The sequence below is a fragment of the Bacillus sp. FSL H8-0547 genome, assembly GCA_038002745.1.
Classification (GTDB): domain Bacteria; phylum Bacillota; class Bacilli; order Bacillales; family Bacillaceae; genus Bacillus_P.
In genome coordinates this window covers 1,607,672-1,662,032 of record JBBODD010000001.1, presented here as the reverse complement: position 1 = coordinate 1,662,032, position 54,361 = coordinate 1,607,672, and the positions used below count along the sequence as shown (strand labels likewise).

Genomic DNA, 54,361 nt, shown 5'->3' with positions numbered 1-54,361 from the left:
TCCAGAAAAATGTTTCACTGATCTGGTTGACATCCATCTCTTACGATGTTAGTATATCCTAGGTGCTTAATTAAAACCTGTTGCTTTGGAGGATGTATTTATATGTCTTATGAAAAAGTATCGCAGGCACATAAAGTAATTGTTGGTACGAAGCAAACAGTAAAAGCTCTAAAGCTTGGCCAGGTAAAGGAACTGGTTGTTGCTGAAGATGCAGATCAAAGGATTGTTAAACCAGTCATTGAACTTGCAGAACAGAAGAACGTTTCCCTTCACATGGTCGACTCTATGAAAAAGCTTGGAAAAGCTTGCGGAATAGAAGTCGGAGCCGTAACTGTAGCTATTATCAATTAAAAACCGTTTTTGCCAAGAGTGATAAACTCTCTGCAAAAACTTTGTTTTTGCCCAAATATGAACCACCTGGATGTGTGGTATTAAACATTAAGAGAGGAGGACATAAACATGCCTACTATTAACCAGCTAGTTCGCAAAGGACGCGTAAGCAAAGTTGAAAAATCAACTTCTCCTGCACTGAACAAAGGTTACAACAGCTTCAAAAAAGAGCAGACTAACACTTCATCACCGCAAAAACGCGGAGTATGTACTCGTGTTGGTACAATGACACCGAAGAAACCGAACTCGGCTCTTCGTAAATACGCTCGTGTACGCCTGACTAACGGAATCGAGGTTACTGCCTACATTCCAGGTATCGGACACAACCTGCAAGAGCACAGTGTTGTACTTATCCGCGGCGGACGTGTAAAAGACTTACCGGGTGTACGTTACCACATCGTTCGCGGTGCGCTTGACACTGCAGGTGTTGACAAACGTATGCAAGGCCGCTCTAAATACGGTACAAAACGCCCAAAAGCACCAAAAAAATAATGCCTTAAGTCATATATCACTTAAGTATATCGCATGAAGGGAGGATATAACATGCCACGTAAAGGTCCTGTTACAAAAAGAGACGTATTGCCAGATCCACTTTACAACTCAAAGCTTGTTAGTCGTCTAATCAACAGAATTATGGTTGACGGTAAGAGAGGTAAAGCACAAACTATTCTTTACACTGCTTTTGACATCGTGAAAGAGCGTTCAGGTAAAGAAGCAATTGAAGTGTTCGAGCAAGCACTTAAAAACATCATGCCAGTTCTTGAGGTAAGAGCTCGTCGTGTTGGTGGAGCAAACTATCAAGTACCTGTTGAAGTTCGCCCTGACCGCCGTACAACTCTTGGTCTTCGCTGGTTAGTAAACTACGCTCGTCTTCGCGGAGAGAAAACGATGGAAGAGCGTTTAGCTAATGAGATTCTTGATGCTGCGAACAACACTGGTTCATCAGTTAAGAAGCGTGAAGACACTCACAAAATGGCTGAAGCTAACAAAGCATTCGCTCACTACCGCTGGTAGGATTCAATATAAACCAATAACCATACTAATCCTTATAAAAGGAAGGAGAAAAGACCCCAATGGCAAGAGAGTTCTCCTTAGACAAAACTCGTAATATCGGCATCATGGCTCACATCGATGCCGGTAAAACGACGACTACTGAACGTGTACTTTTCTACACTGGACGTATTCACAAAATTGGTGAGACACACGAAGGTGCGTCTCAAATGGACTGGATGGAGCAGGAGCAGGAGCGTGGAATCACGATCACTTCTGCTGCTACAACTGCTCAGTGGAAAGGCCATCGCGTAAACATCATCGATACACCTGGACACGTAGACTTCACAGTTGAAGTTGAACGTTCACTTCGTGTACTTGATGGTGCTGTAGCAGTACTTGATGCACAATCAGGTGTTGAGCCTCAAACTGAAACAGTATGGCGCCAGGCAACAACTTACGGAGTACCGCGTGTAGTATTCGTTAACAAAATGGATAAAATCGGTGCAGATTTCTTATACTCTGTAAAAACATTGCATGACCGTCTTGAAGCAAATGCTCATCCAATCCAGCTTCCAATCGGTGCTGAAGATCAATTCGAAGGAATTATCGATCTTGTAGAAAACGTAGCATACTTCTACGAAGATGATCTTGGAACTCGTTCTGAGGCAAAAGAAATTCCTGAAGAATATAAAGATCTTGCAGAAGAGTGGCGCGGCAAGCTTGTAGAAGCTGTTGCTGAACTTGACGAAGAGCTTATGATGAAATACCTTGAGGGTGAAGAGCTTACTCTTGAAGAGCTTAAAGCCGGAATCCGCAAAGGTACAGTAAATGTAGAATTCTACCCAGTTATCTGCGGATCTGCATTTAAAAACAAAGGTGTACAGCTAATGCTTGACGCAGTTCTTGATTACCTGCCATCACCTCTTGATGTACCTGCAATCAAAGGTATCACTCCTGACACTGAAGAAGAAGTAACTCGCGAATCAAGCGATGAGGGTCCTTTCTCAGCACTTGCTTTCAAAGTTATGACTGACCCTTATGTTGGGAAACTTACATTCTTCCGCGTATATTCAGGTGTTCTAAACTCTGGATCTTACGTACAAAACTCAACGAAAGGCAAGCGTGAGCGTGTAGGACGTATCCTGCAAATGCATGCTAACTCTCGTGAGGAAATCTCTACTGTATATGCTGGTGACATCGCTGCTGCTGTAGGTCTTAAAGATACTACAACTGGTGATACTCTATGTGATGAAAAGAGCCTTGTTATCTTGGAATCAATGGAATTCCCAGAGCCGGTTATCTCGCTTTCAGTTGAGCCAAAATCAAAAGCTGACCAAGACAAAATGTCTACAGCTCTATCTAAGCTTTCTGAAGAAGATCCAACATTCAAAGCTCACACTGATACTGAAACAGGTCAAACGATCATCTCTGGTATGGGTGAACTTCACCTTGATATCATTGTTGACCGTATGAGACGTGAATTCAAAGTTGAAGCTAACGTTGGTGCTCCTCAGGTTGCTTACCGTGAAACTTTCCGCGGATCTGCGAAAGTTGAAGGTAAGTTTGCACGCCAATCCGGTGGACGCGGTCAATTCGGACACGTTTGGATCGAATTCGAACCAAATGAAGAAGGAAAAGGCTTTGAGTTCCACAACAAAATCGTCGGTGGTGTTGTTCCTCGTGAATACATCCCAGCGGTTGGAGCCGGCTTGGAAGACTCCATGAAAAATGGTGTTCTTGCAGGCTACCCTCTAATCGATGTTAAAGCATCATTAGTAGACGGTTCTTACCATGATGTTGACTCAAGTGAGATGGCGTTTAAAATTGCTGCATCTATGGCACTTAAAAACGCTGTATCTAAGTGTAACCCTGTTATTCTTGAGCCTGTTATGAAGGTTGAAGTTGTAATCCCTGATGAGTACATGGGAGATATCATGGGTGATATCACTTCTCGCCGCGGTCGCGTTGAAGGTATGGAAGCTCGCGGAAACGCTCAAGTAGTACGTGCTATGGTACCTCTTTCTGAAATGTTTGGATATGCAACTGCACTTCGTTCAAACACTCAAGGACGCGGAACATTCTCTATGCACTTTGATCACTACGAAGAGGTTCCAAAATCAATTTCTGAAGAAATTATCAAAAAAAATAAAGGTGAATAATTGATTTTCACTCTTTATTAAAGTATAACTACTTATGTATGAATAGAAAGTGGACAGCCTCCACTTTCTACACTCTATATAATCAATCATGACTCTAAGGAGGAATTTAGAATGGGTAAAGAAAAATTCGACCGTTCCAAAACGCATGCCAATATCGGTACAATTGGACACGTTGACCACGGTAAAACAACTCTAACAGCTGCAATTACAACTGTACTTGCAAAACGTAGCGGTAAAGGTGCTGCAATGGCATACGACATGATCGATGCTGCTCCTGAAGAGCGCGAGCGCGGAATCACAATCTCAACTGCACACGTTGAGTACGAAACTGAAACTCGTCACTATGCACACGTTGACTGCCCAGGACATGCTGACTATGTTAAAAACATGATCACTGGTGCTGCACAAATGGACGGCGGAATCCTAGTTGTTTCTGCATCTGACGGCCCAATGCCACAAACTCGTGAGCACATCCTTCTTTCTCGTCAAGTAGGTGTACCTTACCTAGTAGTATTCATGAACAAATGCGACATGGTAGACGACGAAGAGCTTCTTGAGCTAGTTGAAATGGAAGTTCGCGACCTTCTTTCTGAGTATGACTTCCCTGGCGATGACATCCCAGTAATCAAAGGTTCTGCTCTTAAAGCTCTAGAAGGCGAAGCTGAGTGGGAAGAGAAAATCGTTGAGCTTATGAACGCTGTTGACGAGTACATCCCAACACCAGCTCGTGACACTGAAAAACCATTCATGATGCCTGTTGAGGACGTATTCTCAATAACTGGCCGTGGAACAGTTGCTACTGGACGCGTTGAGCGTGGAGTAGTTAAAGTTGGAGATGTTATCGACATCATCGGCTTCACTGAAGAGCCAAAATCAACAACTGTAACAGGTGTTGAAATGTTCCGTAAGCTTCTTGACTATGCAGAAGCTGGCGACAACATCGGTGCACTTCTTCGTGGGGTTTCTCGCGACGACATCCAACGTGGACAAGTTCTTGCTAAGCCAAAAACAATCACTCCACACACTAAATTTAAATCAGAAGTTTACGTTCTTTCAAAAGAAGAGGGTGGACGTCACACTCCATTCTTCTCTAACTACCGCCCACAGTTCTACTTCCGTACTACGGACGTAACTGGTATCATCCAACTTCCAGAAGGCGTTGAGATGGTTATGCCTGGCGATAACATCGAAATGACTGTTGAACTTATCGCTCCAATCGCGATTGAAGAAGGTACTAAATTCTCAATCCGTGAAGGCGGTCGTACAGTAGGCGCTGGTGTTGTAGCTACAATCACTGAGTAATCCTGCTATTTAAAAAGACGAGCATTCGTGCTCGTCTTTTTTTGTTTCTTCTATATATATAGTAGAAATGATTTGCCATAAGAAACGAAAACTTTTCCAGCTGCTGATCCCCTTGTTTTTACCTGTTGATGTATGTATAATAGGAAAAGTGCGCAAGAAAGTAAAAACTTTATTTTTATCTTGCATTGGGCGCAAAATTTCTATATAATAGACAATGTTGGTCTTTGACTGCGATGAAGTAGGAGGTTGCCGATACACACGGCCGCTTTGCCATGGCGAGTGTACGGAAAATTTCTACGGAGAAAGTCTATTTTAAAAGTAGGCGAAAAGGAGGGAAAATAATGGCAAAACAAAAAATTCGTATTCGTTTGAAAGCATATGATCACAGAATTCTTGATCAATCTGCTGAAAAGATCGTTGAAACAGCAAAACGTTCAGGTGCTAACGTTTCTGGTCCGATCCCGTTGCCAACTGAAAAATCGATTTACACGATTCTTCGTGCGGTACACAAATACAAAGATTCACGTGAGCAGTTCGAAATGCGCACACACAAACGTTTAATCGACATCATCAACCCAACACCACAAACTGTTGATGCATTGATGAGATTAGACTTGCCGTCAGGCGTTGACATTGAAATCAAACTTTAATTTCAAAAAATAGATTTTATAACATTATAGGAGGTGTGACTAATGACCAAAGGAATCTTAGGTAAAAAAATCGGTATGACTCAAGTGTTTACTGAAAAAGGCGATCTTATCCCGGTAACAGTAATTGAGGCTGCTGAAAACGTAGTTCTTCAAATCAAGACTGTTGAAAGCGACGGCTATGCTGCTGTTCAGGTTGGTTTCTCAAACAAACGTGAAAAGCTTTCTAACAAGCCTGCAAAAGGACACGTTGCAAAAGCTAATACTGCACCTAAGCGCTTCGTAAGGGAGTTCCGCGGAGAAGCTGGTGAGTATGAAGTTGGTCAGGAAGTCAAAGTTGATATTTTCTCTGCTGGAGATACAGTAGATGTAACAGGAATCTCAAAGGGTAAAGGTTTCCAAGGCTCTATCAAGCGCCATAACCAATCTCGCGGACCTATGTCACATGGTTCTCGTTACCACCGTCGCCCAGGTTCAATGGGTCCTGTTGCTCCTAACCGAGTATTCAAAAACAAATTATTGCCAGGCCGCATGGGCGGAGAGCAAGTAACTGTTCAAAACCTTGAGATCGTGAAAGTTGACGCTGAGCGTAACCTTCTATTGATCAAAGGAAACGTACCTGGTCCTAAAAAATCACTTATCACAGTGAAAAAGGCTGTTAAATCTAACTAATTTTTCTAAGAAAGGAGGAATTCGATAATGCCGAAAGTAGCATTATTAAACCAAAGCGGATCAAACGTTGGTGAAATCGAACTAAATGATTCTGTATTTGGTATCGAACCTAATCAGCACGTTTTATTTGATGCGGTTATCATGCAAAGAGCTTCTTTGCGTCAAGGAAACCACAAAGTAAAGAATCGTTCAGAAGTTAGAGGCGGAGGTCGCAAGCCTTGGCGCCAAAAAGGTACTGGACGCGCTCGTCAAGGATCTATCCGCTCACCACAATGGCGCGGCGGTGGTATCGTATTCGGTCCAACACCACGCAGCTATGCTTACAAATTACCTAAAAAAGTTCGCCGCTTAGCGATCAAATCAGCTTTATCTACAAAAGTACAAGAGAACAACATTCTAGTATTAGAAGATCTTCTAATGAATGCTCCTAAAACAAAAGAAATGACTGCTATCCTTGCAGGACTTTCAGTTGAAAAGAAAGCATTGATCGTTACTGCTGATGTAAACGAATCTGTTGCACTATCTGCACGTAACATCCCTGGCATTACAGTTCTTGAAGCTAATTCTATTAATGTACTTGATGTACTTAACCATGAAAAGCTTGTTATTACGAAAGCAGCGGTGCAAAAAGTAGAGGAGGTGCTTGCATAATGAAAGATCCTCGTGATATTATTAAGCGCCCCGTAATCACTGAACTTTCAACGGACTTAATGACTGAGAAAAAGTACACGTTTGAAGTTGACGTTCGTGCTAACAAAACTCAAGTGAAAGATGCTATTGAAGCAATCTTTGGCGTAAAAGTGGAGAAAGTTAACGTTCTTAACTACAAAGGCAAATATAAGCGTGTAGGTCGTTACACAGGTCTTACTAATAAACGCAAAAAAGCAGTTGTTAAATTAACAGCTGACAGCAAAGAAATCGAACTATTCGAAGTCTAATTCATTATTTAAGATAGGAGGGAAACGAGATGGCGATTAAAAAGTACAAACCAACCTCAAATGGTCGTCGCGGCATGACTGTTTCTGATTTCGCTGAGATTACTACAGACAAACCGGAAAAGTCATTACTTGCGCCTGTACACAGAAAAGGCGGTCGTAACAACCAAGGTAAAATTACTGTACGTCATCAAGGCGGCGGTCACAAACGTCAATACCGTATTATCGACTTCAAACGCGATAAAGATGGTATACCAGGACGCGTTGCTACAATCGAGTATGATCCGAACCGTTCTGCAAACATTGCACTTATCCACTATGCAGATGGTGAGAAAAGATATATCCTTGCTCCAAAAAACCTTGAAGTAGGTTTACAAGTTGTTTCTGGACCAGAGGCTGATATTAAAGTAGGAAATGCACTTCCACTTCAAAATATCCCTGTAGGTACAGTTATTCACAACATCGAACTTAAACCAGGCAAAGGCGGACAATTAGTACGTTCTGCTGGTACTTCTGCACAGGTTCTTGGTAAAGAAGGCAAATACGTTCTTGTTCGCTTGAACTCTGGTGAGGTTCGCATGATCCTTGCTACTTGCCGCGCTACAGTTGGTCAAGTAGGAAACGAGCAGCATGAACTTATCAACATCGGTAAAGCTGGACGCTCTCGCTGGTTAGGTATCAGACCTACAGTTCGTGGTTCTGTAATGAACCCTAACGATCACCCGCACGGTGGTGGTGAAGGTCGTGCTCCAATCGGACGTAAGTCTCCAATGACTCCTTGGGGTAAACCTACTCTTGGTTACAAAACTCGCAAGAAGACAAACAAGTCCGATAAATTCATCGTACGTCGTCGTAAAAAATAACGTGATGGTTCTACGGTTCGAAGGAACCGTAGCGCAATCGCGAAGGGAGGTACAAGTATGGGCCGTAGCTTGAAAAAAGGACCATTCGTAGATGAGCATTTATTCAAGAAAGTTGAAAAGTTAAACGAGTCAGAGAAAAAACAAGTAATCAAAACTTGGTCTCGCCGTTCTACTATTTTCCCGCAATTCATCGGTCAAACGATCGCTGTATATGACGGTCGCAAGCATGTTCCTGTATACGTTACTGAAGATATGGTAGGACACAAACTCGGTGAGTTTGCTCCAACACGTACGTATAAAGGCCATGCAGCTGACGACAAAAAAACAAGACGCTAATGAGAGGAGGCTTTTAAATGCAAGCTAAAGCCGTTGCAAGAACAGTACGTATTGCTCCTCGTAAAGCTCGTTTAGTAATTGATCTTATCCGAGGAAAGCAAATCGGTGAAGCGGTAGCGATTCTTCGCCACACACCTAAAACTGCTTCTCCAATTATTGAAAAAGTTCTAAAATCTGCTGTGGCAAACGCAGAGCACAACTATGAAATGGACATTAACAACCTGGTTGTAACTGAAGCTTATGTAGGCGAAGGTCCAACTCTAAAACGTTTCCGTCCACGCGCAATGGGCCGTGCAAGTGCCATCAACAAACGCACAAGCCACATTACAATCGTTGTATCAGAAAAGAAGGAGGGATAATCCGTGGGTCAAAAGGTAAATCCAGTCGGTCTTCGCATTGGTGTTATCCGTGATTGGGAATCTAAATGGTTCGCTGGCAAAGATTATGCTAATCTTCTGCACGAAGACATCAAAGTTCGTGAATATATCAATCAGCGTTTAAGCGATGCATCTGTTTCAAAGATTGAAATCGAGCGTGCTGCTAATCGCGTGAACATTACGATCCACACTGCTAAGCCAGGTATGGTTATCGGTAAAGGCGGTACTGAAGTTGAAGCACTTCGTAAAGCTCTTAACTCACTAACTGGCAAGCGTGTACACATCAATATTCTTGAAATCAAGAGAGCTGATCTTGATGCTAAACTAGTAGCTGACAACATCGCTCGTCAACTTGAAAATCGTATTTCATTCCGTCGTGCTCAAAAGCAAACAATCCAACGTGCTATGCGCGCAGGTGCACAAGGAATTAAAACAATGGTATCTGGTCGTCTTGGCGGCGCTGATATCGCTCGTTCTGAAAGCTACAGTGAAGGAACAGTTCCACTTCACACACTTCGTGCTGATATTGACTATGGTACAGCTGAAGCTGACACTACTTATGGTAAATTAGGCGTTAAAGTTTGGATCTATCGTGGAGAGGTTCTTCCTACTAAGAAGAAAAAAGAGGAAGGAGGAAAATAATTATGTTGTTGCCAAAACGCGTTAAATATCGCAGAGAACACCGTGGAAAAATGCGCGGTCGTGCTAAAGGCGGTACAGAAGTTCACTTCGGTGAATACGGCATTCAAGCTCTAGAAGCTTCTTGGATTACAAATCGTCAAATTGAGGCAGCTCGTATTGCTATGACTCGTTACATGAAACGTGGCGGTAAAGTCTGGATCAAAATTTTCCCTTCTAAGCCTTACACGGCTAAACCTCTAGAGGTCCGCATGGGATCCGGTAAAGGTGCTCCTGAAGGCTGGGTGGCAGTTGTAAAACCAGGAAAAGTAATGTTTGAAATTGCTGGTGTATCAGAAGAAGTAGCACGCGAAGCATTGCGTCTTGCATCTCACAAATTGCCAATCAAAACAAAATTCGTTAAACGCGAGGAAATTGGTGGTGAATCAAATGAGAGCTAATGAAATTCGTGATCTTACCACTGCTGAAATTGAACAAAAAGTAAAATCACTGAAGGAAGAGCTGTTCAACCTTCGCTTTCAATTGGCGACTGGACAACTTGAAAACACTGCTCGCATTCGTGAAGTACGTAAATCGATCGCTCGTATGAAAACTGTGATCACTGAAAGAGAGATCGCTGCTAATAATCGATAATCCTGAGAGGAGGTTGCAGAATGACTGAACGCAACAACCAGCGCAAAGTCTACACTGGACGTGTAGTTTCTGATAAAATGGATAAAACGATCACTGTTCTTGTTGAAACGTATAAGAAGCATTCTTTATACGGCAAGCGTGTTAAATATTCCAAAAAGTTCAAAGCTCATGATGAAAACAACCAAGCTAAAATCGGCGATGTGGTTAAAATCATGGAAACTCGCCCATTATCAGCTACTAAACGTTTCCGTCTAGTTGAAATTGTTGAAGAAGCTGTTATTATCTAATATTGTTCGGATTATATTTCCGAAGGGAGGTAACGTAAATGATTCAACAAGAATCCCGTTTAAAAGTTGCTGACAACTCTGGTGCTCGTGAAGTTCTTACTATTAAAGTTCTTGGCGGATCTGGACGTAAAACTGCTAATATTGGTGATGTAATTGTTTGTACGGTCAAACAAGCAACACCAGGAGGCGTTGTTAAAAAAGGCGACGTTGTTAAAGCAGTAATCGTTCGCACAAAGAGCGGCGCTCGCCGTCAGGACGGATCTTACATCCGTTTCGACGAAAACGCATGTGTAATCATTAAAGATGACAAGAGCCCTCGCGGAACTCGTATCTTTGGACCAGTTGCACGTGAATTGCGTGAAGGCAACTTCATGAAAATTGTTTCTCTTGCTCCAGAAGTATTATAAATCGAAAATAGATAGCCTTACTAAGGAGGTGCGACTAGGATGCATGTAAAAAAAGGTGATAAAGTAGTAGTGATCTCAGGTAAAGATAAAGGCAAACAAGGTACTGTACTTGCTGCTTTCCCTAAGAAAGATCGCGTGCTTGTTGAAGGCATCAACATTATGAAGAAGCATTCAAAACCTTCTCAATTAAACCCTCAGGGCGGAATTATCAGCCAGGAGGCACCTATCCATGTATCAAATGTTATGCCACTTGATCCTAAATCAGGTGAGCCAACTCGTGTTGGTTTCAAAGTGGTTGATGGCAAAAAGGTACGTGTTGCGAAAAAATCTGGTGAAACTTTAGATAAATAGTAAATAAGGAAGGGAGGTCCTCGCATGAACCGCCTTAAAGAAAAGTATCAAAAAGAAATTACACCTGCTTTAATGAGCAAGTTCAACTATAAATCAGTGATGCAAGTTCCAAAGCTTGAGAAGATCGTAATCAACATGGGTGTTGGTGACGCAGTATCTAACTCTAAAGCTCTTGATACAGCTGTAGAAGAGTTAACTACAATCTCAGGTCAAAAGCCGGTTATCACAAAAGCTAAAAAATCAATTGCAGGATTCCGTCTGCGTGAAGGTATGCCTATCGGTGCGAAAGTAACTCTTCGCGGCGAGCGCATGTATGAATTCCTAGATAAATTAGTTTCTGTATCATTACCACGTGTACGTGACTTCCGCGGTATCTCTAAAAAGTCTTTTGACGGACGCGGAAACTACACTCTAGGTGTTAAAGAACAACTAATCTTCCCTGAAATTGATTATGATAAAGTATCAAAAGTTCGTGGTATGGACATCGTTATCGTTACAACTGCTAACACTGATGAAGAATCTCGTGAGCTTCTTACTCAGTTCGGTATGCCATTCCAAAAATAATCGAAATAGGGAGGCGAAAACGTGGCTAAAAAGTCAATGATTGCGAAACAAAAACGCACTCAAAAGTTTAAAGTACAAGAGTACACTCGCTGCGAACGCTGTGGTCGTCCACATTCAGTTCTCCGCAAATTTAAACTTTGCCGTATTTGTTTCCGTGAACTCGCATATAAAGGTCAAATTCCAGGCGTTAAAAAAGCTAGCTGGTAATACCCCATAATCGGGAAGGAGGTAATTTTGATATGGTAATGACAGATCCAATTGCAGATATGCTTACTCGTATTCGCAACGCGAATATGGTTCGTCATGAAAAATTAGAAATTCCTGCATCGAAAGCGAAAAAAGAGATCGCTGAAATCCTTAAGCGTGAAGGTTTCGTTCGTGATGTTGAATATGTAGAAGATAACAAACAAGGTATCATTCGTATTTTCCTTAAATACGGATCAAACAACGAGCGTGTTATCACTGGTCTGAAACGCATCAGTAAACCAGGATTACGCGTATACGCTAAAGCTAACGAAGTACCTCGCGTACTTAACGGTTTAGGAATCGCAATCGTATCTACTTCTCAAGGTGTCCTTACAGACAAAGAAGCTCGTGCGAAACAAGCTGGCGGAGAAGTTCTGGCATACGTTTGGTAATAACCTGAAAAAAGAATGGAGGTGTACATGAATGTCTCGTATTGGTAAAAAACCACTTGAAATCCCTGCTGGTGTAACAGTTGCGATCGACGGAAGCACTGTAACTGTTAAAGGACCTAAAGGTGAATTAACTCGTACTTTTAACTCTGATATCAACATTAAGGTTGAAGACAACGTACTTACAGTGACACGTCCTTCTGATCAAAAAGAACATCGTGCTCTTCACGGTACAACTCGCAGCCTTCTTGGAAACATGGTTGAGGGCGTTTCTAAAGGATTTGAAAAGGGTCTTGAATTAGTAGGTGTCGGTTACCGTGCTACTAAATCAGGCAACAAGCTAGTTCTTGCTGTTGGATACTCACATCCTGTAGAAATCGTTCCTGAACAAGGAATCGAAATTGAAGTGCCTTCAAATACAAAAATAATTGTAAAAGGTACAGACAAAGAGCGTGTTGGAGCTGTTGCTTCTAACATCCGCGCTACTCGTCCGCCAGAGCCTTACAAAGGCAAAGGTATCCGCTACGAAGGTGAATATGTACGTCGTAAAGAAGGTAAAACAGCGAAGTAATGTCGCTTAGATGATAAGAAAGGAGTGACCTGGATGATTACGAAACTTGACAAAAACGTTGTGCGTAAGAAAAGACACGGACGTGTCCGCGCAAAATTATCTGGTACAACTGCTCGTCCTCGTTTAAACGTATTTCGTTCTAATCAGCACATCTACGCACAAGTAATTGACGATGCTCAATCAGTGACAATTGCAAGTGCTTCAACATTAGATAAAGACCTTGCTCTTGATGCGAAAGGCAACGCTGAAGCTGCTGCTAAAGTTGGCGAACTAGTTGCTAAACGTGCAATCGAAAAAGGCGTGAAATCTGTTGTATTTGACCGCGGGGGTTACTTATACCATGGCCGTGTTAAGGCTTTGGCTGAAGCTGCTCGCGAAGCTGGTCTAGAATTTTAATAAAAAAAGGAGGGACACAGAGAATGGGTCGTATTGAACCAAACAAATTAGAGCTTGAAGAACGCGTTGTTACAGTAAACCGTGTAGCTAAAGTAGTAAAAGGTGGACGTCGTTTCCGCTTTGCTGCATTAGTAGTTGTCGGCGACAAAAACGGTCATGTAGGTTTCGGTACTGGTAAAGCACAGGAAGTTCCGGAAGCGATTCGCAAAGCGATCGAAGACGCTAAGAAAAACCTTGTTGAAGTACCTATGGTTGGTACTACTATTCCTCACCAAGTCATCGGCAGATTCGGTGCTGGAAACATCCTTTTAAAACCTGCATCTGAAGGTACTGGTGTTATCGCTGGTGGTCCTGTTCGTGCAGTACTAGAATTAGCAGGAGTTAGTGACATCCTTTCTAAATCACTAGGTTCTAACACTCCAATTAACATGATCCGTGCTACAATTTCTGGATTAACAGAACTTAAACGCGCTGATGAAGTTGCGAAGCTACGTGGCAAGTCGGTTGAAGAATTGTTAGGATAAGGAGGGAAACATGATGGCAAACAAATTAGCGATTACCCTCACTCGCAGTGTGATTGGTCGCCCAGAAGACCAACGTATTACTGTTAAAACACTAGGTCTTAAAAAAATGCATCAAACAGTAGTGCTTGATGACAATGCAGCGATCCGCGGCATGATCAACAAAGTATCTCATTTGGTAACAGTTAAAGAACAATAATATAGATCTTCTAATATCAAGGAGGTGTCCCGATGAAACTTCATGAATTAAAACCAGCAGAAGGGTCACGCAAAACACGCAATCGTGTTGGCCGTGGTACTGGTTCTGGTAACGGTAAAACAGCTGGTAAAGGTCATAAAGGACAAAACGCCCGTTCCGGCGGCGGTGTTCGCCCTGGATTCGAAGGTGGTCAAACTCCTTTATTCCGACGTCTGCCTAAACGCGGATTCACAAACATCAACCGTAAAGACTATGCGATTGTCAGCCTTGACAAACTTAATCTGTTCGAAGACGGTGCTGAAGTAACTGTTGAACTTCTAGTTGAAGCTGGAGTAATCAGCAAAGTGAAATCAGGCGTGAAAGTACTGGGCAACGGAAAGCTTGAGAAAAAGCTTACAGTTAAAGCCAATAAATTCTCTGCATCTGCTAAAGAAGCTATCGAAGCTGCTGGCGGTACAGTAGAGGTGATTTAATGTTTAAGACAATCTCCAATTTTATGCGCGTGGGTGATATCCGCAATAAAATCTTGTTCACCCTTCTAATGTTAATTATTTTTCGTATTGGTACGTTCATTCCTGTGCCTAACGTCAACGCTGACGTTTTAAAGGCTCAGGATGAAATGAATGTTTTCGGAATTCTTAACACCTTCGGAGGCGGTGCGCTGTATAACTTCTCGATCCTTGCGATGGGAATTATGCCGTACATTACAGCATCCATCATCGTGCAGTTATTGCAGATGGATGTCGTTCCGAAATTTACTGAATGGTCAAAGCAAGGTGAAGTTGGCCGTCGTAAACTAGCACAATTCACTAGATACTTTACGATTGTACTAGGTTTCATCCAAGCGTTGGGTATGTCTTACGGTTTTAATAATCTCGCTGGGGGATTATTAATTGAAAAGCCGGGAATTACAACGTACCTTTTAATTGCAGTTGTCTTAACAGCAGGTACTGCTTTTTTAATGTGGTTAGGAGAGCAAATCACATCTAAGGGTGTGGGTAATGGTATTTCCATTATCATTTTTGCGGGGATTGCAGCAGGAATCCCTACAACTCTTAACCAAATCTATGTGCAGCAATTCCAGGACGCTGGAGATCAGCTTTTCTTGAACATTGTAAAAGTTGCGCTGATAGTATTAGCGGTAATCGCAATTATAGTTGGAGTTATCTTCATTCAGCAGGCTCTTCGCAAGATCCCGATTCAATATGCGAAGAACTCAGCAGGCCGAGCTCCTGCGAAAGGTCAGTCTACTCACCTTCCGCTTAAAGTGAATCCTGCCGGTGTTATCCCTGTCATCTTTGCGGTTTCGTTCATTATCACACCGCCAACAATTGCTTCGTTCTTCGGATCCAATGATGTTACAAACTGGATCCAAAAAACGTTTGATTATACACAGCCTATCGGCATGATTGTATATGTTGCATTAATCGTTGCTTTTACTTACTTCTATGCATTTGTTCAGGTTAATCCGGAGCAGATGTCAGAGAATCTGAAAAAGCAGGGCGGATATATCCCGGGTATTCGTCCAGGGAAAAATACGCAGGATTATTTAACAAAAACTCTATACAGACTGACGTTTGTTGGTTCACTTTTCTTAGCAGCTATCTCAGTTCTTCCTGTATTCTTTATTAAGTTCGCTAACTTGCCAGCTTCTGCACAGATTGGCGGAACGAGCTTGTTGATCGTAGTAGGGGTTGCTCTTGAAACGATGAAACAACTTGAAAGTCAGCTTGTTAAGCGTCACTATAAAGGATTTATTAAACAGTAAGGTTATGGGACTTGTGTCCCTTTCCTTCTAAATAGAGACTGAGGGGGGTAATATTCTTGAATCTAGTATTAATGGGTCTGCCGGGAGCCGGTAAAGGCACACAGGCAGAACGAATCGTTGAAAAATATGAAATCCCTCATATCTCAACAGGGGATATGTTCAGAGCTGCCATTAAAGGTGAAACTGAGCTAGGTCTTAAAGCAAAATCCTTCATGGATCAAGGTGCTCTCGTTCCTGATGAAGTAACGATCGGTATCGTCCGTGAAAGATTAGGCAAGAATGATTGTGAAAAAGGTTTCCTGCTTGACGGATTCCCGCGCACAGTTGCTCAGGCTGAAGCTTTGGAAAACATCCTGTCTGATCTTGATAGAAAAATGGATTATGTCATTAACATTGAGGTTGATAAAGACATCCTGATGGAACGTCTTACAGGACGCCGCATCTGCAAACAATGCGGATCAACATATCATCTCGTTTTCAATCCTCCGGCTGCTGAAGGACGCTGCGACAAATGCGGCGGTGAACTTTACCAGCGTGAAGATGACAACGAAGAGACTGTTGCTAACCGGCTTGAAGTAAACCTCAAGCAGACACAACCTTTGCTGAATTTCTATGAAGAAAAAGGATATCTGCGTAATATTAATGGCCAGCAGGACATCAACAAAGTCTTCGCTGACGTTAATGAACTGCTTGGAGGATTAGGTGAATGATCATTTGTAAGACTCCACGTGAAATCGAAATTATGCGTGAGGCTGGTCGCATTGTCGCATTGACCCACCAGGAACTCCAAAAACATATACAGCCTGGAATTACAACAAAAGAACTGGATGCAATTGCCGAAAAGATTATTCGTGCAAACCATGCAATTCCTTCTTTTAAAGGTTATAATGGTTTTCGCGGGAGCATTTGTGCTTCTGTGAATGAGGAGCTCGTTCACGGAATACCTGGAGATCGAGTATTGCGTGAAGGAGACATTATCAGCATCGATATCGGTGCGAAGTATAATGGCTATCATGGTGACTCTGCTTGGACTTATCCTGTTGGAAACATCTCAGAGGAATCCAAAAAGCTTCTTGAAGTGACTGAGGAATCCCTCTACAAAGGTCTGGCTGAAGCCAAACCGGGTGAGAGACTATCCAATATATCACACGCTATTCAGACGTATGTTGAACAGCATCAATTCTCGGTCGTACGTGAATATGTTGGACACGGCGTTGGACAGGATTTACATGAAGATCCGCAGATTCCGCATTATGGTCCGCCAAACAAAGGTCCGAGGTTAAAACCTGGCATGGTCTTGGCGATTGAGCCAATGGTGAATGCCGGAAGCCGATATGTAAGAACTCTTGCTGACAACTGGACAGTTGTTACTCAGGACAGCAAAATGTGTGCTCATTTCGAACACACGATTGCCATTACAGAAACTGGCTATGAGATTTTAACTAAAGCCTAAATCCGCAGGTGATATTGTTTGAACGAAGCCGAATCGAGTCCGCGCATAGGTCAGTTTGTCTCTATTACTGAAGGCAGAGAAGCTGGACAATATGCTGTCGTGATCAGTATTTTAGATGAACGGTTCGTATTTATAGCAGACGGAGAGAAGCGACCCTTCCACTCCCCTAAAAAGAAGAATGTGAATCATCTAGAGTTTATTGATCGCGTATCTCCGGAAGTTCAGAACAGTATAAAAGAAACAGGACGTGTAACAAACGGAAAACTCCGGCATGCCCTGAAGACGTTTGTCAACGAGCAAGCTGCTGATTTGAAGAAGGGAGAATAATGAATGGCGAAAGATGATGTAATTGAAGTTGAGGGTACCGTACAGGAAACATTGCCAAATGCAATGTTCAAAGTAGAGCTTGAGAATGGTCATACGGTATTGGCGCATGTATCTGGAAAGATCCGCATGCATTTTATTCGCATTTTACCTGGAGACAAAGTTACGGTAGAATTATCACCATATGACTTGACTCGCGGCAGAATTACGTACCGTTTTAAATAAAACACTCCGCAACTAAGGAGGTAAGAGAAATCATGAAGGTAAGACCATCGGTTAAACCAATCTGCGAAAAGTGCAAAGTCATCCGCAGAAAAGGTAAAGTAATGGTAATTTGTGAGAATCCAAAACATAAACAAAAACAAGGTTAAAACTGAAGGAGGTGCAGCTTAAATGGCTCGTATTGCTGGTGTAGATATTCCTCGTGACAAACGCGTTGTAATTTCATTAACATATGTTTTCGGTATTGGACGTCCAACTGCTGGAAAAGTATTAGCTGAGGCTGGTGTTTCTGAAGATACACGTGTGCGTGACTTAACAGAAGAAGAACTAGGTAAGATTCGTGATATCGTAGACAAGTTGAAAGTTGAAGGTGACCTTCGCCGTGAAGTATCCCTAAACATCAAACGTCTGATTGAGATCGGCAGTTTCCGTGGCTTACGTCATCGCCGCAGTCTACCTGTTCGTGGTCAAAATACCAAAAATAACGCTCGTACTCGTAAAGGACCTCGTCGTACGGTTGCGAACAAGAAAAAATAAGGTAAAGGAGGTTAACCGACAATGGCTCGTAAAACGAACACTCGTAAGCGTCGCGTAAAAAAGAATATCGAGGCAGGTATTGCTCATATTCGTTCAACATTTAACAACACGATTGTTACTATTACAGACGTACATGGTAACGCTCTTTCTTGGTCAAGTGCAGGTTCACTCGGATTCAGAGGATCACGTAAATCCACTCCATTCGCTGCACAAATGGCTGCTGAAGCTGCAGCTAAAGGTTCTATTGAACACGGTATGAAAACTCTTGAAGTAACTGTAAAAGGACCAGGCGCAGGCCGTGAAGCTGCAATCCGTGCTCTTCAAGCTGCTGGTCTTGAAGTAACAGCTATCAGAGACGTTACTCCGGTTCCACATAACGGATGCCGTCCGCCAAAACGTCGTCGTGTATAATTTTTCTGTATAGATTTTGTATCCCTGTCAATAATGGGTTATGATACAGTTAAAAAGTTCTCGCAGAAAATAACTATTTGTTGTTGTGCACATTCGGGACTTTATAATGGGGAATTTCGGTTAGACACACGCCTTGGAGCTTCATAATCTGTCTAGCCGGGGTTTCGACGTTTTGAAGGAGGGTTTATAGATGATAGAAATTGAAAAACCAAAAATCGAAACGGTTGAAATCAGCGACGATGCCAAGTACGGCAAATTCGTCGTCGAACCACTCGAGCGTGGATATGGTACAACTTTGGGTAACTCCTTACGTCGTATTCTCTTATCCTCACTCCCTGGTGCCGCTGTAACATCAATCCAGATAGATAGTGTACTCCATGAATTCTCTACGATTGAAGGCGTTGTTGAAGATGTGACTACGATCATCTTAAACATTAAAAAACTTGCTCTTAAGATCTATTCAGAGGAAGAAAAAACGCTTGAGATCGATGTACAGGATGAAGGAGTTGTAACGGCTGCAGATATTACTCACGACAGTGACGTTGAAATTCTAAATCCGGACCTTCATATTGCTACATTAGCGAAGGGTGCACATTTCCGTATGAGATTGACTGCGAAACGCGGTCGCGGATATACTCCGGCTGATGCAAACAAAAGAGAAGATCAGCCAATCGGCGTTATCCCAATCGATTCTATTTATACACCTGTAGCACGCGTGTCCTATCAAGTTGAAAATACACGTGTTGGTCAAGTGTCAAACTATGATAAACTTACTTTTGATGTGTGGACTGACGGAAGCACAGGTCCGAAAGAAGCTATTGCACTTGGTGCAAAGATTCTGACTGAACACCTTAACATCTTCGTTGGGCTTACAGATGAAGCTCAAAACGCTGAGATTATGGTGGAAAAGGAAGAGGACCAAAAAGAAAAAGTTTTAGAAATGACGATCGAAGAATTGGATTTGTCAGTTCGTTCTTATAACTGTTTAAAACGTGCAGGCATTAACACTGTACAGGAGCTTGCTCATAAAACAGAAGAAGATATGATGAAAGTTCGCAACTTAGGTCGTAAATCTTTGGAAGAAGTGAAAGCGAAACTAGAAGAACTTGGCTTAGGTCTTCGTAAAGACGACTGACGACTAGTTAACAAGTTAACTAGCGTTTTCGCGTGTTTCTAAAATTAACACACAGTACTAACGAAGGAGGGAACACATAATGCCTTACAGAAAATTAGGACGTACAAGTGCTCAGCGTAAAGCGTTACTTCGTGATCTTACTACAGATCTAATCATCAGCGAGCGCATTGAAACTACTGAGGCTCGTGCGAAAGAATTGCGTTCAACTGTAGAAAAAATGATTACTTTAGGTAAACGTGGGGATCTTCATGCCCGCCGCCAAGCTGCTGCTTACATCCGTAACGAGGTAGCTAACGAAGAAGGCACGCAAAATGCACTTCAAAAACTATTCAGTGACATCGCACCGCGTTACTCAGAACGCCAGGGCGGTTACACGCGCATAATGAAACTTGGACCTCGCCGCGGCGACGGAGCACCAATGGTCATTATCGAATTAGTTTAATCATTATTTTCTTTACTCAGAGGGCGGGTCAGTTTTCCTGAAAACTGGATCTATGCCCTTTTTTTGTACACTCAGGCAGCCTCTCATCGTGATGAGGGGCCAATGAGTGCCGCAGCAGAGACAGAATAGAAGAGCATGGCTTTTGCGTCTGCGCAGGAGTACAGGTGAGGGAGGCAGCGATGGAAGAGACAATTATTGAAGTGGATCAGGTTACATTTCAGTATCATGAAGACGATGCAAGACCCGCCCTTAACGCTGTTTCGTTAAGTGTGAAAAAAGGCGAATGGCTTGCTGTTGTCGGACATAATGGTTCCGGCAAATCAACCCTTGCCAGAGTCCTCAACGGTCTTATACTGCCGCAGCACGGCCGCGTCGCCGTAAAAGGCATTCCATTAAATGAAGACTCGATTTGGGAAGTGCGCAAACAAGTTGGCATGGTGTTTCAAAACCCGGACAACCAATTTGTAGGAACGACCGTTAAAGATGATGTGGCTTTTGGTTTGGAAAACCACGGAGTGCCGCGGGAAGAAATGAAAAAGCGCGTCGAATGGGCTACTCAAAAAGTGAAGATGGAAGCATTTCTCGATCAAGAGCCGCACCATCTTTCAGGAGGCCAAAAGCAGCGCGTGGCCATTGCGGGTGTCATTGCCGTTCAGCCGCAGATCATTATTTTGGACGAAGCTACATCAATGCTTGATCCGCAGGGAAGAAGCGAAGTGATGGAGACAGTGCGCGAGCTTAACAGACAGGGGATCGTAACGGTCATTTCAATTACACATGACCTTGAAGAGGCCGCGAGAGCAGACAGGATTATCGTTATGAATGGCGGAGAAAAATTTGCTGAGGGCTCACCTGAAGAGATTTTCAAACTCGACCGCAAGCTGGTTGAAATAGGACTTGATCTGCCTTTTTCCTATCAGGTCAGCATGAAGCTGAGAGAAGCAGGCATTGCCCTCTCAAAGAACTACTTAGACGAAGAAAGCCTGGTGAATGAACTGTGGACATTACATTCCAAGAGCTAGAGCACAGATATCAGGCTCGTACGCCATTTGAACGTCTAGCGCTGCATGACATTAACCTGGAAATAAAAGACCGCTCGTTTGTTTCGATCATCGGACATACCGGTTCCGGCAAATCAACCATTCTTCAGCATCTGAATGGACTGCTTAAGCCTACAAAAGGTTCTCTTACTGTTGGTGAACGTAAAATAGAAGCAGGTAAAAAGGTCAAAGATCTGAAACCGGTCCGCAGGTCAGTAGCCATCGTCTTTCAATTTCCGGAGCATCAGCTTTTTGAGGAAACGGTTGAAAAGGACATCATGTTTGGTCCTATGAATTTCGGCGTCCCAGAAGAAGAAGCACGGGAAAAGGCCCGCAATGCTCTCAAGCTGGTCGGGCTTCCGGAAAACGTACTCCAGAAGTCACCGTTTGATTTGAGCGGCGGTCAAATGAGACGGGTCGCTATAGCTGGCGTTCTTGCCATCCAGCCTGAAGTGCTGGTTCTTGATGAACCGACTGCAGGGCTTGATCCGAGCGGAAGGAAAGAGATCATGGATCTTTTCTACTCTCTTCATAAGAGCAGGTCACTTACAACCGTTCTTGTCACACACAGCATGGAGGATGCCGCCCGCTACTCGGACGAAATTGTTGTGATGCATAAAGGCACCGTCCAGATGAAAGGCACGCCTGAAGAGATTTTCAGCCAGTCTGAAGTGCTCGTCTCAGCAGGGCTTGATCTTCCTGAAACCGTAAAGCTTCAAAAGACGATTGAGCAGAAGCTCGGGAAAGAGTGGAAAGGGATCTCACTTTCAATCGATGACCTTGTCAGTATGGTTGTACGCGGGATCAAAGGTGATTCCATATGATGAACAGCATGATTATCGGCAAGTATGTTCCCGGCGCCTCGCTCGTTCACAGAATGGACCCCCGTTCAAAGCTCACGATGATCTTTCTGTTTGTTTTTATCGTGTTTTTTGCCAACAATGCGGTGACGTATGCCATTCTCGGATTGTTTACCTTTTTTATCGTCGGTGCGACAAAACTGCCGCCAAGATTTCTATTGAACGGCTTAAAGCCGATCATATGGATTATCCTTTTTACGTTTATTCTGCATATTCTCGTGACAAAAGAAGGTCCTGTCCTGTTTGAAGCCGGCTTTCTTGCGGTTCACCGGGAGGGAGTGATCCAGGGGATTTATATTTCCCTCAGATTTCTGTTTCTTATCCTGCTTACGACCATCCTTACGCTAACGACAACACCGATTGAAGTAACAGACGGAATGGAAAGCCTGCTGCATCCTTTTAAAAAAATCGGCCTCCCGGTCCACGAACTTGCGCTGATGATGTCGATCTCACTCCGGTTTATTCCTACGCTTATGGAGGAAACGGATAAAATCATGAAAGCGCAGATGGCAAGGGGAGCTGACTTTACAAGCGGACCGATTAAACAAAGAATCAGTGCCATCATTCCGCTGCTTGTGCCGCTGTTTATCAGCGCGTTTAAGAGGGCGGAAGAGCTTGCTGTTGCGATGGAGGCAAGAGGCTACCAGGGAGGCGAAGGAAGAACGAAGCTTCGCGAGCTGACGTGGAGAGCCCTTGATACGATCATACTCGGCCTGCTGATTGCTGTAGGCATTGTTCTATTACTACTGCGTTCATAGGAGTTTACAATGAGGGTAAAATGCACCGTATCATATGACGGAACAGGATTCAGCGGATTTCAAATTCAGCCCGGACAGAGGACCGTTCAGGGTGAAATTGAAAAAGGCCTGAAAAAACTGCATAAAGGTCAGGAAGTGAAAGTTTTTGCATCAGGCAGAACAGATGCAGGTGTTCATGCCATCGGCCAGGTTCTTCATTTTGATACAGAGATCTACATTCCGGAGAGCAGATGGCCGAATGCCTTAAATTCGCTTCTTCCCGGAGATGTGGCTATTCAGGCTGCAGCATTTACGGAAGACGACTTTCATGCAAGGTACCATGTCCGTGCAAAGGAATACCGCTATAAAGTCAGCCGCTCGGAAGTCCGGGATGTGTTCAGCCGGAATTATGCGTATCATTATCCATATAAACTTGATTATGTGAAAATGCGGGAAGCGATAAAGTTTTTGATCGGCACCCACGATTTTACAAGCTTCTGTTCAGCTAAAACAGATAAAGAGGACAGAATCAGAACTTTATATGATATCGAATTTTACGAAGAAGACGATGTTCTGACATTCCGGTTTGTCGGTGACGGATTCCTCTACAATATGGTCAGAATCCTTGTCGGAACCTTGATAAATGCCGGGCGGGGAGTGCTGGATCCTTACCGGATTCCAGACATCCTGAAGGCGCGTGACCGTTCACTGAACGGGAAAACAGCCCCGGGTTCCGGATTATATTTGTGGAAAGTTTACTATGACAACTAAACCAGGTGTAACATTATCTTGACAATGTTGCCCGGACGTTATAAACTATCATATGGTATGTATTTCAACCCCACAAATAAGCCCCGGAAGAGTTTATCTGTGTTTTGAAATAGAATGATTAAATTTTAAATGAAAGATATTGGAGGGAAAATCATGCGTACAACATATATGGCGAAAGCAACTGAAGTTGAACGTAAATGGTTCGTGGTAGATGCTGCAGGCAAAACTCTAGGTCGTCTTGCCAGCGAAATTGCATCTGTTCTTCGCGGAAAACACAAACCAACTTATACACCACACGTAGACACTGGTGATCATGTAATTATCATCAATGCAGCACAAATCGAACTGACTGGAAAGAAACTGACTGACAAGATCTACTACCGTCACAGCCAATTCCCAGGCGGACTAAAATCAAGAACTGCTCTTGAAATGCGTACAAACTACTCTGAGAAAATGCTTGAACTAGCAATTCGCGGAATGCTTCCTAAAGGTTCTCTAGGACGTCAAATGTACAAAAAGCTGCATGTATATGCAGGCAACGAGCATCCACACCAAGCACAACAACCTGAAGTTTACGAACTTCGCGGTTAATTATTAAGGAGGTTATTAATTTGGCACAGGTTCAATATTACGGTACTGGCCGTCGTAAAAGCTCAGTAGCGCGTGTTCGTCTCGTTCCAGGCGAAGGCCGTATTGTTATCAACGATCGTGAAGTAAAAGACTATATCCCTTTCGCAGCTCTAATCGAAGACATCAAACAACCGCTTAACTTAACTGAAACAGCTGGAAGCTATGATGTTTTAGTAAATGTTAATGGCGGTGGATTCGCTGGCCAGGCTGGCGCTATCCGTCACGGCATCTCACGTGCACTTTTAGAAGCAGATCCAGAATATCGCGGCACTCTTAAGCGTGCAGGTCTTCTGACTCGTGACGCACGTATGAAAGAACGTAAAAAATACGGTCTTAAAGGCGCTCGTCGTGCACCTCAGTTCTCAAAACGTTAATTTTTTCTTCAAAAACCACAGCGGTTCTGCTGTGGTTTTTTATTTTCCCCCAAAAAATTCACCACCCGCAGACAATCTTTACCTCGCATGAAACCGGCCCCCGGAAAAACAATAGACTGAGGGGGCATATACATCATGGAAAAGATTACTTCACTTTCAGATAAACGAAGAGAAAAGCAAATAAACTATGAGCGCATTATCCTGAAAGAATTGACACTCACCCAGCTGAAGGCGAAAGCCTATGAGTGTTTCGGTGTCTATATGCATTCAGGATCGATTGATTATTCCGCCATTGAAGAAGGCTGCATCGATTATTCTATAGAAGCCTTCCTGCTCGGTGCCAGCTACAGCAGATTCGGCTATTACGGCGAACCGCAGAAGTCAGTCAGCATGAGGTCAAGCCGGGAGGAAAAAGAGTTAACTGACCAACTATTTGATTACATGCTCATATGGGGAAACCACGGTGATGATTTTAAAAACGAATCGGTTTACTATGCATGTGAGCACTTGATTCATTCATGGTGGTCAGAAGGGTTTGAAAAAGGAGCAAAGAGGCTGAAGCTCAGACTTCATTAAAACGCTATTGCCTAATCATATTTCCTGTTTGTCCGCCATATAGTGGTAAAGGACGGGCAGGAGGGTGGAAAAAATGAAAAACAAGCTGAGATGGTTTGGCTTTGGGGCAGGCTTTATCTTATTGCTTTTATTATTTCAATTTCAATTTAATAACGACAGCTCTTGGAAGTCCTGGAATCTGCCGCTGACAGGAAAGGTTATCTACATAGATCCCGGACACGGCGGGCCGGACGGCGGAGCGGTAGGAACGGAGCATCTGGAAAAAGACATTGCCCTTGCCATTTCAAAGCAGATCAGAGACTACCTGCAGGAACAGGGGGCACTCGTCCTTCTCACACGAGAAAGAGATACAGACCTTGCGGATAAGAGTACGAAGGGCTATTCAAAAAGAAAAGGTGAGGACCTGAGAAAGCGCCTGGAGCTGATTAACGACTCTGAAGCAGATATGTATTTAAGTATTCATCTTAATGCTATTCCCTCCAGACAGTGGAGCGGGGCACAAACGTTCTACCACTCCAAGATGGAGGAAAATCAGGTGCTTGCCAAATTTATTCAGGATGAACTAAGGCGCAACCTGGAGAACACTGACCGCAAAGCCAAACAGATGAATACGATTTACCTGATGAAACACATCGATAAGCCTGGTGCTCTGGTAGAAGTGGGTTTTCTGTCTAATCCCGATGAAGCGCGCCTTCTTGGCACCGATGAATATCAGGATAAAGTGGCGGCTTCTATTTATAACGGCATCCTGCGCTATATGACGAACGAAAAAAATCCTCCTGAGTAGGGATGGATTTTTTTGTTTTCCCTGAATGCCTTAAGCTATAAACCCAGGAGTCCCAATTTTCTTTCAAATTATGATATACTGATGAAAACGAATACAACAAAGGGTGGTTAACATGCTGAATGAGCAAACAGCTCGCAAAATCGTCGGAGAACTAAAAGAACCTTTTTTACATAGAAGCCTTGAAGAACTGAATGCCATAGAAGAAATTTCAGTGAAAGCTGAGAAAAACCATATCAGCATGAAAATCGGTATTGCAAAGACAGGGACGTCTGAGCAGATGCAGCTTCAGCAGGAGATTGTCGCAAAACTTAAAGAAGCAGGCGCAGGCACAGTCGGTCTTCGCTTTACAGAACTTCCCCAGGAAGTAACAGCAAAATATCAGGCGCCTAAACAAGAGGATCCCTCTCTGCTGTCATCAGCCAAGCAGCCTGTCTACATTGCAATTGCCAGCGGTAAAGGCGGCGTCGGAAAATCGACTGTTTCCGTTAATTTAGCTGTGGCTCTTGCCCGTCTCGGCAAAAAAGTCGGACTTATTGATGCGGATATTTACGGATTCAGTGTGCCGGACATGATGGGTATTACGAAACGTCCTGTTGTAAGGGGAGAGAGAATTATTCCGGTTGAGCGTTTTGGCGTCCAGGTCATCTCTATGGGCTTTTTTGTAGAGGATAATGCACCGGTTATCTGGAGAGGGCCGATGCTTGGAAAAATGCTGAATAACTTCTTTCAGGAAGTAGAGTGGGGAGATCTTGACTATCTGCTTTTAGACCTTCCTCCGGGCACCGGAGACGTAGCGCTTGATGTCCATGCAATGCTTCCTTCCTGCAAAGAAATCATTGTAACGACTCCGCATCCTACAGCTGCTTTTGTTGCAGCAAGAGCGGGTGCTATGGCGCTTAGAACTGATCATGAAGTGATTGGTGTCGTTGAAAACATGTCCTATTTTGAAAGCAGAACAACAGGAGAAAAAGAGTACGTCTTCGGCAAAGGCGGAGGAGAAAAGCTTGGACAGGAGCTTAATGTCCCTGTGCTTGGAAATATTCCGCTTCAGCAGCCTGACTGGAACGAAAAGGACTTTGCTCCTTCCGTATATGCAGCAGATCATCCTACTGGAGAGATCTACTCATCAATCGCTAAAAAGGTTGCAGAGATTGTGCCTGTAAATGTATAAACAAAAGCGCCAACGTTTTGGCGCTTTGCTAAAGGTATATGACATTTAGAGCGTAATTGTCCAGCGCCCCGGTAGTCCGGCGCAGCGGATCCGGCGGAAAAGTCAAACCCGGACTTTTCAGCCGGGTCCTTTTCTGTCTGTCGGGCCCTGAGCAGTGCGCTTCTCTCTATTGGCCGCCTTGTCCGGATTCTTCGGACTTGCCGCCTTGCCCTGAGTCCTCTCCGCTGCCGCCTGAGCCTCCGCCGCCTTGCTGGTTCGTTTCTTTAGCTGCTTTCAGCAGAGTTTCTTCAAGCTTGGCTTTAAACAGGGGACTTTCAATCGTCTCTGTGATGACCTCCTGAAGGTGTTTGCGGTATTCCTGGCTTTGGAGAACTTTCATCGTCTGTTTCTCCATCTCAGGATTTTCAAGGACGCCAATGAGCATCTTTTGATACTCCGGGTCTTTCATCAGCCCTTTAATAACCTTCTCGTGTTCGGTCTGAAGGCTTTTTGCAAAACTTTCACTGAACTTTGGATCTTCAAATGTTTTTTTCCAGAACTCCTGTCCCTTTTCAGACGTCAGGGTTTTGGAAATGGTGTCAGAGACAACTTTCTGATCCATGATCAGGTTTTGCTTCATATCATCATTTTTAAGGATTTCCTGAATGGCTTTTTTTCCGTCATCGGTTTTTAAAATATCGACAACCATTTTCTTTGTTTCTTCATAATCGAGCTGTCCTGAAGGCTGATCTTTAGGTGCGCAGCTCGCGAGGAAAAAACACATGGCTGTAAGTGTCAGAATTGAGAGCAACCTTCGCTTTTCCATCATGCAAAGCTCCTTTCCATTTAAAGTTGCTTATTTCTAATATGAATGAATCGGCCTGTTTTAATACTGGTAATTAACATAGCTTTTTACAAAAGACACTGGTAAAATTTTTGGAGTAGAATACATATTGGGGGATACAATTGTGAACAGTAGAAATTGGGTTCGGTTATTTTTATCGACTCTGCTTGTCGGCGGCATCACTACGAGTATTACTGGTTTTGCCTTAAGATGGGGAGATTATAAAGAGTTTTTCTTATCGTTTGACATTGTTGAGATTCTCTCCATTTTGCTTTGGCTCGTTGGAGTCGGATTTATTTTCAGCATCATCAGCCAAATGGGATTTTTCGCATATTTGACGATTCACCGGTTCGGACTTGGAATCTTTCGTACTGCTGCTTTATGGAATGCCATTCAAATTGTGCTGATCCTGTTCGTTATCTTTGATTTGGTTTATTTCCGTTATCAGCTGTTCGCAGCTGAAGGTGATTCAGCTGTTCCTTATATCATGATTGCCTTCTTTTTGCTGTTATTCAGTGCAGCGGTCGCTTATATCAAGATGAAACAGACAAACAAAATGGCTTTCATACCGGCCCTGTTTTTTATGACAGTCGTTACAACGGTCGAATGGGTGCCTGCATTGCGTGTAAATGAAGGTGACTGGCTGTACTTAATGCTGATTCCGCTGCTTCTATGCAATGCCTATCAGCTGCTGCTCTTATCTAAATTATCACAAACTAAAAAAAGCTAAGCCCTGTTATTCAAGGCTTAGCTTTTTTCATAAGGTTATTTAACTTCCGTTGATTTGGCTGTTCCTCCCGAAATTAAATCCGCTACCGTCACGTTATTCAGGCCTTTTTGTTTCAGCCCTTCAACTATTTGCGGAAGTGCCTTCTGTGTCTGCTTGGCGGAATCAGAGGCATGAAGCAGAATAATATCTCCTCCCTGAACCGCATCATTTACATTTTTCACAATGGTGCTGACACCGGGATTGGTCCAGTCATCTGAATCTACACTATAATGAACGACAGTGTATCCGTATCTTTCGGCAATCGTCAGGATCTCCTGATTGAAGTTACCTGTAGGCGGCCGGAGAAGTTTAATATCTTTCAGTCCGAGTTCGCTGAATACATCCTGCGCCATGAGAATATCACGCCGTATTTCATCTGCCTCAAGCGAGGTGTAGTTTTTATAGGCATATCCCATGCTCCCGACCTGGTGTCCATCCTTTACAATTTGCTTCACTATCTCAGGGTGCCGCTCAGCCCAGGCTGCTGAAAGAAAAAAGGTCGCATTTGTCACACCATTTTTCTTCAGAGTATCAAGAATCGGCTTTGCCTTTTCATCCCCCCAGCTGATGTCAAACGTAAGGGAAACGCTGTTTGCTTTCTCTTCTCCCCTAAAAACAGCCTTTGGCCCGTCTGCTGTTGAGAAAACAGGAAATTGAAGGACATTTTCTATATATAAAATACCGGCAGTAAAGAGAGCGGCAATGACAATGATGAGCAGCTGTTTCACTTTTTTTATATGCAGTACATAGAAATTGTTCATTCTGATCAGCCCCGTCCCTAATGTTCTTGTCTCATATGTATGCCAAGCTGTGAAGAATATGATTAGAAAAATTCAAGTTGTGCCATAATGATAAAACTTACGCATCTTAGAGGAGGATCATATGTCAAAAGGGTTTATCTTCAATGATAAAGAAGCTCAGGAAATGGAGCTGCTGCTTGAACAGGAACTTCAGATCATAAGCAATATTCTTATTGACGACAGTCTCACATTTGTTCAAAAAAGATCACTTCTTGAAAAAAGAGAATTGCTGGGCAACTTATACAAAATCATAAGCGGGAAAATTGATTTTCATTTTATGCAAAATAATTTATAAAACATATTGACCTTGAAGTGGAAATGGTGGTATATTATTCTTCGTCGCTGAGAAACAAATGAATTTTTAAAGTCTTAAAAAACTTCAAAAAATCCTGTTGACACAGTGATGGTCACCATGTTAAATTATATAAGCCGTCACCACTGACGAGCGAAAATGATCTTTGAAAACTAAACAAAACCAAAAGCGTACCAAACGTTTTAAATTTTTAAGTCAGCAACATTTATGAGTCACAAATTTTCTTCGGAGAGTTTGATCCTGGCTCAGGACGAACGCTGGCGGCGTGCCTAATACATGCAAGTCGAGCGGACCTCTTCGGAGGTCAGCGGCGGACGGGTGAGTAACACGTGGGCAACCTGCCTGTAAGACTGGGATAACTCCGGGAAACCGGAGCTAATACCGGATACTATGTCAAACCGCATGGTTTGACATTCAAAGACGGTTTCGGCTGTCACTTACAGATGGGCCCGCGGCGCATTAGCTAGTTGGTGAGGTAATGGCTCACCAAGGCAACGATGCGTAGCCGACCTGAGAGGGTGATCGGCCACACTGGGACTGAGACACGGCCCAGACTCCTACGGGAGGCAGCAGTAGGGAATCTTCCGCAATGGACGAAAGTCTGACGGAGCAACGCCGCGTGAGTGATGAAGGTTTTCGGATCGTAAAACTCTGTTGTCAGGGAAGAACAAGTGCCGGAGTAACTGCCGGTGCCTTGACGGTACCTGACCAGAAAGCCACGGCTAACTACGTGCCAGCAGCCGCGGTAATACGTAGGTGGCAAGCGTTGTCCGGAATTATTGGGCGTAAAGCGCGCGCAGGCGGTTTCTTAAGTCTGATGTGAAAGCCCCCGGCTCAACCGGGGAGGGTCATTGGAAACTGGGAAACTTGAGTGCAGAAGAGGAGAGTGGAATTCCACGTGTAGCGGTGAAATGCGTAGAGATGTGGAGGAACACCAGTGGCGAAGGCGACTCTCTGGTCTGTAACTGACGCTGAGGCGCGAAAGCGTGGGGAGCGAACAGGATTAGATACCCTGGTAGTCCACGCCGTAAACGATGAGTGCTAAGTGTTAGAGGGTTTCCGCCCTTTAGTGCTGCAGCTAACGCATTAAGCACTCCGCCTGGGGAGTACGGTCGCAAGACTGAAACTCAAAGGAATTGACGGGGGCCCGCACAAGCGGTGGAGCATGTGGTTTAATTCGAAGCAACGCGAAGAACCTTACCAGGTCTTGACATCCTTTGCCACTTCTAGAGATAGAAGGTTCCCCTTCGGGGGACAAAGTGACAGGTGGTGCATGGTTGTCGTCAGCTCGTGTCGTGAGATGTTGGGTTAAGTCCCGCAACGAGCGCAACCCTTGATCTTAGTTGCCAGCATTCAGTTGGGCACTCTAAGGTGACTGCCGGTGACAAACCGGAGGAAGGTGGGGATGACGTCAAATCATCATGCCCCTTATGACCTGGGCTACACACGTGCTACAATGGATGGTACAAAGGGCTGCGAGACCGCGAGGTTTAGCCAATCCCATAAAACCATTCTCAGTTCGGATTGCAGGCTGCAACTCGCCTGCATGAAGCTGGAATCGCTAGTAATCGCGGATCAGCATGCCGCGGTGAATACGTTCCCGGGCCTTGTACACACCGCCCGTCACACCACGAGAGTTTGCAACACCCGAAGTCGGTGGGGTAACCGCAAGGAGCCAGCCGCCTAAGGTGGGGTAGATGATTGGGGTGAAGTCGTAACAAGGTAGCCGTATCGGAAGGTGCGGCTGGATCACCTCCTTTCTAAGGATATGAGGTCGCTTTTGGTTTTTGTTTAGTTTTGAGAGATCATTCTCTCTATATGAAAGAAGGCAATCATTGATGATCTGCCGGTTGTTCTTTGAAAACTGGATAACGTAATTGATAACAAGTAATTCACTGAGATTTACGCTTACCATAGTGATTTTTCTTAGACTTTACAGTCTAAACAAACGATTGACCAATTTTGGTTAAGTTATGAAGGGCGCACGGTGGATGCCTTGGCACTAGGAGCCGATGAAGGACGGGACTAACACCGATATGCTTTGGGGAGCTGTAAGTAAGCTTTGATCCAGAGATTTCCGAATGGGGAAACCCACTGTTCGTAATGGAACAGTATCTTTACCTGAATACATAGGGTACTGAAGGCAGACCCGGGGAACTGAAACATCTAAGTACCCGGAGGAAGAGAAAGCAAATGCGATTTCCCAAGTAGCGGCGAGCGAAACGGAATCAGCCCAAACCAAGAGGCTTGCCTCTTGGGGTTGTAGGACACTCTATACGGAGTTACAAAGGAACGGGGTAGATGAAGCGGCCTGGAAAGGCCTGTCATAGAAGGTAAAAACCCTGTAGTCGAAACTTCGTTCCCTCCAGAGTGGATCCTGAGTACGGCGGGACACGTGAAATCCCGTCGGAATCCGGGAGGACCATCTCCCAAGGCTAAATACTACCTAGTGACCGATAGTGAACCAGTACCGTGAGGGAAAGGTGAAAAGCACCCCGGAAGGGGAGTGAAAAGATCCTGAAACCGTGTGCTTACAAGTAGTCAGAGCCCGTTAACGGGTGATGGCGTGCCTTTTGTAGAATGAACCGGCGAGTTACGATCCCGTGCAAGGTTAAGTTGATGAGACGGAGCCGCAGCGAAAGCGAGTCTGAATAGGGCGAATTAGTACGTGGTCGTAGACCCGAAACCAGGTGATCTACCCATGTCCAGGGTGAAGTTCAGGTAACACTGAATGGAGGCCCGAACCCACGCACGTTGAAAAGTGCGGGGATGAGGTGTGGGTAGCGGAGAAATTCCAATCGAACTTGGAGATAGCTGGTTCTCTCCGAAATAGCTTTAGGGCTAGCCTCGAGTATGAGAGTCTTGGAGGTAGAGCACTGATTGGACTAGGGGCCCTCATCGGGTTACCGAATTCAGTCAAACTCCGAATGCCAAAGACTTGCTCCTCGGGAGTCAGACTGCGAGTGATAAGATCCGTAGTCAAGAGGGAAACAGCCCAGACCGCCAGCTAAGGTCCCAAAGTATACGTTAAGTGGAAAAGGATGTGGAGTTGCTTAGACAACCAGGATGTTGGCTTAGAAGCAGCCACCATTTAAAGAGTGCGTAATAGCTCACTGGTCGAGTGACTCTGCGCCGAAAATGTACCGGGGCTAAACGTATCACCGAAGCTGCGGACTGTTCTTACGAACAGTGGTAGGAGAGCGTTCTAAGGGCGTCGAAGCCAGACCGGAAGGACTGGTGGAGCGCTTAGAAGTGAGAATGCCGGTATGAGTAGCGAAAGAGGGGTGAGAATCCCCTCCACCGAATGCCTAAGGTTTCCTGAGGAAGGCTCGTCCGCTCAGGGTTAGTCGGGACCTAAGCCGAGGCCGAAAGGCGTAGGCGATGGACAACAGGTTGATATTCCTGTACCACCTCCTCACCATTTGAGCAATGGGGGGACGCAGGAGGATAGGGCAAGCGCGCTGTTGGATATGCGCGTCCAAGCAGTTAGGCCGGGAAGTAGGCAAATCCGCTTCCCATATAAGGCTGAGCTGTGATGGCGAGGGAAATTTAGTACCGAAGTTCCTGATTCCACACTGCCAAGAAAAGCCTCTAGCGAGGTGAGAGGTGCCCGTACCGCAAACCGACACAGGTAGGCGAGGAGAGAATCCTAAGGTGAGCGAGAGAACTCTCGTTAAGGAACTCGGCAAAATGACCCCGTAACTTCGGGAGAAGGGGTGCTTTTTAGGGTGAATAGCCCTGAAAAGCCGCAGTGAATAGGCCCAGGCGACTGTTTAGCAAAAACACAGGTCTCTGCGAAGCCGCAAGGCGAAGTATAGGGGCTGACGCCTGCCCGGTGCTGGAAGGTTAAGGGGAGAGGTTAGCGCAAGCGAAGCTTTGAACCGAAGCCCCAGTAAACGGCGGCCGTAACTATAACGGTCCTAAGGTAGCGAAATTCCTTGTCGGGTAAGTTCCGACCCGCACGAAAGGCGTAACGATCTGGGCACTGTCTCAACGAGAGACTCGGTGAAATTATAGTACCTGTGAAGATGCAGGTTACCCGCGACAGGACGGAAAGACCCCGTGGAGCTTTACTGCAGCCTGATATTGAATTTTGGTACAGCTTGTACAGGATAGGTAGGAGCCTTGGAAGCCGGAGCGCCAGCTTCGGTGGAGGCATTGGTGGGATACTACCCTTGCTGTATTGAAATTCTAACCCGCAGCCCTTACCGGGCTGGGAGACAGTGTCAGGCGGGCAGTTTGACTGGGGCGGTCGCCTCCTAAAATGTAACGGAGGCGCCCAAAGGTTCCCTCAGAATGGTTGGAAATCATTCGCAGAGTGTAAAGGCACAAGGGAGCTTGACTGCGAGACCTACAAGTCGAGCAGGGACGAAAGTCGGGCTTAGTGATCCGGTGGTTCCGCATGGAAGGGCCATCGCTCAACGGATAAAAGCTACCCCGGGGATAACAGGCTTATCTCCCCCAAGAGTCCACATCGACGGGGAGGTTTGGCACCTCGATGTCGGCTCATCGCATCCTGGGGCTGTAGTCGGTCCCAAGGGTTGGGCTGTTCGCCCATTAAAGCGGTACGCGAGCTGGGTTCAGAACGTCGTGAGACAGTTCGGTCCCTATCCGTCGTGGGCGCAGGAAATTTGAGAGGAGCTGTCCTTAGTACGAGAGGACCGGGATGGACGCACCGCTGGTGTACCAGTTGTCTTGCCAAAGGCATCGCTGGGTAGCTATGTGCGGAAGGGATAAGTGCTGAAAGCATCTAAGCATGAAGCCCCCCTCAAGATGAGATTTCCCATCACATTTGTGAGTAAGAACCCTGAAAGATGATCAGGTTGATAGGTCTGAGGTGGAAGCGCGGTGACGTGTGGAGCTGACAGATACTAATCGTTCGAGGACTTAACCACAGTCTAACTAAGCGTAAATTGCACGTGAATCTTGTTATCAAACGTTATTCAGTTTTGAAAGAATAACTTCTTTCAAAAAAAGCTTGAAATCTTCGGATTTCATAGTATAATAATTTTTGTCACTATGTCTGGTGATGATGGCAAAGAGGTCACACCCGTTCCCATGCCGAACACGGAAGTTAAGCTCTTTAGCGCCGATGGTAGTTGGGGGTTTCCCCCTGTGAGAGTAGGACGTTGCCAGGCTTGTGAACAAATCATACTATTATATTATTCCGCAGTAGCTCAGTGGTAGAGCTATCGGCTGTTAACCGATCGGTCGTAGGTTCGAGTCCTACCTGCGGAGCCATGCTTCCATAGCTCAGTCGGTAGAGCACTTCCATGGTAAGGAAGAGGTCATCGGTTCAAGCCCGGTTGGGAGCTTACACTACAATTTCAACTGGCCCGTTGGTCAAGCGGTTAAGACACCGCCCTTTCACGGCGGTAACACGGGTTCGAATCCCGTACGGGTCACCATTGTTTTTTTATGTGAAATACTAAACATTCTTTTCTTCTGGAGGATTAGCTCAGCTGGGAGAGCATCTGCCTTACAAGCAGAGGGTCGGCGGTTCGAGCCCGTCATCCTCCACCATAAGAATTTAATACCTTTACTTTAATGCCGGTGTAGCTCAATTGGTAGAGCAACTGACTTGTAATCAGTAGGTTGGGGGTTCAAGTCCTCTCGCCGGCACCACTGAAATGTGGAGGGGTAGCGAAGTGGCTAAACGCGGCGGACTGTAAATCCGCTCCCTCCGGGTTCGGCGGTTCGAATCCGTCCCCCTCCACCATTTTATTTAAACAAGCGGAAAGTGAATAGAATGTGTCTGGACTGTAAATAATAAGGTTAGTTTACATAAACCTTTTTACGGTCAATTCCAATTTTAGAAAATACATACTTTCATTGGGCTATAGCCAAGCGGTAAGGCAACGGACTTTGACTCCGTCATGCGCTGGTTCGAATCCAGCTAGCCCAGCCATTTTTTTGAACTGTGTGTCTGCGCAGGATCAAAAGAGTGTTTTCATATTGTGCCATTAGCTCAGTCGGTAGAGCATCTGACTTTTAATCAGAGGGTCGAAGGTTCGAGTCCTTCATGGCACACCATTTTTTCCTTAATATGCGGGTGTGGCGGAATTGGCAGACGCGCTAGACTTAGGATCTAGTGTCTTTGACGTGGGGGTTCGAGTCCCTTCACCCGCATGATATTGCGGAAGTAGTTCAGTGGTAGAACACCACCTTGCCAAGGTGGGGGTCGCGGGTTCGAATCCCGTCTTCCGCTCCATATTCGGGGCCTTAGCTCAGCTGGGAGAGCGCCTGCCTTGCACGCAGGAGGTCAGCGGTTCGATCCCGCTAGGCTCCATCTTTAAACCTAAGACTTTATAGTCTTAGGTTTTTTTGTTTTCCATAAATGCTGATTGAAGGACAGAGTGTGCTGCAAACTGGACAGATGCGTTACCGGGCTGTCCTTTTAACAGAAAACTCTGTATATATATACACGATTTTGTCGAGTTGAGTCATCTCCCCTTTTGAACGTACAATAGAGGCACAGGCTTCTACTAAGGGGGATGATTGTAATGAAAGAAAGAATATCAATTATTGGAGTACCAATGGATCTTGGACAAATGCGCCGCGGTGTCGATATGGGGCCAAGTGCGATTCGATATGCCGGTGTTGTTGAGAGATTGGAAGGGCTCAGCTATGAGATTGAAGATAAAGGCGATATTGAGATTGGACGTGCGAACAGAGAAGAAGAAGCAGCCAATAATCTGAGAAACTTGAAAGCGGTATCAGAGGCCAGTGTGAAGCTTTCACAACAGGTGGATGAAGCAATCAAATCGGGTGCCTTTCCTCTTGTTTTCGGCGGAGACCACAGCATTGCGATCGGAACGCTTGCAGGGGTTTCGAAGCACTATGAGAATCTCGGAGTCATCTGGTACGATGCCCATGGCGATTTAAATACCGGAGAAACGTCACCATCAGGCAATATTCATGGGATGCCTCTTGCCGTAAGCATCGGAATTGGAGATGAAGCGCTTACAAGAATTGGAGGCTATACTCCTAAAGTGAAGCCCGAGAACATTGTAATCATTGGTGCTAGATCTCTTGATCAGGGTGAAAAAGAGCTGATTAAGGAAAAAGGGATTAAAGTATATACCATGCATGAAATTGACCGTCTGGGCATGACAAAGGTGATGGAGGAAACCATCGAGTATTTGAAGGAGCGTACAGATGGAGTTCATCTTTCATTGGACCTTGACGGGCTTGACCCTCATGATGCACCGGGTGTCGGAACACCTGTTATTGGCGGCATCAGCTACAGGGAAAGTCATCTTGCTATGGAAATGCTTGCAGAATCAGAGATTATCACCTCAGCAGAGTTTGTTGAAGTAAATCCGATTCTGGATGAAAAAAATAAAACCGCAACAGTAGCTGTTGCTTTAATGGGCTCTTTATTCGGAGAAAAGCTCAAATAATAATGGGGACAAAAGGCATAGCTGATTGAGGCTATGCCCTTTCCATTTTTACGGGAATCTTTTAAGATAGATTTAAGATAAACCTCCTCAAAAGCCATCTACAGGACACCTAAAATTTGTTAAACTATTTTTATGTGAAAAAAATGAAACCTTTTATTCGGCTTATACGTAATAAGGGGAATCCGCGATTTGTGCGGAGGTAAGGGGTATCATGGAGACAATCGTAAAAAACAGGATTAAACAAGTGAAAAAAGGCGACCAGAATGCATTTGCAGAAATAGTAGATCTGTATAAGGACAAGATTTATCAGCTTTGCTACCGCATGCTTGGGAATTCTCATGAGGCTGAGGATATTGCTCAGGAAGCGTTTATACGGGCATACGTCAATATTCACAGCTACGATATGGATAAAAAGTTTTCAACATGGCTATACCGCATAGCAACCAACCTGACAATTGACCGGATCAGAAAGAAAAAACCCGATTACTATCTGGATGCAGAGGTGGCCGGAACAGAAGGTCTCACCATGTATTCCCAGGTTGCAGCAGATGTTGCGCTGCCTGAGGATCAGGTTGCGACAATGGAACTTCAGCAAATGATTCAGAAAGAAATTTTAAAGCTCCCTGATAAATATCGGTCGGTCATCGTATTAAAGTATATAGATGAGCTTTCTTTAATTGAAATCAGTGAAATTCTCAATATGCCCATCGGGACGGTGAAAACGAGAATTCACAGAGGACGGGAAGCTCTCAGGAAGCAATTAAGGCATTTATAAGTTGAGGTGATGTTAAGTGAAATGTTCAGAGGAAATGATTGAGCGGATTCATCAGTATCTCGATCATGATATAAAGCAAGCGGACGAAAGGATCCTCAGAGAACATCTTCAGTCATGCTCAGAGTGTGCGAAGCACCTGCATGAACTGGAGAAATCCATCGCCCTGGTGCAAAGCACCTCGCATATTGAAGCTCCGTTAAATTTCACGCAGGCCGTTATGAACAGCCTTCCTGAAGAAAAGAAGCGCGTAGGTGTCGGCAGGTGGCTTAAAGGTCATCCGATGCTTGCGGCCGCCTCTCTGTTTGTGCTGCTGATGACGGGAAGCCTGTTTTCTTCCTGGTCGGGAGATTCAGACTTCAGTGTATCCAAACAGCCGAATCTGGTTGTTGAAAATAATACGGTTACCGTTCCAGAAGGCGAAACGGTTCAGGGTGATGTAACCGTTAAAGGCGGAACGCTGAAGATTGAGGGAAAAGTAGAGGGAGATGTCACCGTCATAAACGGTGAGAAATATATGGCTTCAGCCGGGAAGGTCACAGGCGAAGTCGAAGAAATCAATGAAGCATTTGAATGGATCTGGTACCAGATGAAATCTCTTGCAAAAGAGGTCGTCGATATTTTTCAGTAATGGGCCCTGGCGGCCTTTTTTTATTGTCTGAAAGGGTGCCGTGACAAATGGACTCAAAAGCGCAGGCTGTCCGTCCTTAAATGACTACAATACGGTTTAATTGCAGATTATATGATATAATATCGTAGTTATAGTCCTGTGCAAATGACTAAAACTGATGGAGGAAGAGAATATGGCACTTGAGGATTTTCCATTCTTGCACTACCTCGGCATCGCCGTTGATATTCTCCTGGTTTGGTTCGTTATATATAAGTTGATTATGGTGATACGGGGCACGAAGGCCGTTCAGCTTTTAAAAGGCATTATCGTGATCATCCTCGTTCGGACACTCAGCCAGTATTTAGGGCTGCAAACATTGCAATGGCTCATGGACCAAGCGTTAACATGGGGTTTTCTTGCGATTATTATTATTTTCCAGCCTGAGCTGCGGAGAGCACTGGAGCAGCTGGGACGGGGAAAACTTTTCTCAAGAAGCGGGGCCCCAGAGGAGGAAGAACAGCAGAAAATTATTGATGCCATCCTGAAAGCAACGGATTACATGGCAAAACGCCGCATCGGCGCACTCGTAACAATTGAAAAAGAAACAGGGATGAGCGATTACATAGAAACGGGCATACCGCTTCACTCAGCTTTATCTTCTGAGCTTTTAATCAATATCTTTATCCCGAACACTCCGCTTCATGACGGAGCTGTCATTCTTCAGAAAAACCAGATTGCAGCAGCAGCCTGCTACCTGCCTCTTTCGGAAAGTCCGTTTATTTCAAAAGAGCTTGGGACGAGGCACCGCGCAGCAGTCGGCATCAGTGAAGTAACAGACAGTATTACAATTGTCGTATCGGAGGAGACCGGAAGTATTTCGGTAACGAGAAACGGCGAGCTTCACAGAAATTTGACGGTTGAATCTTTGAGTGAGATACTCGTTTCGGAATTTGGTAAACAGGCGAAAGCCGCTTCTTCAAACCTGTGGCAGTGGAGGGGGAAGAAGAATGGATAAGATGATAAACAATCATTGGGTCATGAGAATTATCGCGCTGCTTATGGCGCTTATGCTCTATATATCTGTCAACATCGAATCTCCTGCACCAAAGAAGCAGACGACAGGACCTGTTACATCTGTCTTCCCTTCTGCACCTTCACAATCATCTAAAGGGACAGAGACCATTCAGGATGTGGAAGTAAAGACGTATCAGGATCAGGACAATGTAGTGATAACAGGTGTGCCGGAGACAGTCGATGTCACATTAAGCGGACCAACCAATTCACTTTTAAAAGCAAAGCAGCTGAAGGACTTTGAAATATATGCCGAGCTGTCCGACCTTTCAATCGGCTCACACAGAATTGAGCTGAAGCATAAAAATATAGCGGATAACCTGGAAGTGAATTTAAATCCTTCGGTCATTACGGTGAATGTAGAAGAAAAAGTAACGCGTGATTTCCCGGTTGAAGTGGATTTTATTAATAAAAACCAGATAGAAGCCGGATATACGGCGCAGGAGCCGATTGTGAAGCCAAGTGTTGTCAGGGTAACAGGATCCAAAACCCTTATTGACAGCATTGCGCTGATCAAAACAAGAGTGAACCTGCAAAATGCGAATGAAACACTGGACCAGGAATCAAAAGTGACGGTGTACGACGAAGACGGCAATATTCTGGCTGTTGAAGCCTATCCGTCCGTTGTAGACGTAACGGTGCCGATTACAAGCCCGAGCAAAAAGCTGCCTTTAAACATAAAAAATGAGGGCGAGCTTGGAGAAGGGCTCAGCATAGCGAGCATTGAGGCTGTACCTAATGAAGTGACCGTCTATGGTCCGCAGGATGTTCTGAATCCTCTTGAGTTTATTGACGGGGTGACAGTGGACCTGAGCAAAATCAAAGATGACACCGTACTGGATGTTGATATTCCCGTTCCTGACGGTGCGACAAAAGTAAGCCCGGAAAAAATACAAATTAAAGTTGACGTTGATAAGGAAGAAGAGCGCGTATTTGAGAATCTGCCTGTCCGCATCAGAGGGCTTGGTGAAGGGAAAATCCTTCAGTTTACAGACCCTGACTCAAGGGAGCTTGATCTGAGTGTTACAGCAGCGCCGAACGTCCTTGAGAAGATGAATCCATCCGACCTTGAGCTTTTCATCAATGTGAATGACCTGTCGGACGGTGAACACGACGTGAAAGTTGAAGTGAACGGACCTCAGGACATTAAGTGGAGTCTGCCGGAAGAGCAAGTGAACGTAAAGATTTCTTCAAAGCAATCATGATGATTGAAACAGTCAAAAGGAGCGATACTAGAATGGGAAAGTATTTTGGAACTGATGGTGTAAGAGGCGTTGCAAACAGTGAGCTGACACCTGAACTGGCATTTAAAATCGGACGCTTTGGAGGATATGTTCTTACGAAAGATTCAACACGTCCAAAAGTGCTGATTGGAAGAGATACACGCATTTCGGGACACATGCTTGAAGGTGCCCTTGTAGCGGGACTACTTTCAATCGGAGCAGAAGTTATGCGTTTAGGAGTCATTTCAACTCCAGGCGTTTCATATTTGACGAAAGCACTTGGAGCCCAGGCTGGCGTGATGATTTCAGCATCCCACAATCCTGTTCAGGATAACGGCATTAAATTCTTTGGGCCAGACGGATTTAAATTGTCAGATGATCAGGAGTTTGAAATCGAAGGACTGATGGATCAGGCAGAAGATACACTTCCAAGACCTGTAGGATCTGATTTGGGACAGGTAAACGACTATTTTGAAGGCGGCCAGAAATATCTGCAGTTCCTGAAGCAGACAGTTGATGAGGACTTTACAGGTCTTCACGTTGCGCTTGACTGTGCAAACGGAGCGACTTCATCCCTTGCAACGCACCTTTTTGCAGACCTTGATGCAGATGTTTCCACAATGGGAACAACGCCGAACGGCCTTAATATCAATGACGGTGTAGGATCGACTCACCCTGAAGCACTTGCAGCCTTCCTGAAAGAAAAAGGAGCGGATGTAGGACTTGCATTCGACGGAGACGGTGACCGCCTTATTGCCGTTGATGAAAAAGGGGAGATCGTCGATGGCGATCAAATCATGTTCATCTGTGCAAAGTTCCTTAACGAGCATGGCAGATTGAAAAAAGAAACGGTTGTATCAACGATTATGAGTAACCTTGGTTTCTACAAAGCAGTTGAAGCGAATAACATGAAGAGCGTTCAAACAGCTGTCGGTGACCGCTACGTTGTAGAAGAAATGAAAAAAGGCGATTATAACCTGGGCGGAGAGCAGTCAGGGCATATCATTTTCCTTGACCACAACACAACCGGCGACGGTCTTCTTACAGCCATCCAGCTTGTAAATATCATGAAAGTAACCGGGAAATCCCTATCTGAGCTTGCTTCAGAAATGGCGAAATTCCCGCAGCTTCTGATTAATGTGAAAGTGACAGATAAGCATAAAGTTACAGACAACATGAAAGTAAAGCAGGTCATTGCTGAAGTGGAACAGGAAATGAACGGAGACGGCCGCATCCTGGTGCGTCCTTCCGGAACTGAGCCGCTTGTGCGTGTTATGGCTGAAGCGCCGACTGCAGAGCTATGCGAGCAATATGTGTCACGCATTGTAGCTGTAGTAAAAGCTGAAATGGGAACAGAATAAGCTTATAAATCGAAAGACCTGCCGGTACTGGCAGGTCTTTTTTAACTATAATTCACAGACATAAATCATTCATTTGCTGCCCCATACTAAACATACCTCATTGTCTCCTCCCGACAGGTTTGAAAAACCGGATGAACAGGGTATGAAAGCGGGGGAACAATCTTTTTCGTAATTCATATACTAAAGGGTGCATCTTTCTGAATCACAAAACGAATTGACGATTTGATTGTCGTATAGTAAGATTACTTTTGTGTTTTGATTTTAGACAGAGAAAGGAGCATAGTTAGTACGTTTTACGAAAAGCGCCTGAACTAAGCAGAACGGAAAAAGCTTAGTTGACGAGGATGGAGGATTATCGAAAGTTCGGCGGATGCCTCCCGGTTGACGATTACAGCCGCAAGCTCTCTCCTGAAAACAAAGAGGCAACTTTTTGCACAAAGGGAAGAACGTAATCACCTAAAAATATAGACATGTGTGAGGGGACAGATTAACAGGTCCCCGAGACTTGGCCTGTCCCCCGCCTAATGGGAGGATACTTTAGTATGTGCGGAATCGTTGGTTATATTGGACAAAAGGATACAAAGGAAATTTTGCTTCGCGGTCTTGAAAAGCTTGAGTACCGCGGTTATGATTCAGCTGGTATTGCTGTAATAAATGAAGACGGAGTTCATGTGTTTAAAGAAAAAGGCCGCATCGCCATTCTTCGCGAAGAAGTGGATGCGAATGTTCTTTCTACAGCTGGAATCGGTCACACTCGCTGGGCGACTCATGGCGCCCCTAGCAAACGCAACTCACATCCCCATCAAAGTGCTTCAAGCCGTTTTACGCTTGTACACAATGGTGTAATTGAAAACTATTCAAGCCTTAAACGTGAATACCTTCAGGACGTAGCTCTTGCAAGTGACACAGACACAGAAGTTGTGGTACAGGTTATTGAGAAGTTTGTAAACCAGGGTGCAGATGTTGAAGAAGCGTTCAGCAAAACACTGTCGATCTTAAAAGGCTCTTACGCCATTGCCCTTTTAGATGAGCAAAATCCAGAAACCATTTTTGTTGCAAAAAACAAAAGCCCGCTTCTAGTCGGTCTTGGTGACGGCTTCAATGTTGTTGCATCAGATGCAATGGCAATGCTGCAGGTTACAGACCAATTTGTAGAGCTAATGGATAAAGAAATCGTCCTTGTGAAACGCGAAGCTGTTACGATCAAGAACCTTCAGGGTGAAGTTATTGAGCGTGCTCCATATACAGCTGAGCTTGACGCAAGCGATATCGAAAAAGGAACATACCCTCACTACATGCTTAAAGAAATCGATGAGCAGCCGCTTGTTATGCGGAAGATCATTCAAAAATATCAGGACGACCAAGGCAAGCTTTCGATGGATCCGGCGATTGTTGACGCAGTGGATGCTGCTGACCGCCTTTACATCGTAGCATGCGGAACAAGCTACCATGCCGGTCTTGTCGGTAAACAGTTCATTGAAAAATGGGCGAAGAAACCTGTTGAGGTTCATGTTGCGAGTGAATTCTCTTACAACATGCCGATACTTTCTGAAAAGCCGCTGTTTATCTTTATTTCACAAAGCGGTGAAACAGCAGACAGCCGTGCCGTACTTGTTCAAATTAAAGAGCTTGGCTACCAGGCATTAACAATCACTAACGTACCTGGTTCTACGCTTTCACGTGAAGCAAACCACACGCTTCTGCTTCATGCAGGGCCTGAAATTGCTGTTGCTTCTACAAAAGCATATACTGCGCAATTAGGCGTACTTGCCATCCTTGCAGCAGTTACAGCTGAAGCAAGAGGCATTAACCTAAGCTTTGATATCGTAAAAGAAATGGGTATTGTCGCAAACGCAATGGAAGTCCTTTGCGATCAAAAAGAAGAAATGGAATACATTGCACGCGAATACCTTTCTACAACACGCAACTGCTTCTTCATTGGCCGTTCAGTCGACTACTATGTAGGACTTGAAGGCGCCCTGAAGCTTAAAGAAATCTCTTACATCCAGGCAGAAGGCTTTGCCGGAGGAGAGCTTAAGCACGGAACAATCGCACTGATTGAAAACGGCACGCCGGTTATCGCGCTTGCAACACAGGAGCATGTTAACTTAAGCATCCGCGGAAACGTGAAAGAAGTAGCAGCACGCGGAGCCAACCCATGCATTATCGCCCTTAAAGGCTTAGAAGAAGAAGACGACCGTTTCGTTCTTCCTGCTGTACACGAAGAACTGACGCCGCTTGCTTCTGTTATTCCACTGCAATTGATCTCTTACTACGCAGCTCTTCACAGAGGCTGTGACGTGGATAAACCGCGTAACCTTGCTAAGAGTGTGACGGTTGAGTAAATCATACAGATAAATAAAAAAAAACGGAGAAGGTCATTAAGATCTTCTCCGTTTTTTTTCGTTTCTGGAACTTCTGTCACCTATTTTCGTCTAAGTGAGTAAGGGGGAGTTGTTATGAGATTACATACGTTTATCTTTATATTGACAATAGGGGTTTTATTTTTTCTAACGGGATGTGTAGATGATCCTGACTATGAATCACAATATATTGAAGTTGAAAAACGGGTAGCCGATGAAAATACTTATAAGGTGCACAAAGAGATTACTAATGTTAAAGACGTTGATGAGGTCAGGAAAGTATTGGACGATGCGGAATGGATAACAGCGAAAGCCAGTATGGCGAGTCCTGCTGATTATAGGTTTACCTTTCAATCTAAGGATAGCAGGATCATAGCGAAAGCTGTTCTATATGAGCTTTGGATAAGTCCGAATAAAGACAGAGTCGAACTCGTTATAGATGCTATGAACAAGTATGCTCAGTTAAATGAGAAAGATTCCGCTGTGCTGATTGAAATCGTGACGGGAGATGAATAACCGGTTCGCTGAAATCTTTCTTTAAATATACAAAAAGGAGCGGGGCTTGAACTTAAGCCCTGCTCCTTTTGCTATTAATAAACCTTATCCCCATTAAAGATCGAATTTTTCACGACAACATAATCCACCGTGCGGATCGCATCAAGTTTTGTTCCGCCTGCATAGGAGATCGATGACTGAAGGTCCTGCTCCATTTCGGTGAGAGTGTCCTTCAGTGAGCCTTTGTGCTCGACGTACATTTTTTTACCTTCTACATTTTTCTTTTCGCCTTTTTGGAATTCAGAAGCTGATCCGAAGTATTCTTTGAAAAGCTTTCCGTCCATTTCGATGGTTTCGCCAGGAGACTCCTCATGTCCTGCGAACAGGGAACCGATCATGACCATGGATGCTCCAAATCGAACGGACTTCGCAATGTCTCCATGTGTGCGGATGCCGCCGTCTGCGATGATTGGCTTCGTTGCCGCCTTTGCACACCAGCGAAGTGCAGCCAGCTGCCAGCCGCCTGTTCCAAAGCCTGTTTTGATTTTCGTGATGCACACTTTGCCCGGGCCGATTCCGACCTTTGTCGCGTCAGCGCCGGCGTGCTCAAGCTCTCTTACTGCTTCCGGAGTTCCAACGTTGCCTGCGATGACAAAGCTTTCAGGAAGGTGCTTTTTAATATGCTTGATCATTTCAATCACAGCATTTGAGTGGCCGTGGGCAATATCAATCGTAATATAATCAGGCACCAGATTGGCAGCCGCAAGTTCTTCAATAAAGCCGTACTCTTCCTCTTTAACACCGACGCTGATTGAAGCAATCAGGCCGCGTGATTTCATATCCTGGATGAACGCGCTTCTTTTCTCAGGCTGAAAACGGTGCATGATGTAGAAGTAGCCGTTTTCTGCAAGATTTACAGCAATCGTTTCATCAATAATCGTCTGCATATTGGCAGGTACGACAGGAAGTTTGAATGTATGGTTTCCAAGAGCGATGGTTGTGTCACACTCAGAACGGCTGTTCACAACACATTTTGCAGGTATTAATTGAATATCTTCATAATCAAATACATTTTCCATCTAAAATACACCCCTAAATACGAATGTTATTGTAATGTTAACTTTTAATTGTTCGTCCATTTGGTACTTTACATCATTTGTATGGTTATGTCAAAGATTTTTAGATAAAAAAACGAAGATTAATAAGGGAGATGTCAAAGTTAAGTAAACCTTTTCAATGGAAAAAAGGAGGTGTCTGGGTACGAAAAGTGCTGTTAAATGGGGGATGCAGCACAAGCTAGGTATCCGTGGCTGATGAAAATGCGGTAAAGCCGAGTCAGCAGCACAAACCAGGTATCCGGAACAGGAGAAAATGCGGTTAAGCCGAGTCAGCAACACAAACCAGGTATCCGGAACAGGAGAAAATGCGGTAAAGCCGAGTTAACAGCACAAACCAGGTACTCGGAACAGGAGAAAATGCGGTAAAGCAGAGTTAACAGCACAAAGCGGGTATCCGGAACAGGAGAAAATGCGGTAAAGCCGGGTTAGCAGCACAAAGCGGGTATCCGGAACAGCCCAAAGTGCGGTAAAGCCGAGTTAGCAGCACAAACCGGATACCCGGCGCAGCCGAAAGTGCTCTAAAGCTAGGTTAGGAGCACAAACCGGATACCCGGCGCAGCCGAAAGTGCTCTAAAGCTAGGTTAGGAGCACAAACCGGATACCCGGCGCAGCTGAAAGTGCTCTAAACCCGAGTTAACAGCACAAACCAAGGGACCGAAATGGCCGAAAGTGCGCTAACATTTTTGCATTCAGGACCTCTGCATGTTAGGTTACCGCACCGCGTTCAGATGTAAAAAAACATGATAATACACATCATTCTGCCTCCTGACTAATCAAGTACCGCCAGTCAACCCCTTTTTTTCGGTAAAAACTACCGCTATTCTTGCAAACTAGTATTCGTATAAAATAAAGCTATGAAAACACTTAAATCTTTTTCTCTTATGTTGTTGGTTGTCGCTCTGGCCTTTGGATTCAGCAGTCAAGCAAGTGCTGCAAGTACATACACAGTTAAAAGCGGGGATACGATGTGGAAAATCGCATCGAAGTATCAGGTTGGCGTTTCTGAATTGATTAAAGCCAATCCAAATGTTAAGAATGCTAATATGATCTATCCAGGACAGTCTCTTAACATCCCTTCTGGAAGCGCTTATCAAAGCATGGAAAGCGAAGTGGTTACGCTTGTGAATAAAGAGCGTGCCAAATACGGTTTAAAGCCGCTTGCCGCCAACTGGGAGGTTGCCCGTGTTGCACGGTACAAATCAGAAGATATGCGTGACAAAAACTACTTCAGTCACACATCCCCTACATACGGCTCTCCATTTGATATGATGAAGAGCTTTGGCATTCAGTACAGCTATGCAGGTGAGAACATTGCTGCCGGACAGACTACAGCTCAAAGTGTTGTAACTGCCTGGATGAACAGCGAAGGACACCGCAAAAACATTCTGTCTTCTAATTTCAAGGAAATCGGTGTTGGGTACGCCAAAGGCGGATCTTACGGCCACTATTGGACGCAGATGTTTATCAGCAAATAATGGACAAGGAGGAGACAGGGCAATCCGTTTTACGGGTTGTCCTTTTTGATGCAGGAAAAGATTCTTTTTATTATCAGGAGTTCTATTTTCATTTTTCAAAAAAACCCACTATAATAAGCTTAGATGAAAATTCGAGTGCATAGAGAGAAATGGAGGACACTCATGAAGCAGGCAAGCCCGAGAGTAGGTACGTTTAAGAGGTTTATCCTTAATAATAGATTTGTTCTGTTTCTTCTGATTCTGCTTTTGATTGGATTAAACATTCTTGTCTTTATGCAGGTATCGTTTATTTTTACGCCAATTGAAGTGCTTATTAAAACCATCCTTCTGCCGATTGTTCTGGCATCGATTGTGTATTATCTGCTGAATCCGGTGGTGAATTTTTTTGAGCGGAAGGGAGTACGGAGAGTTTATTCGATCTTACTTTTGTTTGTTGTGATTGCAGGGCTCCTCACGATTCTGATTGTGTCGGTCATCCCGTTTTTAAAGACGCAGGTTCTGAGCCTGATTGACAGTTTCCCTCAGTACACAAGGGATGTGGAACTGCTCGTCATGCAGGTGGTCGGAAGCGAATTTGTGTTTCAGGCGCAAAAAACGCTGAACATTAATGTAGCGGATTTATCCAGGCAGGTGTCTGAACAGGCATCTACCATCATCAACAACATGTTTGCAGGAATCGGGAATATTGTCGGCATTGTAAAGGATTTTATTCTGGCGATTGTCACGCTGCCGTTCATTTTGTTCTATCTTTTAAAGGACGGCAAAAAACTTGGACCGTACGTTCTGAAATTTTTGCCTGTCAACCTGAGAAGCTCTTCATTTAAGGTCATGCATGAAATGAACCAGCAGATCAGTTCCTACATCCGCGGCCAGATCATCGTCAGCTTCTGCATTGGAGCGCTTATGTATGTCGGTTTTCTGATTATCGGTCTGGAATATGCTTCCCTTCTTGCCCTGATTGCGGCATTTACAAGCGTTGTCCCGTATCTTGGACCGGCGATTGCGATTACACCCGCTTTTATTATTGCGCTTGTCACTTCACCGTTTATGGTTCTGAAGCTGATCATCGTATGGACCGTCGTTCAGCTGATCGAAGGGAAATTTATTTCTCCGCAGATTATGGGGCGGAACCTTCATATCCACCCGATAACGATTATTTTCGTGATTTTGACGGCTGGAAATCTTTTCGGCGTTATCGGAATTATTCTTGCTGTACCTGGATATGCCGTGCTCAAAGTCATAGTGACTCATCTTTTTGAATGGATGAAGATCCGTAGCAACATGTATGAGCAGAAAAGGATTGATTAATGCATTTCTTCTTTTGAAGGAATGCTTTTTTTATGCACACTCGAACGAATAGTTTTCGTATGAGAGGGTATATAAAAAAGAGCAAGAAAGTTTTAATACGAAAGGGAGTATGGAACATGTCAGAAGCGTTATTTACTACATCAGTTACAGCAGTAGGCGGACGGGAAGGAAAAGTCCATTCATCCAATGATGTCATCAACATGGATATTGCCATGCCGGGCTCACCGAGAGCAGACAGAGTGCCGAATGCAACAAATCCTGAGCAGCTGTTTGCAGCGGGATATGCGGCCTGCTTCGACGGCGCCCTTCAGCATATGGCAAGAAAAGAAAAAGTGAAGTTTGATTCTGAGGTAACGGCCAATGTCAGCTTTCTGAAAGACGAGTCGGACGGAGGCTTCAAGCTCGCGGTAAAACTCGACGTAAAGGGAACCGGCATTGAAAAGGACAAGCTTGAAGATCTTGTGCATAAAGCTCATGAATTCTGCCCGTATTCAAAGGCGACAAGAGGAAATATTGATGTGACGCTTGAAGCGCAGGCTTAAATTCTTATAAAAATGGTGCTTACTCATTTGAGTAGGCACCATTTATCTGTTGGGAAATGTAAAATCCCGGGATAGGACCAGGATTTAACTCCTGTTTTTTTATATAAAACATGTAAAAAAATGAATTTAATCATTGAAATAACGTTGAAAATGTATTTATAGACCAGTCATTTTACTAAATTTACAAAGGAGAAGATTCAAAAATCCCGGTTAACGAGGGGTTTTTTTTAGGATATAAGGAAATAGAACCTCTTTATCATTCAGACTTTAGACACGCCTCTATCTTTTATCACAATCTGATTTTCACTTAACCTTGGTGTTAACCATATAAAGCATGGAAATTAGAGTGTCATGCAGTCACTTTCAGAAATGTTATTTAAAGTTTTTGTGTACTATGACGGCTGACAGCATCTGTATAAAAAATGAGGGAACGCATGACACTGCGTCCCCTAAGGCCTTTATTCTTCTTTTTCAAAAACCAGTTCAATAAAGGCTGACTGTCCTCCTGCGTAGGCAGGGGGAGCAAACATTTGATGAAGCCTCCAGCCTTCATTTGCAAATTGGATGACTTTTTCCCTGTAATCTTCTTTTGGTTTCCCGGTAAGCGGGTTCATAGAGATCTTTTCAAAATGGTATTTATACATGTTTTTCACCTCCTCTGGCCAATCTGTTCTCAAGGCTGTTTACATTCAGAGACCGGAGTTGAAGCAGAGAGGGCAGCAGGTTTGGGGCGAAGCTTTGAAGAAGCCCGTATCCAACTCCAGCAATGCCGATTAGAAGGCCTGTGTTTTCCATACCTCTTGTTAATCCTTTATTCCATGGCTTTTCTTTCATGTGGGACAAAAGCTGTGTTTCAATTTGACTGATCACCAGGCCGATGGAAGGCTGTTTAAGAATTTTTTCTGCGTACCGGAGAATCTCCAGCTGCCCAAAATCGCCATGGCAAAATGAACGGTTGTTGCCGAATCCTTTTTCAATGGTGGTGGATAGCGCAGTTTTGATTTCTTCCTGAACTTGAATACTGCTAAAGCCTGACTCCATGAGGATGAGCCTGCTTAATAAGATTCCAGGTGCTCCATGGCACCATGCATTTGACGTAGTGCCGCGTCCGGGTGTCACCCAGTTGCGCTCTGATTCTGAATAGAAATTCCTTTCATAGGCAAGCCCTTTTTCAATATATTCCGTTACAGAAGAATCCTTTGAAAAGGCATGCCATCTTGCCATGGAGGCAATTATTCCAGATACTCCATGGGAAAAACCAGTTAGAAGATGGTCGTCAAAAGGAGATCTCCAGCCAATTCCTTCTGGAACCTGTATGGCATGATTTTGCAAGTGTCGAATACAGGATTCTGCTCCTTTGAGAGCCTTTGGACTCCCAGACTGTTCATATATGGAAAATAAAACGGCGAAAGCACCGGCAGTACCTCCGATAAAATCATACAGCCTGTCATTTGGAATCATGGCGATGTACGGCTGCAGAGCATTTTTCCATGCTTGTTCAAGCATGGAATCAGAGAACAGGACCGACAATTCATGAACAGCGTAAAGGCTTCCGCCGTTTCCGCTGTAAGCTCCGACACTCCATTCAGGGTGTTCTTGCCATAGAGCCATTCGGTCAAGGACCGGTTGAATTGTTTTCAAAGCAGCATCTTTATAGACTGTCTTACCCGTTACTTTCCAAAGATAACCAAGGTACAGGGCGATTCCTGGATTTCCGTTATAAAAATCTGGGCCTACCGGCGAAATTCTCCATGCAAGCTCGCTGTCCCCCTCAAGCACTGTACTGATCCATGTACAGTCTTTTCCACTGTCTCCCTCAATTGCCGTTCTAATTAAGTAGCGTCCAATCCGCTCGCTCTCTTCCTGAAACTGGAGGTCATGAAAGGTGAGGTCTTCCTTTTGATAAGGATTAAGTTCCATGGCGTCTGCCATTTCATTCGCATCGCTCGCCAAAATGGATAAATGAATCACTTTCAGCTGCTGGGCAAGATCATCCTCAGAAAGGGAAGAGACCTTATCCAATACTTGATCAAGCGGTGAGTTTTCAAAAAAACCGGAGATGGTCCGGCCACAGCTGTCACGGAGGTCACAGTCTCCCGGACGGGCCAGAAAATATGGGATATCCCCATTGAGCAGATCTTCTTTTTCTGATGCAGAGGTTTGTGTCAGCTCCGTACGGCCTTTAGTGTCCAGCCATACCCGGTGGAGAAAGATGTCGCGGTCCAGTCCGTCCCGAAGAAAATCAGGATGCATGCTGTTCCGGAGCAGCTCACCGTAGACAGCTGTCGGCCGCAAAATCCTTCTGACCGGGATCTCGGCAAACAGCATCAGCTGTTCCTTCAGCTCCTCTCGATGCTCCATCAGCAGGTGATAGATCTGGCTAAAGCCCTCTTCAAAGCAGTTTACGTAAGGATAGACTTCAACCGATTTGCCGTTTAGGAACGGTCTGTTTTTTTCTGCAGCAATCGTTACATAATCCTTGCCAATCCTCATTTCATCCGTTTTTCTGCCAATAATCTTAGAAACCTTATAGGGGGACTGCTGATCGTCCCGCCCGCTCATTCCGCTGACGTCCATTCCTTTGGCGCGCGGATTGTCACGATAGTAGATTGGGGCAGGAAGGATACCTGTTGACTGAACGGACCGGTTCAGGATGGACACTGCTTTTTCTTCGGCTGAAAGTGATTCGGGGCTATTGCCGATGTATAGATGAAATAAGGATTCGAGGTCAATCAGTACAGGCTGATCCCCGGCTGCAATAATGTTTTCGTGATGAAAGTCAACAGCATTCAAGCAGTAGAGAACGGCTAGCTGTGCGCCAAGTCTTCCGTAAAAATGTTCAATTTCTTTTTCGTTTGAACAGGAGTGGTGATGGATAAATTTGGCATAACCGTAAGATCCTTTGTTTAGTACCTTCGGTGTCAGCAGCTGATGGCGGGGGGCGGCTTTTGAATTGAACCAATCAAGGAGATCACGGAATTTCTCATCAATTCCAAATGGCCGCGGCTTGTACACAATCTTGAGTCCTGAGCTGAATTCAGCAATTGCCACTGTTTTTCCTTTTTGATGAGTGTCTCCATGACCGAGTTCCAGGCGATTTAGTACCCCAAGCTTTTCCTCTTTCGAAAAAACGGCTTCAAGTGCAGAGTGGTCGGAAGTGAAATGGATCAGCGTTTCCTTTAAAAAGTGCATCCAGTTTTCAGACTTCGATTCAAGCATCCGGAAAAGGACCGGATATTCCTCTGACAAAGCCTGAAAAAATTCAGGATCAGGAAGAATCTTATGAATAAAGAATTCATAGCGTTCCTCCGGTGTGCCGCCGTTCAGTTTTCCCGAAAGCCTGGCTACATTCAGCTCAAGAACAAGGGTAGGGTAGCAGATTTGTATCAATTCTTCAGCGAGATGAAGGATTAGTTCATCCTTGGCTGCAGCGGATAATGATCGAGTAAGGCCGCTCGTATGTATGAAGTGATAAGACTTGTTTAAAAACGGGAGCAGAACTGGGTAAAACGGTATCTCTTTCAGTAACTTGTCCAGCGTTTGATTGTCCTTTGGAAAATCGCAGATCGAAGCGGGGACGAAAACCTCCCAGCTGTCTGCCGCTGCAAGGATACGAAGTTCTCGTTCTGTTTGGCCGGAAAGCTTCTGCACAGCTTCCAATAATAGTGCAGGGTCGGACCTGAAAAAGCGGCTCCAGTACTCCAGCCGCTTCTGTCCGAAGCGGGGATCTCCTCCTTGAGGATTAAGTCTTTCGCTTATATAAGCTTTTTTATGCATGGTTGATCTCTCCGATCAAAAGGTGTATTTGGAGGAGAAACACGAAATGGAAAGCAGCCAGATGCTGCTTTCCACATTTCTCCATAAGTGGTATTAGTTGCAGTTTTTTTGGCACTCTTTAGTCAGTGTGCAGAATCCGCCTTGGTTTCCAATGTTGCAGCTGACATTCCACCAGTCACAGCCTCCTGCGATTGCTGCCAGATCCTGTTCGTTTAATTCAGCCAGGATGTCTCCAGCCGGGTTTGCTGCCTCTTCAAAACGTGCCATTGGATTTTTCCAGGACTGAATGATTGCTGTTGCTGTCATCTTTCCCCACTCCTTTTGATAGTTTTTTTTGTGAAGCATCTAAAATTTACACCGCTTTTTAAAAGATAGTCAACCATATTTAGACAAAATGTTAAAAATAAGTAAATGGATACATAATTTTACAAAATTAACATTTCTCAAACAATCATTTACAAAAAACAGGAAAATGGTTTGTGGTTTTCTTTCCAAAATCCGGCTTATAATGGGGTCGTCCATGGGCAACAAAAAATTCAATTGATCTGGAGGAAACAAAAATGACAAATTTTGTCCGCGCAATGAGAAACCCTGAGTTCCGTTCTACTGTTGAAGGATTCAACCACCCGGCTGGTGCTGTTAACGAAGAAGAATTGAAACAGCTTGCAGGAGCAGGAGATGTAAATACTGAGACTACGCCATCTTCATTTCCGTGTATTGGAATTACTGTTACTCTTTCTGTTAACTTCTGCCCGACAAGCGCTTGCTCGAACGATTGCTGATCAAAAGCAATTAGCCATCATGATAATTCATTCTATGTATGAAGAGCCCCCGCCTCTAGGGGGCTTTTCTTAAACGATTCAAACACGGGAGAGATTATATATGCTGACTCAATCTAAAGGTGCAAATGAATGGAAAAAAGCATGCTATTTGAATGAAAGGCTTCAATCAGGCAATGAAAAAGGATGCGGGCCGGACCGATACGGCAAATGGATGGAGGCAGGCGGGTTTAACGAATCTTCG

General features: G+C 44.5%; 65 protein-coding genes, 11 tRNA genes, 3 rRNA genes and 1 pseudogene (1 of these 80 only partly in view). 74 read left to right on the top strand and 6 right to left on the bottom strand.

Annotated elements, in window-relative coordinates; translation table 11 throughout:
- The first annotated feature begins 102 nt into the window (after positions 1-102).
- The 45 genes and pseudogenes from MHB63_08240 (at position 103) to MHB63_08020 (ending at position 27,115) form a co-directional block, all read left to right on the top strand.
- On the top strand, positions 103-351 hold the full coding sequence (locus MHB63_08240) for a 50S ribosomal protein L7ae-like protein (protein MEK3806540.1): 249 nt from the start codon (positions 103-105) through the stop codon (positions 349-351).
- Positions 352-459: 108 nt separating this feature from the next.
- Entirely contained in the window at positions 460-882 is a 423-nt protein-coding gene (gene rpsL, locus MHB63_08235; GenBank protein ID MEK3806539.1) for a 30S ribosomal protein S12, read from the top strand.
- A 51-nt stretch (positions 883-933) separates the two neighbouring features.
- Entirely contained in the window at positions 934-1,404 is a 471-nt protein-coding gene (rpsG, locus tag MHB63_08230) for a 30S ribosomal protein S7 (GenBank protein ID MEK3806538.1), read from the top strand.
- Positions 1,405-1,463: 59 nt separating this feature from the next.
- Complete coding sequence (gene fusA / locus MHB63_08225) at positions 1,464-3,542, top strand: elongation factor G (protein ID MEK3806537.1); 2,079 nt, start codon at positions 1,464-1,466, stop codon at positions 3,540-3,542.
- 111 nt (positions 3,543-3,653) lie between these two features.
- Complete coding sequence (tuf, locus tag MHB63_08220; GenBank protein MEK3806536.1) at positions 3,654-4,844, top strand: elongation factor Tu; 1,191 nt, start codon at positions 3,654-3,656, stop codon at positions 4,842-4,844.
- 341 nt (positions 4,845-5,185) lie between these two features.
- The gene (gene rpsJ / locus MHB63_08215; GenBank protein MEK3806535.1) at positions 5,186-5,494 is read left to right on the top strand and encodes a 30S ribosomal protein S10; all 309 of its coding nucleotides are present in this window, start codon (positions 5,186-5,188) and stop codon (positions 5,492-5,494) included.
- A gap of 42 nt (positions 5,495-5,536) precedes the next feature.
- Complete coding sequence (gene rplC, locus MHB63_08210; protein MEK3806534.1) at positions 5,537-6,163, top strand: 50S ribosomal protein L3; 627 nt, start codon at positions 5,537-5,539, stop codon at positions 6,161-6,163.
- Positions 6,164-6,190: 27 nt separating this feature from the next.
- Entirely contained in the window at positions 6,191-6,814 is a 624-nt protein-coding gene (gene rplD, locus MHB63_08205) for a 50S ribosomal protein L4 (protein MEK3806533.1), read from the top strand.
- A complete protein-coding gene (gene rplW, locus MHB63_08200; protein ID MEK3806532.1) occupies positions 6,814-7,101 on the top strand; it encodes a 50S ribosomal protein L23 in 288 nt (95 codons plus the stop codon). Before rplD ends, rplW begins: the two co-directional genes overlap by 1 nt.
- A gap of 29 nt (positions 7,102-7,130) precedes the next feature.
- Positions 7,131-7,961, top strand: coding sequence for a 50S ribosomal protein L2 (gene rplB / locus MHB63_08195; protein ID MEK3806531.1), 831 nt, complete (start codon positions 7,131-7,133; stop codon positions 7,959-7,961).
- A gap of 57 nt (positions 7,962-8,018) precedes the next feature.
- Entirely contained in the window at positions 8,019-8,297 is a 279-nt protein-coding gene (gene rpsS, locus MHB63_08190) for a 30S ribosomal protein S19 (protein MEK3806530.1), read from the top strand.
- Between the two features lie 17 nt (positions 8,298-8,314).
- A complete protein-coding gene (rplV, locus tag MHB63_08185; protein MEK3806529.1) occupies positions 8,315-8,656 on the top strand; it encodes a 50S ribosomal protein L22 in 342 nt (113 codons plus the stop codon).
- Positions 8,657-8,659: 3 nt separating this feature from the next.
- The gene (gene rpsC, locus MHB63_08180) at positions 8,660-9,316 is read left to right on the top strand and encodes a 30S ribosomal protein S3 (GenBank protein MEK3806528.1); all 657 of its coding nucleotides are present in this window, start codon (positions 8,660-8,662) and stop codon (positions 9,314-9,316) included.
- 2 nt (positions 9,317-9,318) lie between these two features.
- Entirely contained in the window at positions 9,319-9,753 is a 435-nt protein-coding gene (gene rplP / locus MHB63_08175; protein MEK3806527.1) for a 50S ribosomal protein L16, read from the top strand.
- A complete protein-coding gene (gene rpmC / locus MHB63_08170) occupies positions 9,743-9,946 on the top strand; it encodes a 50S ribosomal protein L29 (GenBank protein MEK3806526.1) in 204 nt (67 codons plus the stop codon). Before rplP ends, rpmC begins: the two co-directional genes overlap by 11 nt.
- A gap of 20 nt (positions 9,947-9,966) precedes the next feature.
- Positions 9,967-10,233, top strand: coding sequence for a 30S ribosomal protein S17 (gene rpsQ, locus MHB63_08165; protein ID MEK3806525.1), 267 nt, complete (start codon positions 9,967-9,969; stop codon positions 10,231-10,233).
- A 38-nt stretch (positions 10,234-10,271) separates the two neighbouring features.
- Positions 10,272-10,640 carry a 50S ribosomal protein L14 gene (rplN, locus tag MHB63_08160; GenBank protein ID MEK3806524.1) on the top strand — a complete coding sequence of 123 codons (369 nt, stop codon included), beginning with the start codon at positions 10,272-10,274 and terminating at the stop codon, positions 10,638-10,640.
- A gap of 39 nt (positions 10,641-10,679) precedes the next feature.
- A complete protein-coding gene (gene rplX, locus MHB63_08155; GenBank protein ID MEK3806523.1) occupies positions 10,680-10,991 on the top strand; it encodes a 50S ribosomal protein L24 in 312 nt (103 codons plus the stop codon).
- A 24-nt stretch (positions 10,992-11,015) separates the two neighbouring features.
- Positions 11,016-11,555 carry a 50S ribosomal protein L5 gene (gene rplE, locus MHB63_08150; protein MEK3806522.1) on the top strand — a complete coding sequence of 180 codons (540 nt, stop codon included), beginning with the start codon at positions 11,016-11,018 and terminating at the stop codon, positions 11,553-11,555.
- Between the two features lie 21 nt (positions 11,556-11,576).
- Complete coding sequence (rpsN, locus tag MHB63_08145) at positions 11,577-11,762, top strand: 30S ribosomal protein S14 (GenBank protein MEK3806521.1); 186 nt, start codon at positions 11,577-11,579, stop codon at positions 11,760-11,762.
- A gap of 32 nt (positions 11,763-11,794) precedes the next feature.
- Complete coding sequence (gene rpsH, locus MHB63_08140; protein MEK3806520.1) at positions 11,795-12,193, top strand: 30S ribosomal protein S8; 399 nt, start codon at positions 11,795-11,797, stop codon at positions 12,191-12,193.
- Positions 12,194-12,224: 31 nt separating this feature from the next.
- On the top strand, positions 12,225-12,761 hold the full coding sequence (gene rplF / locus MHB63_08135) for a 50S ribosomal protein L6 (protein ID MEK3806519.1): 537 nt from the start codon (positions 12,225-12,227) through the stop codon (positions 12,759-12,761).
- A 33-nt stretch (positions 12,762-12,794) separates the two neighbouring features.
- Positions 12,795-13,157, top strand: coding sequence for a 50S ribosomal protein L18 (rplR, locus tag MHB63_08130; GenBank protein MEK3806518.1), 363 nt, complete (start codon positions 12,795-12,797; stop codon positions 13,155-13,157).
- Between the two features lie 23 nt (positions 13,158-13,180).
- Positions 13,181-13,681, top strand: a complete 501-nt coding sequence (rpsE, locus tag MHB63_08125; protein ID MEK3806517.1) for a 30S ribosomal protein S5 — start codon at positions 13,181-13,183, stop codon at positions 13,679-13,681.
- Positions 13,682-13,694: 13 nt separating this feature from the next.
- The gene (gene rpmD, locus MHB63_08120; GenBank protein ID MEK3806516.1) at positions 13,695-13,877 is read left to right on the top strand and encodes a 50S ribosomal protein L30; all 183 of its coding nucleotides are present in this window, start codon (positions 13,695-13,697) and stop codon (positions 13,875-13,877) included.
- A 32-nt stretch (positions 13,878-13,909) separates the two neighbouring features.
- Complete coding sequence (gene rplO / locus MHB63_08115) at positions 13,910-14,350, top strand: 50S ribosomal protein L15 (protein ID MEK3806515.1); 441 nt, start codon at positions 13,910-13,912, stop codon at positions 14,348-14,350.
- Positions 14,350-15,645, top strand: a complete 1,296-nt coding sequence (secY, locus tag MHB63_08110; GenBank protein ID MEK3806514.1) for a preprotein translocase subunit SecY — start codon at positions 14,350-14,352, stop codon at positions 15,643-15,645. The genes rplO and secY overlap by 1 nt, the downstream gene beginning before the upstream one ends.
- Before the next feature lie 56 nt (positions 15,646-15,701).
- Complete coding sequence (locus MHB63_08105) at positions 15,702-16,355, top strand: adenylate kinase (protein MEK3806513.1); 654 nt, start codon at positions 15,702-15,704, stop codon at positions 16,353-16,355.
- The gene (map, locus tag MHB63_08100) at positions 16,352-17,098 is read left to right on the top strand and encodes a type I methionyl aminopeptidase (protein ID MEK3806512.1); all 747 of its coding nucleotides are present in this window, start codon (positions 16,352-16,354) and stop codon (positions 17,096-17,098) included. Before MHB63_08105 ends, map begins: the two co-directional genes overlap by 4 nt.
- Positions 17,099-17,116: 18 nt before the next feature.
- Positions 17,117-17,442, top strand: a pseudogene (locus MHB63_08095) (KOW domain-containing RNA-binding protein).
- Positions 17,429-17,647, top strand: a complete 219-nt coding sequence (gene infA, locus MHB63_08090) for a translation initiation factor IF-1 (protein ID MEK3806511.1) — start codon at positions 17,429-17,431, stop codon at positions 17,645-17,647. Before MHB63_08095 ends, infA begins: the two are co-directional and overlap by 14 nt.
- 32 nt (positions 17,648-17,679) lie before the next feature.
- Positions 17,680-17,793 carry a 50S ribosomal protein L36 gene (gene rpmJ, locus MHB63_08085; protein MEK3806510.1) on the top strand — a complete coding sequence of 38 codons (114 nt, stop codon included), beginning with the start codon at positions 17,680-17,682 and terminating at the stop codon, positions 17,791-17,793.
- Between the two features lie 22 nt (positions 17,794-17,815).
- Entirely contained in the window at positions 17,816-18,181 is a 366-nt protein-coding gene (gene rpsM, locus MHB63_08080; protein ID MEK3806509.1) for a 30S ribosomal protein S13, read from the top strand.
- A gap of 21 nt (positions 18,182-18,202) precedes the next feature.
- Positions 18,203-18,592 (top strand): 30S ribosomal protein S11, encoded by a 390-nt coding sequence (gene rpsK, locus MHB63_08075; GenBank protein MEK3806508.1) that lies wholly within the window; start codon positions 18,203-18,205, stop codon positions 18,590-18,592.
- Between the two features lie 190 nt (positions 18,593-18,782).
- Positions 18,783-19,727, top strand: a complete 945-nt coding sequence (locus tag MHB63_08070; GenBank protein ID MEK3806507.1) for a DNA-directed RNA polymerase subunit alpha — start codon at positions 18,783-18,785, stop codon at positions 19,725-19,727.
- Between the two features lie 79 nt (positions 19,728-19,806).
- Entirely contained in the window at positions 19,807-20,169 is a 363-nt protein-coding gene (gene rplQ / locus MHB63_08065) for a 50S ribosomal protein L17 (GenBank protein MEK3806506.1), read from the top strand.
- A 179-nt stretch (positions 20,170-20,348) separates the two neighbouring features.
- Complete coding sequence (locus MHB63_08060; protein MEK3806505.1) at positions 20,349-21,191, top strand: energy-coupling factor ABC transporter ATP-binding protein; 843 nt, start codon at positions 20,349-20,351, stop codon at positions 21,189-21,191.
- A complete protein-coding gene (locus tag MHB63_08055) occupies positions 21,167-22,033 on the top strand; it encodes an energy-coupling factor ABC transporter ATP-binding protein (GenBank protein ID MEK3806504.1) in 867 nt (288 codons plus the stop codon). The genes MHB63_08060 and MHB63_08055 overlap by 25 nt, the downstream gene beginning before the upstream one ends.
- Entirely contained in the window at positions 22,030-22,827 is a 798-nt protein-coding gene (locus MHB63_08050; protein MEK3806503.1) for an energy-coupling factor transporter transmembrane protein EcfT, read from the top strand. Before MHB63_08055 ends, MHB63_08050 begins: the two co-directional genes overlap by 4 nt.
- Positions 22,828-22,836: 9 nt before the next feature.
- Positions 22,837-23,577: a tRNA pseudouridine(38-40) synthase TruA gene (truA, locus tag MHB63_08045; protein ID MEK3806502.1), complete on the top strand. Its 741-nt coding sequence runs from the start codon at positions 22,837-22,839 to the stop codon at positions 23,575-23,577.
- Positions 23,578-23,730: 153 nt separating this feature from the next.
- Positions 23,731-24,168: a 50S ribosomal protein L13 gene (gene rplM / locus MHB63_08040; protein MEK3806501.1), complete on the top strand. Its 438-nt coding sequence runs from the start codon at positions 23,731-23,733 to the stop codon at positions 24,166-24,168.
- A gap of 20 nt (positions 24,169-24,188) precedes the next feature.
- Positions 24,189-24,581, top strand: a complete 393-nt coding sequence (gene rpsI / locus MHB63_08035) for a 30S ribosomal protein S9 (GenBank protein ID MEK3806500.1) — start codon at positions 24,189-24,191, stop codon at positions 24,579-24,581.
- 135 nt (positions 24,582-24,716) lie between these two features.
- Positions 24,717-25,157, top strand: coding sequence for a DUF2521 family protein (locus tag MHB63_08030; GenBank protein MEK3806499.1), 441 nt, complete (start codon positions 24,717-24,719; stop codon positions 25,155-25,157).
- 73 nt (positions 25,158-25,230) lie between these two features.
- Complete coding sequence (gene cwlD / locus MHB63_08025) at positions 25,231-25,944, top strand: N-acetylmuramoyl-L-alanine amidase CwlD (GenBank protein ID MEK3806498.1); 714 nt, start codon at positions 25,231-25,233, stop codon at positions 25,942-25,944.
- 112 nt (positions 25,945-26,056) lie between these two features.
- Positions 26,057-27,115, top strand: a complete 1,059-nt coding sequence (locus tag MHB63_08020; protein MEK3806497.1) for a P-loop NTPase — start codon at positions 26,057-26,059, stop codon at positions 27,113-27,115.
- Between the two features lie 166 nt (positions 27,116-27,281).
- On the opposite strand, the gene gerD is transcribed toward MHB63_08020, so the two are convergent.
- A complete protein-coding gene (gerD, locus tag MHB63_08015) occupies positions 27,282-27,923 on the bottom strand; it encodes a spore germination lipoprotein GerD (GenBank protein ID MEK3806496.1) in 642 nt (213 codons plus the stop codon).
- A gap of 139 nt (positions 27,924-28,062) precedes the next feature.
- Here gerD and MHB63_08010 point away from each other — a divergent pair, with 139 nt between their 5' ends.
- On the top strand, positions 28,063-28,668 hold the full coding sequence (locus MHB63_08010; protein ID MEK3806495.1) for a KinB-signaling pathway activation protein: 606 nt from the start codon (positions 28,063-28,065) through the stop codon (positions 28,666-28,668).
- Positions 28,669-28,703: 35 nt separating this feature from the next.
- On the opposite strand, the gene pdaB is transcribed toward MHB63_08010, so the two are convergent.
- A complete protein-coding gene (gene pdaB / locus MHB63_08005; GenBank protein ID MEK3806494.1) occupies positions 28,704-29,468 on the bottom strand; it encodes a polysaccharide deacetylase family sporulation protein PdaB in 765 nt (254 codons plus the stop codon).
- 121 nt (positions 29,469-29,589) lie between these two features.
- Between pdaB and MHB63_08000 the strand changes: the two genes are divergently transcribed.
- The 23 genes from MHB63_08000 to MHB63_07890 all read left to right on the top strand — a co-directional run bounded on the left by MHB63_08000 (position 29,590) and on the right by MHB63_07890 (position 45,139).
- Positions 29,590-29,802, top strand: coding sequence for a hypothetical protein (locus MHB63_08000; protein ID MEK3806493.1), 213 nt, complete (start codon positions 29,590-29,592; stop codon positions 29,800-29,802).
- A 240-nt stretch (positions 29,803-30,042) separates the two neighbouring features.
- Positions 30,043-31,580 (top strand): 16S ribosomal RNA (locus MHB63_07995).
- A gap of 204 nt (positions 31,581-31,784) precedes the next feature.
- Positions 31,785-34,715 (top strand): 23S ribosomal RNA (locus tag MHB63_07990).
- 127 nt (positions 34,716-34,842) lie between these two features.
- Positions 34,843-34,958, top strand: a 5S ribosomal RNA gene (gene rrf / locus MHB63_07985).
- The 16S, 23S and 5S rRNA genes sit together here with 11 tRNA genes alongside, the layout of an rRNA operon.
- A 28-nt stretch (positions 34,959-34,986) precedes the next feature.
- Positions 34,987-35,061: transfer RNA gene (locus MHB63_07980), tRNA-Asn, on the top strand.
- A 1-nt stretch (position 35,062) separates the two neighbouring features.
- A tRNA-Thr gene (locus tag MHB63_07975) sits at positions 35,063-35,135 on the top strand.
- Between the two features lie 18 nt (positions 35,136-35,153).
- A tRNA-Glu gene (locus tag MHB63_07970) sits at positions 35,154-35,228 on the top strand.
- 39 nt (positions 35,229-35,267) lie between these two features.
- Positions 35,268-35,343: transfer RNA gene (locus MHB63_07965), tRNA-Val, on the top strand.
- Positions 35,344-35,369: 26 nt separating this feature from the next.
- Positions 35,370-35,445: transfer RNA gene (locus tag MHB63_07960), tRNA-Thr, on the top strand.
- Positions 35,446-35,454: 9 nt separating this feature from the next.
- Positions 35,455-35,539, top strand: a tRNA-Tyr gene (locus MHB63_07955).
- A 114-nt stretch (positions 35,540-35,653) separates the two neighbouring features.
- Positions 35,654-35,728: transfer RNA gene (locus MHB63_07950), tRNA-Gln, on the top strand.
- A 49-nt stretch (positions 35,729-35,777) separates the two neighbouring features.
- A tRNA-Lys gene (locus MHB63_07945) sits at positions 35,778-35,853 on the top strand.
- 15 nt (positions 35,854-35,868) lie between these two features.
- Positions 35,869-35,949: transfer RNA gene (locus MHB63_07940), tRNA-Leu, on the top strand.
- Positions 35,950-35,956: 7 nt separating this feature from the next.
- A tRNA-Gly gene (locus MHB63_07935) sits at positions 35,957-36,031 on the top strand.
- Positions 36,032-36,036: 5 nt separating this feature from the next.
- Positions 36,037-36,109 (top strand) — tRNA-Ala (locus tag MHB63_07930).
- A gap of 214 nt (positions 36,110-36,323) precedes the next feature.
- The gene (gene rocF, locus MHB63_07925; GenBank protein MEK3806492.1) at positions 36,324-37,223 is read left to right on the top strand and encodes an arginase; all 900 of its coding nucleotides are present in this window, start codon (positions 36,324-36,326) and stop codon (positions 37,221-37,223) included.
- A gap of 211 nt (positions 37,224-37,434) precedes the next feature.
- The gene (gene sigW / locus MHB63_07920; GenBank protein ID MEK3806491.1) at positions 37,435-37,998 is read left to right on the top strand and encodes an RNA polymerase sigma factor SigW; all 564 of its coding nucleotides are present in this window, start codon (positions 37,435-37,437) and stop codon (positions 37,996-37,998) included.
- Positions 37,999-38,014: 16 nt separating this feature from the next.
- Positions 38,015-38,626 carry an anti-sigma-W factor RsiW gene (gene rsiW, locus MHB63_07915; protein ID MEK3806490.1) on the top strand — a complete coding sequence of 204 codons (612 nt, stop codon included), beginning with the start codon at positions 38,015-38,017 and terminating at the stop codon, positions 38,624-38,626.
- Positions 38,627-38,798: 172 nt separating this feature from the next.
- Positions 38,799-39,620, top strand: coding sequence for a diadenylate cyclase CdaA (cdaA, locus tag MHB63_07910; protein MEK3806489.1), 822 nt, complete (start codon positions 38,799-38,801; stop codon positions 39,618-39,620).
- Entirely contained in the window at positions 39,613-40,881 is a 1,269-nt protein-coding gene (locus MHB63_07905) for a CdaR family protein (protein ID MEK3806488.1), read from the top strand. Before cdaA ends, MHB63_07905 begins: the two co-directional genes overlap by 8 nt.
- A 32-nt stretch (positions 40,882-40,913) precedes the next feature.
- Entirely contained in the window at positions 40,914-42,260 is a 1,347-nt protein-coding gene (gene glmM, locus MHB63_07900) for a phosphoglucosamine mutase (protein MEK3806487.1), read from the top strand.
- A gap of 542 nt (positions 42,261-42,802) precedes the next feature.
- Positions 42,803-44,605, top strand: a complete 1,803-nt coding sequence (glmS, locus tag MHB63_07895; protein ID MEK3806486.1) for a glutamine--fructose-6-phosphate transaminase (isomerizing) — start codon at positions 42,803-42,805, stop codon at positions 44,603-44,605.
- A gap of 114 nt (positions 44,606-44,719) precedes the next feature.
- Positions 44,720-45,139 (top strand): hypothetical protein, encoded by a 420-nt coding sequence (locus tag MHB63_07890; protein ID MEK3806485.1) that lies wholly within the window; start codon positions 44,720-44,722, stop codon positions 45,137-45,139.
- 74 nt (positions 45,140-45,213) lie between these two features.
- Here MHB63_07890 and guaC read toward each other — a convergent pair whose 3' ends face one another.
- The gene (gene guaC, locus MHB63_07885) at positions 45,214-46,197 is read right to left on the bottom strand and encodes a GMP reductase (GenBank protein MEK3806484.1); all 984 of its coding nucleotides are present in this window, start codon (positions 46,195-46,197) and stop codon (positions 45,214-45,216) included.
- Positions 46,198-47,090: 893 nt separating this feature from the next.
- Between guaC and safA the strand changes: the two genes are divergently transcribed.
- The 3 genes from safA (at position 47,091) to MHB63_07870 (ending at position 49,561) form a co-directional block, all read left to right on the top strand.
- Positions 47,091-47,711, top strand: coding sequence for a SafA/ExsA family spore coat assembly protein (gene safA / locus MHB63_07880; GenBank protein ID MEK3806483.1), 621 nt, complete (start codon positions 47,091-47,093; stop codon positions 47,709-47,711).
- 162 nt (positions 47,712-47,873) lie between these two features.
- Entirely contained in the window at positions 47,874-49,019 is a 1,146-nt protein-coding gene (locus MHB63_07875; GenBank protein MEK3806482.1) for an AI-2E family transporter, read from the top strand.
- Positions 49,020-49,135: 116 nt separating this feature from the next.
- A complete protein-coding gene (locus MHB63_07870; GenBank protein ID MEK3806481.1) occupies positions 49,136-49,561 on the top strand; it encodes an organic hydroperoxide resistance protein in 426 nt (141 codons plus the stop codon).
- A 458-nt stretch (positions 49,562-50,019) separates the two neighbouring features.
- Here the strand turns inward: MHB63_07870 and MHB63_07865 are convergent, their stop codons facing one another.
- From MHB63_07865 to MHB63_07855, 3 genes are all read right to left on the bottom strand, one after another.
- A complete protein-coding gene (locus tag MHB63_07865; protein ID MEK3806480.1) occupies positions 50,020-50,205 on the bottom strand; it encodes a DUF4177 domain-containing protein in 186 nt (61 codons plus the stop codon).
- Positions 50,198-53,338, bottom strand: coding sequence for a type 2 lanthipeptide synthetase LanM family protein (locus tag MHB63_07860; protein ID MEK3806479.1), 3,141 nt, complete (start codon positions 53,336-53,338; stop codon positions 50,198-50,200). The genes MHB63_07865 and MHB63_07860 overlap by 8 nt, the downstream gene beginning before the upstream one ends.
- Positions 53,339-53,431: 93 nt before the next feature.
- On the bottom strand, positions 53,432-53,644 hold the full coding sequence (locus MHB63_07855; GenBank protein MEK3806478.1) for a plantaricin C family lantibiotic: 213 nt from the start codon (positions 53,642-53,644) through the stop codon (positions 53,432-53,434).
- Positions 53,645-53,898: 254 nt separating this feature from the next.
- Here MHB63_07855 and MHB63_07850 point away from each other — a divergent pair, with 254 nt between their 5' ends.
- Positions 53,899-54,120: a class II lanthipeptide, LchA2/BrtA2 family gene (locus tag MHB63_07850; protein ID MEK3806477.1), complete on the top strand. Its 222-nt coding sequence runs from the start codon at positions 53,899-53,901 to the stop codon at positions 54,118-54,120.
- Between the two features lie 100 nt (positions 54,121-54,220).
- Positions 54,221-54,361, top strand: partial view of a type 2 lanthipeptide synthetase LanM family protein gene (locus MHB63_07845; protein MEK3806476.1) — the 5' portion only. Its footprint extends 3,003 nt past the window's final position; the window shows 141 of its 3,144 coding nt (coding positions 1-141); it begins with the start codon at positions 54,221-54,223; its stop codon lies beyond the right edge, outside the window.

What these genes read in the sequence shown, in the direction of transcription:
- MHB63_08240 (MEK3806540.1), top strand. Translation starts at nt 103, where the DNA reads ATGTCTTATGAAAAAGTATCGCAGGCACATAAAGTAATTGTTGGTACG.
- rpsL (MEK3806539.1), top strand. Translation starts at nt 460, where the DNA reads ATGCCTACTATTAACCAGCTAGTTCGCAAAGGACGCGTAAGCAAAGTT.
- rpsG (MEK3806538.1), top strand. Translation starts at nt 934, where the DNA reads ATGCCACGTAAAGGTCCTGTTACAAAAAGAGACGTATTGCCAGATCCA.
- fusA (MEK3806537.1), top strand. Translation starts at nt 1,464, where the DNA reads ATGGCAAGAGAGTTCTCCTTAGACAAAACTCGTAATATCGGCATCATG.
- tuf (MEK3806536.1), top strand. Translation starts at nt 3,654, where the DNA reads ATGGGTAAAGAAAAATTCGACCGTTCCAAAACGCATGCCAATATCGGT.
- rpsJ (MEK3806535.1), top strand. Translation starts at nt 5,186, where the DNA reads ATGGCAAAACAAAAAATTCGTATTCGTTTGAAAGCATATGATCACAGA.
- rplC (MEK3806534.1), top strand. Translation starts at nt 5,537, where the DNA reads ATGACCAAAGGAATCTTAGGTAAAAAAATCGGTATGACTCAAGTGTTT.
- rplD (MEK3806533.1), top strand. Translation starts at nt 6,191, where the DNA reads ATGCCGAAAGTAGCATTATTAAACCAAAGCGGATCAAACGTTGGTGAA.
- rplW (MEK3806532.1), top strand. Translation starts at nt 6,814, where the DNA reads ATGAAAGATCCTCGTGATATTATTAAGCGCCCCGTAATCACTGAACTT.
- rplB (MEK3806531.1), top strand. Translation starts at nt 7,131, where the DNA reads ATGGCGATTAAAAAGTACAAACCAACCTCAAATGGTCGTCGCGGCATG.
- rpsS (MEK3806530.1), top strand. Translation starts at nt 8,019, where the DNA reads ATGGGCCGTAGCTTGAAAAAAGGACCATTCGTAGATGAGCATTTATTC.
- rplV (MEK3806529.1), top strand. Translation starts at nt 8,315, where the DNA reads ATGCAAGCTAAAGCCGTTGCAAGAACAGTACGTATTGCTCCTCGTAAA.
- rplP (MEK3806527.1), top strand. Translation starts at nt 9,319, where the DNA reads ATGTTGTTGCCAAAACGCGTTAAATATCGCAGAGAACACCGTGGAAAA.
- rpmC (MEK3806526.1), top strand. Translation starts at nt 9,743, where the DNA reads ATGAGAGCTAATGAAATTCGTGATCTTACCACTGCTGAAATTGAACAA.
- rpsQ (MEK3806525.1), top strand. Translation starts at nt 9,967, where the DNA reads ATGACTGAACGCAACAACCAGCGCAAAGTCTACACTGGACGTGTAGTT.
- rplN (MEK3806524.1), top strand. Translation starts at nt 10,272, where the DNA reads ATGATTCAACAAGAATCCCGTTTAAAAGTTGCTGACAACTCTGGTGCT.
- rplX (MEK3806523.1), top strand. Translation starts at nt 10,680, where the DNA reads ATGCATGTAAAAAAAGGTGATAAAGTAGTAGTGATCTCAGGTAAAGAT.
- rplE (MEK3806522.1), top strand. Translation starts at nt 11,016, where the DNA reads ATGAACCGCCTTAAAGAAAAGTATCAAAAAGAAATTACACCTGCTTTA.
- rpsH (MEK3806520.1), top strand. Translation starts at nt 11,795, where the DNA reads ATGGTAATGACAGATCCAATTGCAGATATGCTTACTCGTATTCGCAAC.
- rplF (MEK3806519.1), top strand. Translation starts at nt 12,225, where the DNA reads ATGTCTCGTATTGGTAAAAAACCACTTGAAATCCCTGCTGGTGTAACA.
- rplR (MEK3806518.1), top strand. Translation starts at nt 12,795, where the DNA reads ATGATTACGAAACTTGACAAAAACGTTGTGCGTAAGAAAAGACACGGA.
- rpsE (MEK3806517.1), top strand. Translation starts at nt 13,181, where the DNA reads ATGGGTCGTATTGAACCAAACAAATTAGAGCTTGAAGAACGCGTTGTT.
- rpmD (MEK3806516.1), top strand. Translation starts at nt 13,695, where the DNA reads ATGGCAAACAAATTAGCGATTACCCTCACTCGCAGTGTGATTGGTCGC.
- rplO (MEK3806515.1), top strand. Translation starts at nt 13,910, where the DNA reads ATGAAACTTCATGAATTAAAACCAGCAGAAGGGTCACGCAAAACACGC.
- secY (MEK3806514.1), top strand. Translation starts at nt 14,350, where the DNA reads ATGTTTAAGACAATCTCCAATTTTATGCGCGTGGGTGATATCCGCAAT.
- map (MEK3806512.1), top strand. Translation starts at nt 16,352, where the DNA reads ATGATCATTTGTAAGACTCCACGTGAAATCGAAATTATGCGTGAGGCT.
- infA (MEK3806511.1), top strand. Translation starts at nt 17,429, where the DNA reads ATGGCGAAAGATGATGTAATTGAAGTTGAGGGTACCGTACAGGAAACA.
- rpmJ (MEK3806510.1), top strand. Translation starts at nt 17,680, where the DNA reads ATGAAGGTAAGACCATCGGTTAAACCAATCTGCGAAAAGTGCAAAGTC.
- rpsM (MEK3806509.1), top strand. Translation starts at nt 17,816, where the DNA reads ATGGCTCGTATTGCTGGTGTAGATATTCCTCGTGACAAACGCGTTGTA.
- rpsK (MEK3806508.1), top strand. Translation starts at nt 18,203, where the DNA reads ATGGCTCGTAAAACGAACACTCGTAAGCGTCGCGTAAAAAAGAATATC.
- MHB63_08070 (MEK3806507.1), top strand. Translation starts at nt 18,783, where the DNA reads ATGATAGAAATTGAAAAACCAAAAATCGAAACGGTTGAAATCAGCGAC.
- rplQ (MEK3806506.1), top strand. Translation starts at nt 19,807, where the DNA reads ATGCCTTACAGAAAATTAGGACGTACAAGTGCTCAGCGTAAAGCGTTA.
- MHB63_08060 (MEK3806505.1), top strand. Translation starts at nt 20,349, where the DNA reads ATGGAAGAGACAATTATTGAAGTGGATCAGGTTACATTTCAGTATCAT.
- MHB63_08050 (MEK3806503.1), top strand. Translation starts at nt 22,030, where the DNA reads ATGATGAACAGCATGATTATCGGCAAGTATGTTCCCGGCGCCTCGCTC.
- truA (MEK3806502.1), top strand. Translation starts at nt 22,837, where the DNA reads ATGAGGGTAAAATGCACCGTATCATATGACGGAACAGGATTCAGCGGA.
- rplM (MEK3806501.1), top strand. Translation starts at nt 23,731, where the DNA reads ATGCGTACAACATATATGGCGAAAGCAACTGAAGTTGAACGTAAATGG.
- MHB63_08030 (MEK3806499.1), top strand. Translation starts at nt 24,717, where the DNA reads ATGGAAAAGATTACTTCACTTTCAGATAAACGAAGAGAAAAGCAAATA.
- cwlD (MEK3806498.1), top strand. Translation starts at nt 25,231, where the DNA reads ATGAAAAACAAGCTGAGATGGTTTGGCTTTGGGGCAGGCTTTATCTTA.
- MHB63_08020 (MEK3806497.1), top strand. Translation starts at nt 26,057, where the DNA reads ATGCTGAATGAGCAAACAGCTCGCAAAATCGTCGGAGAACTAAAAGAA.
- gerD (MEK3806496.1), bottom strand. Translation starts at nt 27,923, where the DNA reads ATGATGGAAAAGCGAAGGTTGCTCTCAATTCTGACACTTACAGCCATG.
- pdaB (MEK3806494.1), bottom strand. Translation starts at nt 29,468, where the DNA reads ATGAACAATTTCTATGTACTGCATATAAAAAAAGTGAAACAGCTGCTC.
- MHB63_08000 (MEK3806493.1), top strand. Translation starts at nt 29,590, where the DNA reads ATGTCAAAAGGGTTTATCTTCAATGATAAAGAAGCTCAGGAAATGGAG.
- rocF (MEK3806492.1), top strand. Translation starts at nt 36,324, where the DNA reads ATGAAAGAAAGAATATCAATTATTGGAGTACCAATGGATCTTGGACAA.
- sigW (MEK3806491.1), top strand. Translation starts at nt 37,435, where the DNA reads ATGGAGACAATCGTAAAAAACAGGATTAAACAAGTGAAAAAAGGCGAC.
- cdaA (MEK3806489.1), top strand. Translation starts at nt 38,799, where the DNA reads ATGGCACTTGAGGATTTTCCATTCTTGCACTACCTCGGCATCGCCGTT.
- MHB63_07905 (MEK3806488.1), top strand. Translation starts at nt 39,613, where the DNA reads ATGGATAAGATGATAAACAATCATTGGGTCATGAGAATTATCGCGCTG.
- glmM (MEK3806487.1), top strand. Translation starts at nt 40,914, where the DNA reads ATGGGAAAGTATTTTGGAACTGATGGTGTAAGAGGCGTTGCAAACAGT.
- glmS (MEK3806486.1), top strand. Translation starts at nt 42,803, where the DNA reads ATGTGCGGAATCGTTGGTTATATTGGACAAAAGGATACAAAGGAAATT.
- MHB63_07890 (MEK3806485.1), top strand. Translation starts at nt 44,720, where the DNA reads ATGAGATTACATACGTTTATCTTTATATTGACAATAGGGGTTTTATTT.
- guaC (MEK3806484.1), bottom strand. Translation starts at nt 46,197, where the DNA reads ATGGAAAATGTATTTGATTATGAAGATATTCAATTAATACCTGCAAAA.
- safA (MEK3806483.1), top strand. Translation starts at nt 47,091, where the DNA reads ATGAAAACACTTAAATCTTTTTCTCTTATGTTGTTGGTTGTCGCTCTG.
- MHB63_07875 (MEK3806482.1), top strand. Translation starts at nt 47,874, where the DNA reads ATGAAGCAGGCAAGCCCGAGAGTAGGTACGTTTAAGAGGTTTATCCTT.
- MHB63_07870 (MEK3806481.1), top strand. Translation starts at nt 49,136, where the DNA reads ATGTCAGAAGCGTTATTTACTACATCAGTTACAGCAGTAGGCGGACGG.
- MHB63_07865 (MEK3806480.1), bottom strand. Translation starts at nt 50,205, where the DNA reads ATGTATAAATACCATTTTGAAAAGATCTCTATGAACCCGCTTACCGGG.
- MHB63_07860 (MEK3806479.1), bottom strand. Translation starts at nt 53,338, where the DNA reads ATGCATAAAAAAGCTTATATAAGCGAAAGACTTAATCCTCAAGGAGGA.
- MHB63_07855 (MEK3806478.1), bottom strand. Translation starts at nt 53,644, where the DNA reads ATGACAGCAACAGCAATCATTCAGTCCTGGAAAAATCCAATGGCACGT.
- MHB63_07850 (MEK3806477.1), top strand. Translation starts at nt 53,899, where the DNA reads ATGACAAATTTTGTCCGCGCAATGAGAAACCCTGAGTTCCGTTCTACT.